The 44,090-nt window shown below is 49.0% G+C and carries 42 protein-coding genes and 1 pseudogene; 5 read left to right on the top strand and 38 right to left on the bottom strand.

The genetic code is table 11. The features are described from left to right. From DIT71_RS17100 to DIT71_RS18445, 24 genes are all read right to left on the bottom strand, one after another. On the bottom strand, positions 1 to 688 hold a 688-nt coding region (locus DIT71_RS17100; protein WP_114614445.1), incomplete at its 3' end, for a nucleotide sugar dehydrogenase. 34 nt (positions 689 to 722) lie between these two features. Beyond that, a complete protein-coding gene (locus DIT71_RS17095; protein ID WP_114614444.1) occupies positions 723 to 2,141 on the bottom strand; it encodes an MBL fold metallo-hydrolase in 1,419 nt (472 codons plus the stop codon). A gap of 269 nt (positions 2,142 to 2,410) precedes the next feature. After that, positions 2,411 to 2,662 (bottom strand): DUF2442 domain-containing protein, encoded by a 252-nt coding sequence (locus DIT71_RS17090; RefSeq protein ID WP_114614443.1) that lies wholly within the window; start codon positions 2,660 to 2,662, stop codon positions 2,411 to 2,413. A 141-nt stretch (positions 2,663 to 2,803) separates the two neighbouring features. Beyond that, a protein-coding gene (locus tag DIT71_RS17085) for an IS3 family transposase (RefSeq protein WP_227538190.1) occupies positions 2,804 to 3,939 on the bottom strand; the annotation gives its coding sequence in 2 pieces (ribosomal slippage) (positions 2,804 to 3,657 and positions 3,657 to 3,939; 1,137 coding nt in all). A 65-nt stretch (positions 3,940 to 4,004) separates the two neighbouring features. After that, entirely contained in the window at positions 4,005 to 4,163 is a 159-nt protein-coding gene (locus tag DIT71_RS18550) for a DUF4160 domain-containing protein (RefSeq protein ID WP_114614441.1), read from the bottom strand. Between the two features lie 124 nt (positions 4,164 to 4,287). After that, positions 4,288 to 6,057, bottom strand: coding sequence for an SLC13 family permease (locus DIT71_RS17075; protein ID WP_114614440.1), 1,770 nt, complete (start codon positions 6,055 to 6,057; stop codon positions 4,288 to 4,290). A 6-nt stretch (positions 6,058 to 6,063) separates the two neighbouring features. Further along, entirely contained in the window at positions 6,064 to 6,684 is a 621-nt protein-coding gene (gene cysC, locus DIT71_RS17070) for an adenylyl-sulfate kinase (protein WP_114614439.1), read from the bottom strand. Positions 6,685 to 6,769: 85 nt separating this feature from the next. After that, positions 6,770 to 8,755 (bottom strand): polysaccharide biosynthesis protein, encoded by a 1,986-nt coding sequence (locus DIT71_RS17065; protein ID WP_114614438.1) that lies wholly within the window; start codon positions 8,753 to 8,755, stop codon positions 6,770 to 6,772. A 67-nt stretch (positions 8,756 to 8,822) separates the two neighbouring features. Beyond that, positions 8,823 to 9,380 (bottom strand): sugar transferase, encoded by a 558-nt coding sequence (locus DIT71_RS17060; protein WP_114614450.1) that lies wholly within the window; start codon positions 9,378 to 9,380, stop codon positions 8,823 to 8,825. 48 nt (positions 9,381 to 9,428) lie between these two features. Next, positions 9,429 to 10,382, bottom strand: coding sequence for a UDP-glucose 4-epimerase family protein (locus DIT71_RS17055; protein WP_114614437.1), 954 nt, complete (start codon positions 10,380 to 10,382; stop codon positions 9,429 to 9,431). Then, positions 10,379 to 11,581, bottom strand: a complete 1,203-nt coding sequence (locus tag DIT71_RS17050) for a glycosyltransferase family 4 protein (protein WP_114614436.1) — start codon at positions 11,579 to 11,581, stop codon at positions 10,379 to 10,381. The genes DIT71_RS17055 and DIT71_RS17050 overlap by 4 nt, the downstream gene beginning before the upstream one ends. Next, positions 11,578 to 13,230: a heparinase II/III family protein gene (locus tag DIT71_RS17045; protein ID WP_114614435.1), complete on the bottom strand. Its 1,653-nt coding sequence runs from the start codon at positions 13,228 to 13,230 to the stop codon at positions 11,578 to 11,580. The genes DIT71_RS17050 and DIT71_RS17045 overlap by 4 nt, the downstream gene beginning before the upstream one ends. Further along, positions 13,227 to 14,315, bottom strand: a complete 1,089-nt coding sequence (gene wecB, locus DIT71_RS17040) for a non-hydrolyzing UDP-N-acetylglucosamine 2-epimerase (RefSeq protein WP_244312040.1) — start codon at positions 14,313 to 14,315, stop codon at positions 13,227 to 13,229. The genes DIT71_RS17045 and wecB overlap by 4 nt, the downstream gene beginning before the upstream one ends. A 41-nt stretch (positions 14,316 to 14,356) precedes the next feature. Then, entirely contained in the window at positions 14,357 to 15,559 is a 1,203-nt protein-coding gene (gene wecC / locus DIT71_RS17035; RefSeq protein ID WP_114614433.1) for a UDP-N-acetyl-D-mannosamine dehydrogenase, read from the bottom strand. Positions 15,560 to 15,671: 112 nt separating this feature from the next. After that, positions 15,672 to 16,670, bottom strand: coding sequence for a glycosyltransferase family 4 protein (locus tag DIT71_RS17030; protein ID WP_144114514.1), 999 nt, complete (start codon positions 16,668 to 16,670; stop codon positions 15,672 to 15,674). 47 nt (positions 16,671 to 16,717) lie between these two features. Then, positions 16,718 to 17,782, bottom strand: coding sequence for an EpsG family protein (locus tag DIT71_RS17025; RefSeq protein WP_114614431.1), 1,065 nt, complete (start codon positions 17,780 to 17,782; stop codon positions 16,718 to 16,720). A 72-nt stretch (positions 17,783 to 17,854) separates the two neighbouring features. Beyond that, on the bottom strand, positions 17,855 to 18,829 hold the full coding sequence (locus DIT71_RS17020) for a glycosyltransferase family 2 protein (protein ID WP_114614430.1): 975 nt from the start codon (positions 18,827 to 18,829) through the stop codon (positions 17,855 to 17,857). Positions 18,830 to 18,881: 52 nt separating this feature from the next. Further along, positions 18,882 to 19,853 (bottom strand): glycosyltransferase family 2 protein, encoded by a 972-nt coding sequence (locus tag DIT71_RS17015; protein WP_199491045.1) that lies wholly within the window; start codon positions 19,851 to 19,853, stop codon positions 18,882 to 18,884. Between the two features lie 18 nt (positions 19,854 to 19,871). After that, positions 19,872 to 20,693, bottom strand: a complete 822-nt coding sequence (locus DIT71_RS17010) for a glycosyltransferase domain-containing protein (RefSeq protein WP_114614429.1) — start codon at positions 20,691 to 20,693, stop codon at positions 19,872 to 19,874. Positions 20,694 to 20,753: 60 nt separating this feature from the next. Continuing rightward, positions 20,754 to 21,491 carry an SAM-dependent methyltransferase gene (locus tag DIT71_RS17005; RefSeq protein ID WP_114614428.1) on the bottom strand — a complete coding sequence of 246 codons (738 nt, stop codon included), beginning with the start codon at positions 21,489 to 21,491 and terminating at the stop codon, positions 20,754 to 20,756. Then, positions 21,492 to 22,811: an oligosaccharide flippase family protein gene (locus tag DIT71_RS17000; RefSeq protein ID WP_114614427.1), complete on the bottom strand. Its 1,320-nt coding sequence runs from the start codon at positions 22,809 to 22,811 to the stop codon at positions 21,492 to 21,494. 225 nt (positions 22,812 to 23,036) lie between these two features. Further along, the gene (locus tag DIT71_RS16995) at positions 23,037 to 23,777 is read right to left on the bottom strand and encodes a hypothetical protein (protein ID WP_114614426.1); all 741 of its coding nucleotides are present in this window, start codon (positions 23,775 to 23,777) and stop codon (positions 23,037 to 23,039) included. Between the two features lie 216 nt (positions 23,778 to 23,993). Then, positions 23,994 to 24,164 carry an adenylyl-sulfate kinase gene (locus DIT71_RS18450; RefSeq protein WP_264756339.1) on the bottom strand — a complete coding sequence of 57 codons (171 nt, stop codon included), beginning with the start codon at positions 24,162 to 24,164 and terminating at the stop codon, positions 23,994 to 23,996. Beyond that, the gene (locus DIT71_RS18445) at positions 24,121 to 24,264 is read right to left on the bottom strand and encodes an adenylyl-sulfate kinase (protein WP_264756338.1); all 144 of its coding nucleotides are present in this window, start codon (positions 24,262 to 24,264) and stop codon (positions 24,121 to 24,123) included. The genes DIT71_RS18450 and DIT71_RS18445 overlap by 44 nt, the downstream gene beginning before the upstream one ends. Positions 24,265 to 24,535: 271 nt before the next feature. Here DIT71_RS18445 and DIT71_RS16985 point away from each other — a divergent pair, with 271 nt between their 5' ends. From DIT71_RS16985 to DIT71_RS16975, 3 genes are all read left to right on the top strand, one after another. After that, entirely contained in the window at positions 24,536 to 24,760 is a 225-nt protein-coding gene (locus DIT71_RS16985) for a hypothetical protein (protein WP_114614425.1), read from the top strand. A gap of 107 nt (positions 24,761 to 24,867) precedes the next feature. Next, a complete protein-coding gene (locus DIT71_RS16980; RefSeq protein ID WP_114614424.1) occupies positions 24,868 to 25,608 on the top strand; it encodes a hypothetical protein in 741 nt (246 codons plus the stop codon). Positions 25,609 to 25,710: 102 nt separating this feature from the next. Then, on the top strand, positions 25,711 to 27,456 hold the full coding sequence (locus DIT71_RS16975; protein WP_144114515.1) for a UbiA family prenyltransferase: 1,746 nt from the start codon (positions 25,711 to 25,713) through the stop codon (positions 27,454 to 27,456). Positions 27,457 to 27,473: 17 nt separating this feature from the next. On the opposite strand, the gene DIT71_RS16970 is transcribed toward DIT71_RS16975, so the two are convergent. The 14 genes and pseudogenes from DIT71_RS16970 to cysQ form a co-directional block, all read right to left on the bottom strand. Beyond that, positions 27,474 to 28,601, bottom strand: a complete 1,128-nt coding sequence (locus DIT71_RS16970; RefSeq protein WP_114614422.1) for a GSCFA domain-containing protein — start codon at positions 28,599 to 28,601, stop codon at positions 27,474 to 27,476. Beyond that, on the bottom strand, positions 28,598 to 29,305 hold the full coding sequence (locus DIT71_RS16965; protein ID WP_114614421.1) for a hypothetical protein: 708 nt from the start codon (positions 29,303 to 29,305) through the stop codon (positions 28,598 to 28,600). The genes DIT71_RS16970 and DIT71_RS16965 overlap by 4 nt, the downstream gene beginning before the upstream one ends. Before the next feature lie 222 nt (positions 29,306 to 29,527). Beyond that, positions 29,528 to 30,475 (bottom strand): annotated as a pseudogene (locus DIT71_RS16960) (IS5 family transposase). Positions 30,476 to 30,675: 200 nt separating this feature from the next. After that, the gene (locus DIT71_RS16955; RefSeq protein WP_114614420.1) at positions 30,676 to 31,548 is read right to left on the bottom strand and encodes a hypothetical protein; all 873 of its coding nucleotides are present in this window, start codon (positions 31,546 to 31,548) and stop codon (positions 30,676 to 30,678) included. A gap of 1 nt (position 31,549) precedes the next feature. Then, positions 31,550 to 32,947, bottom strand: coding sequence for a rhamnosyltransferase WsaF family glycosyltransferase (locus DIT71_RS16950; RefSeq protein ID WP_114614419.1), 1,398 nt, complete (start codon positions 32,945 to 32,947; stop codon positions 31,550 to 31,552). Beyond that, entirely contained in the window at positions 32,944 to 34,113 is a 1,170-nt protein-coding gene (locus tag DIT71_RS16945) for a hypothetical protein (RefSeq protein ID WP_114614418.1), read from the bottom strand. Before DIT71_RS16945 ends, DIT71_RS16950 begins: the two co-directional genes overlap by 4 nt. A gap of 65 nt (positions 34,114 to 34,178) precedes the next feature. Continuing rightward, a complete protein-coding gene (locus tag DIT71_RS16940) occupies positions 34,179 to 35,114 on the bottom strand; it encodes a glycosyltransferase family 2 protein (RefSeq protein ID WP_114614417.1) in 936 nt (311 codons plus the stop codon). Further along, positions 35,111 to 35,671: a dTDP-4-dehydrorhamnose 3,5-epimerase gene (gene rfbC / locus DIT71_RS16935; RefSeq protein WP_144114516.1), complete on the bottom strand. Its 561-nt coding sequence runs from the start codon at positions 35,669 to 35,671 to the stop codon at positions 35,111 to 35,113. The genes DIT71_RS16940 and rfbC overlap by 4 nt, the downstream gene beginning before the upstream one ends. A 2-nt stretch (positions 35,672 to 35,673) precedes the next feature. Then, positions 35,674 to 36,573 carry a dTDP-4-dehydrorhamnose reductase gene (gene rfbD / locus DIT71_RS16930; RefSeq protein ID WP_114614447.1) on the bottom strand — a complete coding sequence of 300 codons (900 nt, stop codon included), beginning with the start codon at positions 36,571 to 36,573 and terminating at the stop codon, positions 35,674 to 35,676. 37 nt (positions 36,574 to 36,610) lie between these two features. Then, on the bottom strand, positions 36,611 to 37,462 hold the full coding sequence (locus DIT71_RS16925; protein WP_114614416.1) for a glycosyltransferase: 852 nt from the start codon (positions 37,460 to 37,462) through the stop codon (positions 36,611 to 36,613). 70 nt (positions 37,463 to 37,532) lie between these two features. Beyond that, positions 37,533 to 38,405: a glucose-1-phosphate thymidylyltransferase RfbA gene (rfbA, locus tag DIT71_RS16920; RefSeq protein WP_114614415.1), complete on the bottom strand. Its 873-nt coding sequence runs from the start codon at positions 38,403 to 38,405 to the stop codon at positions 37,533 to 37,535. Then, a complete protein-coding gene (gene rfbB, locus DIT71_RS16915; RefSeq protein ID WP_114614414.1) occupies positions 38,402 to 39,454 on the bottom strand; it encodes a dTDP-glucose 4,6-dehydratase in 1,053 nt (350 codons plus the stop codon). Before rfbB ends, rfbA begins: the two co-directional genes overlap by 4 nt. Positions 39,455 to 39,792: 338 nt before the next feature. Beyond that, positions 39,793 to 40,290, bottom strand: coding sequence for a transcription/translation regulatory transformer protein RfaH (gene rfaH / locus DIT71_RS16910; protein WP_114614413.1), 498 nt, complete (start codon positions 40,288 to 40,290; stop codon positions 39,793 to 39,795). Between the two features lie 201 nt (positions 40,291 to 40,491). Next, positions 40,492 to 41,259 carry a 3'(2'),5'-bisphosphate nucleotidase CysQ gene (cysQ, locus tag DIT71_RS16905; protein ID WP_114614412.1) on the bottom strand — a complete coding sequence of 256 codons (768 nt, stop codon included), beginning with the start codon at positions 41,257 to 41,259 and terminating at the stop codon, positions 40,492 to 40,494. A gap of 91 nt (positions 41,260 to 41,350) precedes the next feature. Here cysQ and DIT71_RS16900 point away from each other — a divergent pair, with 91 nt between their 5' ends. Further along, positions 41,351 to 42,712, top strand: a complete 1,362-nt coding sequence (locus DIT71_RS16900; RefSeq protein ID WP_114614411.1) for an MBL fold metallo-hydrolase — start codon at positions 41,351 to 41,353, stop codon at positions 42,710 to 42,712. Between the two features lie 91 nt (positions 42,713 to 42,803). Further along, positions 42,804 to 44,018 carry an IS256 family transposase gene (locus tag DIT71_RS16895; protein WP_114614446.1) on the top strand — a complete coding sequence of 405 codons (1,215 nt, stop codon included), beginning with the start codon at positions 42,804 to 42,806 and terminating at the stop codon, positions 44,016 to 44,018. The last annotated feature ends 72 nt before the right edge of the window (positions 44,019 to 44,090 follow it).

Genomic DNA, 44,090 nt, shown 5'->3' with positions numbered 1-44,090 from the left:
CGATTTTTAGCTTTGAAAAGATCATCGATAACTCATTCATCAACGCGATGTTCAAATCACGCTGGGTGTTCTCAATTACCTTCGCCGCTTCGGCCACTTTGATGGAGCTGGCTTTATGGGTACCGGCGGTAATAATACCCGCATAAAGCTCATCCACTTCTGTGGCGATTTCCGGTGTTGACCCCGAAGTCACCTTTTTAATGGTGGTGACACGGTGCTCTTTATCGCCGGGATTAATCCGCTCCGGGCTGTATCCTGCATGGAAGTCCTGGTTGAAAACCAGGCCGGAGACTTTCTCAAGGATAGGAACACACACCTCTTCCGTGGCACCGGGATAAACCGTGGACTCATAAATAACAATATCACCACGCTTGAGTACTTTGCCCACACTCTCACTGGCTTTAACAAGCGGCGTTAAATCCGGGGTTTTGAATTCATCAATCGGCGTAGGCACCGTCACAATATAAATCTGGCAGTCGCGAATACCTTCCAGAGAATCGGCAAAGGACAATCCCTTTGACGCCGCCAGCTCTTCTCCGGAAACCTCACGGGTAAAATCCACACCGTCTTTTAATTCGGCGATGCGCTTGGCATTAATATCAAAGCCGACAATCTCGCGCTTTTCCCCGAACGCTGCTGCCAACGGCAGGCCCACATATCCAAGGCCGACTACGGCGATTTTTTTCATGATTCAAACAATCCTTTAATGACAAATAACTGGTTCAGGCCAAACCGGGAATCATTATCCCCTTCAGCCCAACTGAATGTAATTGGCTTTTCAGCGATTCCTTGGCACTGGCATCCCCGTGCACAATCCGTATTTCCGAGGGAGGCAACTCAATACCGGTCACAAAACGGACGAGATCCGACTGCCCCGCATGGGCAGAGTAACCGCCTACCTGATGCACCTGGGCGCGGATGTCGTAACGCTCACCATCCAGCTCCACCCAGCCTCCCCGTGGCCCATAGGTCAGAATATCCCGCCCCGGTGTGCCTTTGGCCTGGTAGCCCACGAACAGCACATCATTGCGCTGATCCGCCAGCATCGCCTTAAGATAATTCACAACACGGCCGCCGGCGCACATCCCGGAACCAGCCAACACCACGCAGGGGCGGTGGGATTTGGCCAGATAGTCGACAGCGTTCAGGTGGTCGTCGTGGGAGTTGATGACGGTGAGCTGCTCGAACGATAGTGGATGCCGGCCCTGGCTGACCAGCTCGGTGGCTTCGGCGTCCCAGAAGGGTTTGAGATCGCGGTAGATTCGGGTGAAGGTGGCGGCGAGGGGAGAGTCGACGACGATTTCGAGGGTATTCCAGATCTCAGTAGTTGTGGGGTCTGACCCCGAGGGGTCAGACCCCTTACCAAACTCCGCGATCAAACTCTCAATCTCGTACAACAATTCCTGCGTCCGCCCAATACTGAACGCTGGAATCAACACGGTCCCGCCATCCGCAAGCGCATGCTCCAGCACTGATTTGAGCCGATACCGGCGGTTTTCACGGCTCTCATGGTCCCTGTCGCCGTAGGTACTCTCAATCACCACCCGGTCCGCCCGCTCCGGCGGCTGGGGCGCCGGCAGCAACGGCGCATGGGGCGCACCAAGGTCCCCACTGAACACAAGCCGCTCAAACTCGCCATCGCTCTCAGCTTCACATTCCACATAGGCCGAACCCAGAATGTGCCCCGCCCGCTGCAACCTCACGGAGAGCGACCCGCCATCATCGTCAAACACCGAATGCCATTGCTCATAAGGCACCGGCACAAGCCGGGCCCGAATCAGCCCCAACACCCGCTCAATCAGTGAGCGGTTTCGAGTAAAGCCGATCTTCAGCGCATCCTCAAGAATCTCCGGCAGCATGATGGCCGAAGGCTCCGAACAGATAATCGGCCCCTCAAACCCGGCGGCAAGAAGATAGGGTATGCGCCCTACATGGTCGATGTGCACGTGAGTAACCACAAGCGCACGGATGTGGTCGATGGGAAAATCAATGGAAAGATCTGAGGCCGTAGCGCCATTACCGGCTTCCTCACCCTGAAACAACCCGCAATCCACAAGAATGCCGGAGTTGCCTACAACCAGTTCATGGCAGGAACCGGTTACGCCTGTCACCGCTCCGTGGTGTTTTATGTCGATCGTCATAACCTTCCTTGTTATTTAAACACTGTTCTCCAGGTGCTTGTCGGATTACGCCTTCGGCTAATCCGACCTACAACTCCCAATGCTGACAATACCCCCGTAGGTCGGATTAGGCCCCCGGGCCGTAATCCGACAAATGCAAAAGTCGCCCACGAAGCCGAAATCGGCCCGGGGGTTGTGGTACCTTTTCTGCCAGAAAAAGGTGTTTGAGCGAAACGAGTTCTTTTTCCAAAGAAAAGGTATACCTACCGCCGGGCCAGCCCCCAGGACTGTTAGGCGGCGTGGTCGCGCTTGGAATGTGTTTGATCGCCCTGCCCTGCCAACAAGCCCTGAACGCTGATGTCCTCATCCAGCGAATCCCAGTGAATGCCATGCACGCTCAGCTCAAAGTCATCCCGGGCGTTCTTGTCAGCGTGAAGCAGACGAGGAAACCAAGCCAGCGGAGCACCTATTGTGCGACCGTCCGAAAGCATGACCCAGAGATTGTCCTCATCAAACCAGGCTTTTTCAGGCGAAATAGTCATGCCATGCATCCTCTAACAGCTTCTGATTTTGTTCCGTTACTTCCAACAATACCCGAATCGTTCGGGCATCAAATGAGGTGGACCCGATCAGTTGGACAGCTTGATGGTGTTACCAAGCTCTGATTCTGTTGTGTACTCGGCTCAAGCTGCCAAGGTCAATGGTTGTTGCTGGTAGTACACCTCATGCGGTGTTTGGTAATCAAGGCTCTCATGGAACCGTGTCTGATTGTAGTGCCGGAAGTACCGGCTAAGCGCTTGTTTCAAGTGGTGTCCGTTCTCGAAGGCGGTGAGGTAAACACACTCGTGTTTGACGCTGCGCCAGAGCCGCTCCACGAAGATGTTGTCATGGTAGCAGCCCTTGCCGTCCATGCTGATCCGGATGTCATGTTCTTTGAGAACCCCTGTAAAGGCCTCACTGGTGAACTGGACGCCCTGATCGGTATTGAAGATTTCCGGCGTTCCATGGCGCTGAAGAGCCTCTTCCAGGGCATCGATACAGAAATCGGTGTCCATTGTGTTTGAGACTCGCCAGGACAGTACCTTGCGGCTATGCCAGTCGATGATAGCAACTAGATACATGAAGCCTCGGGCCAGCGGAAGATACGTGATACCAGTTGCCCAGACGTGGTTAGGCCGATCGATTCGCAGCCCTTTGAGCAGGTACGGGTAGACCTTGTGCCCATCGCCCGGAATGCTGGTTCTGGGGCGCGGGTACACGGCTTGAATGCCTATGGTGCGCATCAGCCGTTGCACCCGCTTCCGGTTGACCCGGCAGCCCTGGTGCTGCAAGTGAACACGCATCTTGCGAGAGCCATAGTACGGCGTTTCCAGATGCTGCTGATCAATCAGATACATCAGATTCAGGTCCTCCTGACAGCGTTCACGAGGGACGTAATACACCGATGAGCGGCTCAGCTTGAGCAGCTCACACTGACGCACAATACTGACCTGGGGATGACCTCGCTCAATCATCGCCAACCGGCGTTGACGGCTTACTGATCGAGCTTGCGCGACAAAAAATCGCGCTCCACCGTCAGTCGGCCGATCTCGCGGTATAGCTCATCGGTGTTGGGCTCATCGGATTGCTTGGCGGACTTCTTCTTACCCTCGAAGAGGCCGGGAGCATTGTCCAGCAGTTCGCGCTTCCAGGTACTGACCATGGTCGGGTGAATCTGAAATCGGGCAGCAATCTCGGAGGTGGTCTCGTCCCCTTTGAGGGCTGCCAGGGCGACTTTGGACTTGAACGATGCGCTGTACTGTTTGCGTTTCTTGCTCATGATTCTCCTCCCTGTGGAGATGATGAATCAGAGCTTAGGCACCTGTCCAAATTTTGGGGTCCACTTCAAAAACCATCATTGCGCGCCAAAGATACTGAAGGCGATAGCCAGAACTTTGCTTCTTTGCCCGCTGCACGAACATGAATATGAGCTGGCTCTAGCGGATTACCTTCATTCGAGTAAAAAAAGAACTTGAAACCTTGATACCTGAAAATTACTGGCATGCAGTCCTCGCAAATTTCAACAACCACTTCTGCCCGATATGGCTTTCAAGAAATTTACCACATATCCCGGGACCTGCATGGTTGCCGGATTACGCCTTCGGCTAATCCGACCTACGTTCTACGGTCAGAATGCCCAGACGAAGGGAATCAGGGAGATGGCTGTTGCACCTACCAGCAGGCTGAGTGGAAAGCCCAGGCGGACGTAATCCATGAACTGGTAGCGGCCAGGGCCGTAGACCATCAGGTTGGTCTGGTAGCCCAGTGGGGTGATGAACGAGGCTGAGGCGGCGAACATTACGGCTACCGCAAAGGGCAGGAAGTTAACGCCCAATTGCTCGGACACCGCCAGTGCAATGGGAAACATCAACACCGCAGCCGCGTTGTTGGTAATCGCCTCGGTAAAGGCTGCGGTAAGTATATAAACCAGCGCCAGCGCCAGCCACGGCGTCAACGGGCCGAAAAGGCCCAGCAAACTGGTAGCCACCCACTCTGCACCACCCGTCTCCGTCATAGCAGTGCCCAGGGAAAAAGAAGCGGCAATCACCACCAGCACCGGTAAATCCACGCTGCGGCGGGCGCGGCTGGCGGTGATGCAGCCACTGACAATCATGGCGCCGGCAGCCAGAAATGCGGCCTCAATAATCTGGAACAGGCCAGTGGCACTGACCAGCACCATCAGCAACAGAATAACCAATGCACGGGGCGCCTTGCGGAAATCCGGTGGCGTGGAATCGTTCAGCCCGCTGACCAGCAAAAAGTCCCGCCGAAAGCGGTACTGCTCCACAAACTCATGACTGGCCTCCAGCAACAGGGTGTCCCCCATCTTGAAGGTAATATCCCCCAGCTTGCCGGGCACCCGATTGCCCTCGCGAGAGACTGAAAGAATCGCGGCATTGAAGCGGGTACGGAAGCGGCTTTCCCGAATCGTCTTGCCAAGGGCCGGGAATTCCTGGCCCAGTACTACTTCCACCAGACAGCGCTGATGATTGGCCAGGTCCAGCTTCTGGATACTGGCCTGGGCGGGCTTCAGGCCCTGAATGCGGCGCAGCTCACTGGCGCATTCCGGCGCTCCCACAAAATACAGCTTGTCGCCCGCCTGCAGCATCCGGTCCGGCTCTACCGCGGTAATCAGCCGGCCGTCCCGGTCGATTTCCGTCAGGTAGCCATAATTCAGTGCCCGCAGGCCGGCTTGGGCCACCGTCTTGCCTGCCAGAGGACCGGTAGCGTCCACTTCAACCTCAACGCCATATTCCCGAACCTGCTCCAGTTCCTCCTTCATACCACCGCGGTCAGGCAGCACGCGGGAAGCCACCAGCACCAGGTAAACACCGCCCACCAGCAAAAGGGGCACACCAACCCAGGCGAGCTCGAACAGCCCCAGGTTAATTCCCAACCGTGTCTGCAGCATGCCATCCACCACTAGATTAGTACTGGTGCCGATCAGCGTGCAGGTGCCACCCAGAATGGCGGCGTAACTCAGCGGCAAGAGAAGGCGGGAGGAAGGAATACCAAGGCGTTGGGCCCAGTCCTGAATAGCAGGGATAAACATCGCCACAACGGCGGTATTGTTCATAAAACCACTGAGAATACCGGTGGGTGCCAGCATACGCAGTTGCGCACCTTTCTCGGTTTTGGGGTGCCCCAGCAGCAAACGCGCAATCCACTGCACGGCCCCCGTCTCCTTCAGGCCAGCGGCTACCACATAAAGCGTTGCAATGGTAATCACACCCGGGTTACCGAACCCGACTAACGCCTCAACCGGCCCCAGAATGCCGGTTATCAGCAAGAAAGCTAGGGCCGCCATCAACACCAGATCGGCCGACACCCGGGTAATCACTAGCGCCGCAAGAACCGTAAACAGGGTAAGCAGGGTAACAATGGCTTCCCATGCCATAGGGACTTATGCTCCGGGGGCGTGGGAAGGGGTAAAGATCAGTTGCCGATCCAGCAGGTAGCTGATTAAACGGTTCACACAGTCATCAACCGACATCTTCGATGTGTCCAGACGAACTTCCGGGCGCTCCGGCTCCTCATAGGGGGAATCGATACCCGTGAAGTGCTTGATCTTGCCAGCCCTGGCCTTTTCATAGAGCCCCTTCGGATCCCGCTCCTCACAGGTCTCAAGCGGCGTATCCATGAACACTTCAATGAACTCCCCCGCCGGAAACAGGTTGCGCACCAGGCGCCTGTCGCTGGTGAACGGAGAAATGAACGCGCTGAGCACAATCACGCCGGAATCGGTAAACAGCTTGCTCACCTCGCCAATGCGGCGAATGTTCTCAACCCGGTCTTCATCGGAAAACCCAAGATCCTTGTTCAACCCATGGCGCACATTATCCCCATCCAGCAGAAAAGTGTGATAGCCACGCTCGAACAAGGCCACATCCAGCGCATTGGCAATGGTGGACTTGCCAGAACCACTCAGGCCGGTAAACCACAACAGGCATGGGCTCTGGTTCTTGATGGAGGCCCGGTCCGCCCGGGTGACTTTCTGGTGATGCCAGACAATATTCTCAGACATTTATTAGCAACCTTGCTTTTAAAATACTTAAATTGTAGTGGTTAACAGATGGTGGGTGTCGAATTACGACCGCGCCTAATCCGACCTACACTGATAGCCGGCGGACCTTCTTATCGTCCTGATGCTCAGCTTTGGTAACACTCGTCTGGCTGTTACACCAGACCAGGTCTTCCAGATCGCCATTCGGTGCATAACCCGTTTTCGAGTTCTTCAATACCTCAATCACTGCACTGCAATCGAACGTCTGGCTGGCGCGCTGTAGCAGGTTCAGGAAGTCTTCAACCTGCTCCCAGGGCAAAGATACTTCCCGCGCCATCATGATTCGGGGGTGTGAAGTACCCTGGGGATCGTCACCAATCAGCAGCTCTTCGTAAAGCTTCTCCCCGGGGCGTAAGCCGGTGAAGACCACTTCAATATCACCGTCGGGATCATCTTCAGTTTTCTCTTCGAGCCCCATCAGGTGAATCATCTTCCGGGCCAGGTCCGCAATTTTCACCGGCTCACCCATATCCAGCACAAACACTTCGCCGCCTACGCCAATGCTGCCTGCCTGCAATACAAGCTGGCTCGCCTCGGGGATGGTCATGAAGTAACGGATAATATCCGGGTGAGTAACCGTAACAGGGCCGCCATCACGAATCTGATCCCGGAACAGGGGCACTACAGAACCGGAGGATCCAAGCACGTTACCGAAGCGAACCATGGAAAATACGGTCTTCTGCTGCCGTTGCGCCAGCGCCTGCAACACCAGCTCCGCCAGCCGCTTGCTGGCCCCCATCACATTGGTTGGGCGAACCGCCTTGTCGGTTGAAATCAATACGAACCGTTCAACGCCAGCGGCAATGGCCGCCTCCGCAGTATGCCAGGTGCCGAATACGTTGTTCTGGATCCCTTCAATGACATTGTGTTCCACCAACGGCACATGCTTATAGGCTGCTGCGTGATAAACCGTCTGAACGCCAAACGCCCTCATTACAGTTTCACAGCGGCGCCGATGGTTTACGTTGCCAAGGAGCGGGTGCAGCTCCACCTCCAGCCCTTCAATCTGGTTGATGGAACTCAACTCCCGTTCGATGGCATACAGGGAAAACTCGGATTGTTCGAACAGCACCAGCGTGCGCGGGCAATGGCGAATGATTTGGCGACACAATTCAGAGCCAATCGAGCCACCTGCTCCGGTGACCATCACAGACTTCTGGTACAGACTTTTGGCCACAACGGCAGAATCAGGCCGAACCGGGTCCCGCCCGAGCAGGTCCTCAATTTCCAGATCCCGGATGTCATTAATTCTTGCCTGGCCAGCTACAAGTTCCGACATGGAAGGAACGGTCTGAACCGGAATCGATAGCGGCTCAAGCTGTTTGAGCAGCTTCTTGCGATCAATCTGGGTATTTTCATCCAGTGCCAGCAAAATCCGCTGCACTCCATGCTTCGGCAGATGCTTGGCGATATGATTGATACTGACAACAGGCAAACCATTAATCATCGACTTGTGATTAGCTCGGTCAAGCGTCACAAAAACCACGGGGCGGTATTCCGTTCCCTGCACCAGAGCAGACGCCAGCTGCATGCCGGTTTCACCAGCCCCAACAATAGCAACTACTTCCTTTGCGCGCTGCTTAGGATGATTCACAATCATCCGCACACCAAGACGGGTGCCACTCACGAACAAAAAGGCCAGTGCACCGTAGATGATGGGTACAGAACGGGGTACAAGTACCTGCAACAAGTATCCGAGAACAATAAGAGAAATACTGGAGGCAATAACACCATAGATGATGGTGAGGAAGGCCCTATCACCCAGATAGCGAATAACCGCCCTGTAAAGCCCCAAGCGTATGAAAATAAAAATCGTAAATGCAACGGTAATAGCCGCAACCGTCATCTGCTCCTGGTTCGGCAACCAGAGATGTTGTTCCAGGCGCAATGCATAGGCAGCCCAAATCGCAAAAAACAGGAAGAACGCATCCGACAATACAGACACAACCCGTTTATGAAACCTTGGTAGCTGGAGGAACGCCCGGATCGCGGGATTACGACTTCCATGCTTTGCCAACTTGTCGTGTTTCACACTGTAACTTCCTTATATCCTTAAAATCGAGTCCACCACTCGTATGCGATTACCGGAGAGCAAAACCTCAGTTTTTACCAGGCACCCTGTCACCCGCGCCTTTACCTGCGACAGTCATAAGAATGTACTTGAAATAAGCTGCCACCGTCAGGTTTTCAAGCATCTTCTGATCAGTCTTCGCCAGAAGCCGGGGTGTGGACATATCAATATTGTTGATTTGAGCCAACCCCGTAATGCCAGGACGTGCGCGCAGCACACCCCGTAGCTCGCGCTCATCAATCAATTCCTCCTGATTGAATAAACAAGGTCTTGGCCCTACCAGGCTCATATCCCCTTTCAACACGTTCCACAACTGAGGCAACTCATCTAGCTTGGTGCGACGGAGAAAATAGCCAAAGGCGGTAATGGAGTTAGCACTAGCCAGATGACTGGCAACGGAGACGGTATCCTTCTTCATGGTACGAAACTTTACAAGAACAAACGGCTTTTTATTACGCCCTACTCGCTCTTGGCGAAACATCGGAGAGCCAGTATCAAAGAAACCGATAAAGGTGATCAAAAATAGTATCGGAAAACCCAAAACAAGCCCCACAAAAGCGAACACTATGTCAAACAAGCGAATTATGGTTGCCATATAAGATCATCCAGTAAGCACAGGGGTGAATCAGATTAGTTAGCGGCAGATACCGGCTTTTACCGTACCAGCCAGGCCCTGCCCAACGGTGAAGGGTGGCGTCCAATCCAAAAGCTGGCGCGTTTTGGAGATATCGACCTGTAAAGATCCACAAAGGCGCTGCACGAGGGCTTTTTTTCCAACCAAGCCGCCCAGCCACCAGAACCAGCGGTCAGGTACCGGAATCAGCATCGGCAAATGACCGGACGCTTCGCGCAGAATCCGCAACAACCTCGTGGTCGACACATCTTCACCGTCACTCACCATAAAAGTCTGATTGGCGGCAGCAGGATGTTCTGCAGTTACCAATATTAGGTCCACCAGATTAGCCAGATAAACCAGGCTGCGCTGATTTTTAATGGCACCCAGGGGTAATGGGATGGGCAATTGAGCCAGCTTAATCAAACTATGGAAATTGCCTTTTACACCTGGCCCATAAACCAGTGGAGGTCGAATAATGACCACCTCCATACCAGTTTCTCCGGCAAGCGCTTTCAGGCCTTTCTCGGCCTCCCACTTGGATACACCATAGGGGTCTTCCGGCGCGGGAGTATCCTGGGAGGTAAATGGTGGCCTATTTTCAGTGCTTTCACCATTCACTTTGACAGAACTGATATAAACGAACCGCCGCGCCCCGGCGGACGCTGCCTGCCTGGCAAGGTGTAGAGAACCTTCAACGTTAACCGAGCGGAAAGCGGCAACAGGATCATTCTCTTTTTCAGCCATAACATGGGCACGAGCGGCACTGTGGACCACAAGATCAACCCCTTCCAGAGCATCTTGCCAATCAGTTTGGCTATCAATATTACCAATCGATGGTCTGACAATATTCAAGTCAACCTTATTTGAGCCCGATCGTTCGGGCGCGACAACGGCATATCCTGCCCCGGCGAAGGCCTCCACAAGTGATGATCCAACAAACCCACTGGCGCCTGTAACCAATACCCTGCTCATGAACGCCGCTCCCCAACGGCAACCAGGTCCCGAGCCATCTCGTCCATTATTGCCTGGCGGCGAAACCTGGCAACAAAACTTTCCCGAGGCTCATCATGCATATACAGTTTCTCAAAAGCCTTCAGTGCCTCGGCAACATCACAAGGCGAAAACACCTCAGCATTGTCAAGATTCTCTCTTACAAAAGTAGCCGCATAACCCGCTACGCCTGCCCATATTGGTTTTCCTAAGGCGCCGTATTCAAACAACTTGGAAGGGAGAACTTTACGGAATGCATCGTAATCATTGAGGTGTAAAAACAACACATCTGCTTGGCGGTATAACTGAATCAACTCTGCCCGGGCCACGGGGGGCTCTATCGTCACGTTGACACACCCGGCCTGAACGATCGCATCTTGCAACTGTCGCAAACGCCCGCCACCCCCAATCAATCGGAACACGGCACGGCCCTCCAACCTTTTGGCGAGGGCAGGGACAATGTTATGGAGACCCTGCCCTTCGCCCATGTTGCCTGCATAGACCACTTCAACCAACTTCTTCCGGGGTGTCTTCGCAGTGACACTTTCAGCTGTTTTCGCCTCAGGAGCCAAGCGCAGGAATTCTTCATCAACGCCGTTGGTAAATACCACCTTGGGTATTTGGGGGTACCGGGTTTCGAAATAGGGCAAAAACCCTGCCGAAACCACATTTAGTCGGTCCGACCGCAATACTGTCCATCGTTCGACAGCACAAAAAAATGGCTTAATCAGCCAGCTCAGTTTGCGCGGCAAAACATCTTTAATGGTATCGACAAAAATATCGCGAATGTCCAGATAAAGCCGAGCATCCTTCTTTTGGGCAACCAGCGCGCCCAAAACCGCCGTCATTAAACGTGAGGAACTCGCGAAGACCACATCATATTCCTGCCCTTTAACAAAAGCCCTCACCGCTTTGGCATAGGTAAGAAACGCACGGGACTGGTCGACCATGCCACCCTCATGGGCCGGCAAAGGTACGCGCTTAATCGTTAGTTCCGGCGTAATTTCTTCTTCTCTTGCCTCTGCACTAAAGCCCGAATAACGATTGGGCAAAGTCGTTACCACATGAATTTCGCTTTTTTCAGGAAGGTTTTTAAGCAAAGATTCGACAAAAGCAGTATTGCGGAAAGAGCCCGCCGACAGATCGGGCTTGAAATAAAAAGTCAGCAGTAAAACTTTCAATCCGAACTCCAGCAGACCCGTGTAGTTACTTTCCGATCACTAAAGACAATTATTAGCTTTTGGTTATCGATCGATATACCAAATCCTGGATGCCAAGAGCTCTTAGCAAGGTACGCACTGCCCCCGGAAACCTCAATAAGCACCACTTGGCCGGAAGGTAATCGGACTTTAAAACGGGATTCACCATCACGCTCCACAGCAATATCTGGGTGAAAATGCCAATGACAGACTGCCTTTTGAAAACGGCCTTCCAGCTCATCTACTACTTCCAGGCTTATATTCCGTGCAAGCCAGCGCCGGCGATGAACTATCTTCCCCGGTAAGCGTCTGTATCCATTGTGGCTGCCCTGGATCACCAACTGGTGCTCATCCTGTTGCATTGCAACATTGAAAGGCTCAGCCCGCCTTGCCACGCGAAACCCAGCCCAAACCTCTGTAGAGTTCTCACCATCAAGCTCCACTGTGTTATGGGCTGCGGTAGAACGCTGTCGATGCCGTTCCGCATCGTCACCATACTGAGAGATACCAGAATTCACCAGCACCCGCTGGCCGAAAAGACTCAGTTCGCAACTTAATGTATCGGCATGGGCGTGGCCTGGCTGGTAGTCCGGACCTACGGGCGCAAGGTCAACCAAAAGGCGATGCCGCTTCGGCCAGTCGACTACGCCATAGCCGCTGCTATGCAACACCTCCCCCTGAAGCTTCGCAGGCTGCTCCACTTGCGTAACCGCCAACCCTAAGGTGTGGGCAAACCGTTTTAATTCTTCGATCCCGGGCGAAATCCCGAAGGTGGCATCGTTAAAAAAGGAAATGTCGCCATCCGGATGAGTCATAGTTTCAAGCCACCCAACCCCGCTCACAAAACACCGTTCCCAATCACCAGCCCGCTGGTTCACCTCCTTCAATTGCACAGATCGGCTAAGCGCAGCCAAATCCGCCAGATCCCAAAGCAGCGTTCCCTGGTACATGGGAGAACGCTCAAAGTGCCCACCATCTGCAAGAAATTGCTCGGGTAGTTGTTGATCCAGTAGTTTCAAACCCCGCTTTAGATGACGATCTCCCTGCTCACTCCCTAAATAGACACCAACAAAAATCAATGCCTTAGCATTAGCAAAGACGTGGTTAGCCAGTATATGAAACTCAAGCTGCTGCTCAAGAGCATCGGCCTGTTGCGCAAGGGAGCGTGTCCATTCAGGTTTGACCTGATCCGATTCGACGCGACTCAACCACTTGACCCAATTTACGATCCGCAATGACAGGCAATACGGCTCCCATCCATTTCCCTGCAGTGGCGGGTTACCCTTAATCCAGGCGTCCACCATTTGCGCACAAAGCTCAAACCGAGACTCCGCACCTTTAGCGTTCAGGTCGTCCTGATAATGCAGGTTGTACAGCCAAAGCTTGGGCAAAGAGGGATCATTCCAGCTCTCTGCAAGTCGGGCTGTTCGCCCAAGAAAGGTAAAGGTTCTGCCATCGTTTGTCGCCGGTTCCAGAAAGGTTGGCCAATACCAACCTTTAAGTGCATCTCGCAAAACAGGCCTGGAAATATTCCTCAAGCGCGGCTTGCGAAATCGGTAATAGACCTGATAGGCAAGCTGTTTAGCTTTCAGATACCGAATGGTATGGAACAGAAGGATCCAGCGATTCATTGCTGCTTCAAAAAACCCACAATACGGCTACAGGCATTACCATCCCCATACGGGTTATGGGCCTGAGTCATCCGCCGATAGACGTTATCGTTATCGAGAAGCTCTTGAACTGTATCACGGATCACGCCGCTTCCGGTGCCGACCAGGCGTACCGTGCCGGCCTCTACGGCCTCTGGGCGCTCTGTGGTATCACGCATTACCAGCACTGGCTTACCCAGCCCAGGCGCTTCCTCCTGCACGCCGCCACTATCGGTAAGTACCAGGTAGGCATTTTTCATCAAATAGACAAACGGCTCATAACCGAGCGGCTCGATCAGGTGCACGTTAGTCAATCCTTCAAGAAGCCTTTTTACCGGCTCCTGAACGTTAGGGTTCAAATGAACGGGATACACGAAATGCGTGTCTGGATTACTTTCCGCCAACTCCCTGAGAGCCTTGCAGATATTCTCGAAACCGCGACCAAAGTTCTCCCGGCGATGGCCGGTAACCAGAACATATCGCCGTTCAGTCAGCTCGACTGCAAGTCCGGCAGCAGTCAGTGCCTCGTGAATCTGTTGTTGTAGCGAGGGCGTGTCGGCCACCTTCTGCACTACCCACTGTAACGCATCGATCACCGTGTTGCCGGTCACCAATATGCTGTTTTTTGCGATGCCCTCTGCAAGCAATGCCTGCCGGTTACGCTCGGTCGGTGCAAAGTGCCACTGGGCAAGCCTTGCGGTTAATCCGCGGTTGGCCTCCTCTGGCCAAGGGGAATAGAGATCTCCTGTGCGTAAGCCGGCCTCAACGTGGCCCACGGGAATCTGTTGATAAAACGCCGCCAGGGCCGCCGCAAAAGTCGTCGCAGTATCTCCATGCACCAAAACCAGATCTGGTCTGAACTCTGATAATACACCGCGTAACCCCAGCAGAACCTTACTGGTGATATCGTAAAGATCCTGCCCAGCTTTCATCACGTTCAGGTCGTAATCTGGCTTCAAAGCGAACAATGCCAGAACCTGATCCAGCATTTCCCGATGCTGGGCAGTTACTGCTACCTTGACCTGAAAATAATCATCGGCCTGCAACGCTTTCGCTAATGGAGCCATCTTGATGGCTTCGGGCCGGGTGCCAAAAACAAGCAGGACTTTCACGCCTGAGCAACCCCGCAGAAATCCAGCACATTTCCTGCAACTTTCAGTTCTTTAAACTCCCGGTGCGCCACGAGATACACCACGATATCGGCTTCAGCCGCAGCATCCTTCAATGGCGTCAAGATGATACTCGCGTGCTTTTTAAGGTTTGGTTCAACGGCCAGGGGCCCAATATTCGAAGCGACGAGCTGCTGAAATACATACAGTGCGGGCGACTCCCGAAGATCGTCAATATTTGGCTTAAAAGCCAGTCCCATGCACGCCACAACAGGGGCGCGACCTTGCTCATCCTTGAAGCGTAAAACCTCTGCCTTAATCTTCTCTACTACCCACTCGGTTTTACGCGTATTCACCTCCCGCCCAGAGCGAATCAAATGAGCATCGTCGCCTCCTTCATGAACGATGAACCAAGGATCAACGGCAATGCAGTGCCCCCCAACGCCGGTGCCCGGTTGAAGTATATTCACCCGAGGATGGCGATTTGCCAGACGGATCAGCTCCCAGACATCAATATCGAACCTATCACTCAGTAACGAAAGCTCATTCGCAAAGGCAATGTTTACGTCCCGAAAACTGTTTTCCGTCAACTTGGCCATTTCAGCAGTGCGGGCATCGGTTACCAATACTTCACCAGTGATAAAGGTACGGTAAAACTCTGAAACTTTTTCGCCTGCCTCGGGAGTGATCCCCCCGACAATACGGTCGTTTTCAACAAGCTCACGCATAATGTGCCCAGGCAAGACTCGCTCTGGGCAGTGAGCAATATGAACAGAATCAGTATCGACACCGCCTTCGCGCAGCGTTTTTGCTACTTTTTCGGTGGTACCAACCGGAGAAGTAGACTCCAATATAATCAAATCACCAGCCTTTACGACAGGAGCAATTGCACGGGTTGCGTCCAACACGTAATCAATATTGGGCACAAACCCTTCATGAAAAGGCGTTGGAACAGCAAGAATGAAAACGTCCGCCGCACCCGGCTCGAGAGCTGCTTTCAACCGACCGGAATTGACCGCCGAGTGCACAAAAGAATCAAGATCAGGCTCCACGATGTGAATATCACCCTGATTAATGGTATCCACGACCTCTGGGGAGATATCAACGCCCTGGACGTGGTAGCCTCTATTCGCCAACAAAGCAGCAGACGGAAGACCTATATAACCCAGACCAACAACACACACGTTTACTTTAGAAAACATAACGCAACCTTAAATGTACCCGTTTTGATATCATAATCTGGATTCCCTTTAATCGATGTATTCAAAATTGCTTATGATCGCCGAAAAAATATAAAAAACCAATTCTGACAAATCATTTACCTAAATCATAGTAAATATCAATTATGTCATAAGCGAAATTTTTATGAGGAGTGCTAACCACGCACTGACCTTTCAAGGTAGCCACTATTTTATGCATCAAATCGAGGTCGTCCTTGACTCTATACAGCACAGTACCCTGAGGACGCTTAACAACATCCGATGCAATAACAGGCACCTTATAATATAACGACTCCCTCACCGAAAGAGAGTCTCCGTCAGTTATGGTCGCCCTTACGGTACAGGTCGAACGACAAATAACTTCAGAAAAATCGACATCGTCAGACCAATATATAACACCATTGCCGTTTTTCAAATTATACAAAGAACTCCAATTAAAACAGTCATTATAACTACGTGACGGATCGCATATCAACAAGGCAGTATTTTCAATTAACCTACCTGACGCCGCCTCCTGAAAAACCGCAACCAAACGACTGATCCCATATACTTCCTCATCGTCAATAATTCTACCCGATGAGCAATTCGTACTTATTATATCACCAAAGCCACCCAGCGAACCAAGAAGTTCCAGAGGTAGTGATGCTTTATGGCTCTTTGGTATAAACGCCGGGACTTCGTGAACTTTTTTCTTTGAGTTTATACCACCAATGGATTCGGATATATTTTCAGAATTAACCAAGACAATTTCATCCGAATACTTGCACATGAATCGAAACAAATGAGGATTACTGACAATTGAATTATGGTGAGTATAGACGACTTTCTTTAAAAACAATTTTGAAACCAATAAAGCAAAAACTTTCAAACCTGACGAAATATGAATATGGACAATATTTGACCGCAAAAAAAACCAGAGTGCGTAGTGTATGCCTTTTTTAAAGGGCCCGAAAAACACTTTTTTCTTTTTATAATCGAAAATAGCAATTTCTATACCCGTGGAATTCTCATTGCAAAAATCAAAAAAGCGCTTAACATGTACACTAACTCCACCAATTGGCGGAGGAATCACACCCAGAACAAAAACCTTCATGGACATACCAATCCTAAAATTGCCAATTCGTTCGGAGGAAGGAGAGCTTACCCCAAGATCGCACCATGAGCATTAAAAAGAATAGCCGCAACAAACTGTAAGCTCATTAAACCAAAATACGAAATAGAAACAAATAGGCTAAAGGTGTCTCGAAAATAATCCACTCGAGAAAACACCAAAATCTGAGCAAAGCTGAAATATACCGCCAACCTCATAATGCTTTGGTCACCTGGGGACAGCAGATATAAGAAAACCCACATGATAGCAAGGTATTCGAGCAGGCCAAACTTATCGCGTTTGATCACTAAAACGACTACTAGCAAACAGTTGAGAAGGGTCTGCGCCAGCCAGCCAAAACCCAAACCAGAATAATCCAGAATGTTTATTCTCTGAAGGTAAACTTTATAACCTAGCAGCCCGGTCAGGACATCCAGAGACAGATAAAAAATCAAAACAAGGGCGGGAATCGAGATCAAATATACTAATAATGTGGAAAGCCTATCTAACCTGGAAATAGCCCTAAAACCAACAGCAGTCGCCAAGGCTACGACTGAGGATAAATGAAATGCTACGGATCCTAGCCAATAGATGATGACCAAAAAGCGCTTACGTTGAGAATAAAAAAAGGATACACCCAAGTAGAACAGCAATAGTGCAAGCCATTGCCTTAATCCATTATAGGAAAAAAACACAAACCCTGACAAAATCACAAGAGCGAAAAGCTTTGTCCTCGTTACTCTAAACGCATAAGCCATGAAACATATTGCGACAAAGGAAAAGGCGCTTATAAAAAAACTAAACCACTCAAAACTGAACCCTAAACGCCCAAATATAAACGAAAGATATAGATAACCAACCTCAAAATCATAGGGCCCTTGGTCGGGCATTAAACCAGCGTTTTCCGAAATAAATAAATAGTGATCGCGATAAGCTTGTGTATCTCGCCCTCTATTACCACGGAAGTAGGAATCGAATGAAAAAATAAGAAGCGATCCGAAAAGAGAAGCCCTTGATAATATTTTATTACGAAACCTTTCAATATCGGAAACCCATAGTAAAAGTAGAACAGCGGCCGTCCACGCCAAATAATAAACCAAAAACCATATTTCCATAACTCATACACCAAACATATATGCAATCAAGCGAATCGGGCAAAGACCGCCCCGACGGCGCGGCCAGAATATCTAGCCGAAAGATTCAACTCGGAATTTACTTTTATACTTTGACGACGGATAAAATGCCAAGAAACCTATAAAAAACGAAGCATCTATTGAAAGACGCCTTAACATATATCGACCTATTCCTCTGACATTTCCTTCCGAATATAATTTTTTAATTGACCAGAAGGTCATATATAAGGCAATGAAATAAATACTATTATACATCAAAGATTGAAATAGAGAGGCCAGCAGAAACATGGAAGAACAATAGGACTTATATAGATGTCTATGCGCATATTTGTTGAAAAAATTCTTCCTTATCAAGACGCCTGGATATAAAAAGTTTCCGCTCATTAAATCTTTAGAGAACCTATCATTGGAGACATATGAGACAGTATGATGAGCAGCAATAACTTTACCTATTCGTAACATCTTGACCCCGCTCTTTGCGAGCCTTAGACCTAAATCAAGGTCTTGATTCCTACGAAAGGTATTCCTCATCCCATTTACCGAATCCCAAGTGTCTCTATTTATTACGAACAAACCTCCCGTAGTGATCTCATATCGATTTGAATCTATATTATATCGCCTTCTTTCTGACTCAACGCTGCCGTGGGCATCGTATTCTATGTCAAGCAAATCCCCACTCGCAAAAGGCACGTCATTTTCTACTACCTGCTCAAGAAGACTGCTAAATTCATCTTCGAAAAGCTCCATATCTGCATCCAGGAAGCATAGAATAGTTCCAGTTGAGTTTTCAGCACCAACATTTCTCGCAATAGCGGCGTTAATACAGCCATCAACTCTGAAAACTTTATCAATTGCAGTATGGTCCAAGGCCAACTCAATCGAATTGTCGACCGACGCAGAGTCGACATAGATGGTTTCAAATGAAAAAATAGTACATAAGAACTTAAGACGATTGATTGAATCGAAGCAATTTATTAAGTGCTTTGATTCATTTTTTCCGATAACAATAAAGCTAATCGAAGTTTGCATGCAGAAGAGAGCCAAGTAGATGATATTTAGAGACTATTCAAGGAAGCGCTTTTCAGCCGACAATATCTCGCAGAACTGCCGTAAGTCCGCTAGTATTTCTATACCCCCCTCGCAAGAAATACCTTAAAGAGGCCGCTACTCTCGGTATAAACCATTTTTGTCGGATTTCCGCGCGGGCTTTTTCCGTGGATATCTTTTGAATAGTTTGTGCTTGGAGCTCCGCCAGTTTTTGATGATATCTGCCAGGGCTATTATCCATAACCGCTTGCACACCATCTGCAAAGATTTTGAGTTGCGCGATTCCATCTTTACTCTGTTGCGAGGCGTCCTTTCGAAATAGGCTTTCTACCGAATGGAGAAATACTCGTGTACGGGTGACCTTTGTCGTCCTGTTGGCTATAAACTGTGACTGGTTAGTCTCGTGACGTCGGTAGTACTGAAGCACTATATCATCCACTAACTTGGCACCCATGCCATTAGCAAACCACACAAGCCAATTATCGTGTGCCTTAAAACCCGCCGGGATTGGCAAGCATAGCTCTAAAAGCTCCCTGCGCACAGCGCAACAGCACCCCATCACAAATTTGTCTAATGGCATTCCTGCGGACCTGATCTGTCCTATCTTGGTAAGCTCTACTTCTTCTAACTCACTATTGGTTAGCATTGCATCATTCATCAAAAGCAACGCTTCCGGATAGCGCTCGGCCACGCTGAGAATGTGCTCGATCTTTTTGGGGAACCACACATCGTCCTGGTCGCTCAGGAACACCAGGTCACCTGTCGTTTTCATAAGCGCGGCATTGAAGTTGCCACAGTAGCCCAAATTCTTTTCGTTACGGTGGAATTCGACTTCAAAGGGCGCCGTTTTTGCGAAATTACGGACAATGGTTTCGGTATCATCGGAAGAGCCATCATCTGTGATAATCAACTCATCCGGCCGTCGCGTTTGTTCCACGAAGCTCTGGAGTTGTTCTTTTATGTACTGGGCACCGTTATAGGTGGCCATAGCTATGGAAACTTTCATTATGCAGACACTTTTCCCTTATCTTATTCCAACGATCTTCCTCGACTTGGAACAGATTCTTAAAAATCTGCTCAAAGTGTCCATACCCCGATTGGCTAACTTCCAAAATGGTCCATCAACTTCCCTCGCCATTATATATTTTTTAATTGTCAATAATTTCGATCTATTACGCCTGTGGCCAACCTTTTTAATAAAAGAATTTTCAACAGATCCAGCAAAATTAAATCTTTTAAGGTGTAGTCCTGATTTCCACACAACATAAGGAAAACTAATTTGATCCCTTTTTGTGTACTTTTCCAGGTTTTCCCACCAACACTCCATCAATGCCTGTACTTCAGGATCAGAGTGTTTTCTAACGATGAAATTATTTTCTGTTAAGGGCTGCTCCCAAGACATACCGTCGACGCGGTAGTCTTCTAACTGTTTCTCAAGGATTTGCAAGTCAGAATCTGAAAACTTCCCCAGAGCTTTGCACACAGGAACTTCTTCTAGAATTGTCGAACGATCGGGATGGGCCGGACAACCTATAACCTCGCCATTTTCAGACATCTCACGGATAATTAGGGATAAATCACCTAACACCCTAACATTACCATCTACATATACCGACCAGTCATATCCATCAAAAAACCTGTGGGGAAACAGCTTGAAGTATCGGTTTATTAAATTATATGGTAATGAGTTTAAATTTTCTGGTATTGGTCGCACTTCCCAACCATTTTCATCTTTATCGTACGAGTCGCTATAACAAACATAATGCACATTATCAGGCATGGACAATGGCGGTAACAGCCAGTCATACTTGTTTGTTATACAAGTGTAAACAACGATACTTTTCATTTTAAGCGTTAATGCCAATTAGATTTTTATGCAGCCGTAAATCAAGAATACTTTAATCAACTATGATTTATATTTTAATGAATTTTTCAGTTTTTGCTTTACCCTTTCGACAAGTGTCTTCTTTGGCGCGGTTCGTAACTTAAATAAAAACGGGTGGATTCGGTCCAGAGAAAAATTCGTCGTTATTTTTGCGTTAGTGCCGTAAATTTCTTGTAATATATTATTGATAGCACAGCCCTCACGAGCATAAATTAACATGTTCTGCTTGTATATTACATTGATTTTCGGATCATCCCAGAATTCAGGCCTGACGATATCAAAGCATTCAAACTGCCTGTCGCTGAACTTTTTATGCCAGTATGATTGCGGTTGTTCATTAACGTGACCGGTGCCGCCCTGTCCAGGTATCGCTGCAGAGAACAAAACTGCGTCAGCGTGCGATGTTAGAAACTCAATGAAGCGCTCAGCTGCCTCAGGCGCTAAATGTTCAGCCACCTCAATGCAAAATGCCAGATCATAAAAACCAACGTCAGCGGGATTATTTTGCGAAAGGTCGTGCTCCACAAAGAACGCTTCGTCGATTTCGAGCTCTTCCCGGGGAACCCAGGGGCCGTCAATTCCTTTAATTTTTGCCGCTCCGTGGTTCTGGGCTTGCGCAAGCCATATCCCTGTAGCACACCCAACGTCGAGAACAGTCTCTGGCTTAATCGCTTCCCACAAGAGTGCGACTATCGGCTTTGCAGATGCCATTGTCTGCTCACGTCGGTCTTTAAAGAATTCAGTCGAGTAAGTCATCATTCATTTCTCTTGAAAATGTTGATTGATTCGAAATTGTGCCCAGATTCGAAATGCAAGGGCTCTGGCTACTTTAGAGATTGTTATCGCCAATGCTGCACCCAAAGCGCCTTCTCTCGGTATCAAGGTCACGCAAAGCAGAATCGTCAATGCAGCGCCTGCGATAGAGATCACCAGGGCGTCGTTCTCATAATTAGTAGCGTGAAGAAGCAGCATGGACGGGCCAACCAGGTTAACGACAAGGAAACCAGTGATGAGGACTGCCAGCGGCCAGTAAGACGCTGTGTATTCCAAGCCGTAAACGAACTCTAAAATTTCTTGGCCAAAAACCAAGAAAACAATTACGAGTGGAAGGGATGCCAGTAACGCTGCAAACCCGGCAAGACTTACCATCCGAAATAGCCGCGCCTTTTCTCCGCTCGCGAAAACCCGTGTGACATGGGGATGGATGGTGGCCTCTACTATCGTTAGCGGTGCTGATATGAGAATCGCAATAGAAAGCGCAACCTTAAAGAAGGCAACCTCCGAATTCGATGCGAGAAAACCAGTGAGAGGAATTATTAGTTCGCTATTAAGATAACTGACACCGGCGATGGCCGAAAAAGGTAAAATAGCTTTTTTCCATCGCCGGTCGTCATACACGGGTTGGGCGGTTAAATCCTTTAACTGGCCTCTTAGCAATATGCTTACTACGACGAGGGTCACTACTGTTGCAGTGATCTGAGCGAATAGAGCTGACAGAGGACTTAGTGTACCGATAAAAAACAGTGTCAAAATGAGGAGCAAAAAAACAATGGGCCTGATGATTATTTCGGCAATCCTTGACTGGATGACAAGAGCCAGCCCTTGGAGTATGGCCGCACGAACTCGGATAATAGCTAAAAGAGGAATCGTGACTGCCGCAGTAATTATTAAAATAGCCTGATTGTCAAGGCCATTTTCTGCGCTTAAGAATACGAAACCCAGCACTGCGAGCATGATTAAAATGCCCAGAAAAAATGCGACCTGGTGAGCCCGCCGTATCACACCAGTAAGCAGGCCAAGACTCCCCACGCGATGGTACCTTGACACTTCCCTTACTAAAAAAGGCGGAAACCCTGCATAAGCCGGCAGTGCAAACAATACAACAAGGCCGAGTACGTAACTGTAAACCCCAAAATCCTCAACGCCCAGGGTTCTAGCCATCAACACAGAAGTGACAAAGCTAATTGGCAATGACAGAAGCTGAAGGCCACCAACACCGGCTCCTCCTCGAATAAGCTTCGCTCTGAGGGAGCCACCTTGGCCATAGGAGATTAATCGTTGTAACACGGGCTTACTCATCGGATAATTTTCATCACGGGTTTGCTCTAATGTTTTCACTTGTTCTGAAAAACTTTCACTTCGGCCCAGGCACGCTACCGCCCCACCAACCAGAATTTAGTGTACTCAGGCCGACATCTGCTCCTCTGGGAGCCGCAAAGTCCTATGCTAAAAACGTTATTCAATATCCACGTGCAAGAGCAAAGTGCTCGCTCATTTGCAATAAATTTCTTACACAGCAACCATTCAAGGCCCAGCTTGCTCGGCCCGAAGCTCACGCAACCGGCTGCGGACCTGACAGGCAAACTCCAAAATAAACGGAGCCATAAAGCCTAATAACAACCCAATGATTACGCTAACGGCGATGACACGCTTACGTGAAGGATCATGGTTCACGGAGCGCTGCTCGTTAGCCAGCATAAGAATTTCCGCCCGCTCACCGGACTGAATCTTCTGCTCCAAATTCACCTTCAGGCGAATCTCGAATGGCCGCGGCAAATTTTTCGCACCCTGAATAACCGCCTCGACACTCTGAAGTTGCTCTTCAAACAAACCCATCCGAGTATCAAGCTCGGCGTTTTGCTCTCTTACCACCAGTTCAGCCAGCGCTCTATGAGAATCTACTACCGCTTCTTTCTGCAGATTTGCTCCTCGACTGACTACCTCAATCAGGCGTGTTCCCTGAACCTGAGCGGGGTGGACCGGTGCCAGATGATTCCCGTGACGTTCCCTGTACTCTTCCTTTGCCTCGGCCATCCATTTGGTTTTAATCAACGTCAGAAGGGTTGCCGGATTGTTATTCTTACCGGGCAACACAGCCGGCTCAATGGTTGTTGTGTAAACCACGTTTACTGTGCTTTTCAGTGTGAAGGCATAGCCAATACCAATTGCCACCACGACAAGAAAAACAATGGCAAATGCAATCCAGCGCCGCACAAAAATAACGGCTGCATCAACCAGGCTGATCACATCATCTTCTGGCTTCATTCATTAATCCTTTTTTGAGTTAATCAAACAGCGGCGCATTGTACGCCAGCTGAGTAGCTGAACAACAGCGCGCATGAAAAAGAGGCTGCTATATTCTAAACAGTGTTGTTGGGCGGCAGAACTAGAAGCGCACGCAATGGATATCAACGAAAGCGATACAGCGCAAACTACTAGGCTGCGGGGTAAACCGACTTGGATATAATCAATAAATCGGTATCATCCTGGGAACAGGTAGCTCGCCGTAATACGCTGGTCAGTGGCTAAGGTGGAAGTAAATGCACTTAGGACAATCAGAACGGCATCTGCAAACAACTTGCTGACCTCGCCTACCCGACGGATTTTGCTACACGATCTTCGTCTGAAAACCAAGCACCCGGTTAAGACCATGGCGAACGTTGTCACCATTCAGAAGAAAGGTATGATGGCGGCGCTGATGCAGGGCCATGTCCAATGTATTCGCTGTGGTAGAATTAACAGGGCCGCTCACGCCCTTGAACCACAGCAAGAGTGGGCGTTGGTTTTTGGGTTTAGCGCATTCTGTGCGGATGACTTTATGGCCTTGCTAGACAATATTTGTATTCAAGGGAAAACCTTCTCTGCATACCCATAGTTCGCATGGAAATATAACAGAATACCAACACTGCCGGACCTGTTACTGAGTAAAGGATTGTTAAACCGTTATGCTGAAAGAAACACGAGTCGAACTGCAATGGTATGCAGCGCTGGGAGCAAGGTTTTTCAAGGTGTACCTCTGGTGAGTGCTCGCCACAATAACCCTGACCTTCATCACCCAGCTGGCACTGGTCGCCTCTTTGCTGCTGGCGCAAAAGATCGTGATTACCGCAAGCAGCGGAAACATATCCAATATCCTCCCTCCGGTTCTTGACCGTTTAAGCGTAAATGTTCTCCTTGCTGAATTGGCAGCAGCAATCGGTGCCTCTCTGCGCGAAAGTGACGCCATTAAATCATTAAAACCTAACTAAGAAAGGGGCTGAAAACCACACCAACATGCCGATAAATTGACACTGTTCGAAAATCAGGGCAGTATTTAGATGATAGTGTTGCCTAATTTTGAGCGGCGATCGCCGGCTTGCTTTTCGCCATCGAAGGCCTTGCTATTCTCACTTGGCTACACTGGGAACTTTCGGCCGTCGCCGTCACATATGTTGCTGCCGGCTTAACCATCTACTCGGCGATTTGGGCAAAAGCGCCAAACCAATGGGCGACAATATCAAGCCAGCTCGGAAAACACCTCAACACTCTTGCAAATGTTGGCTTCATAACTTTTTTTGGCCTCGTAACTGAATATATGCTCTCCACAACCGCCGAATTTCCCCCTGTACTGCGATCATCTACCCTGTCACCTCAGCTCTTCTCTCAGATAACAGTGGGAGTCAATGGCATTAACGTTATTAACAGCAATCAACCAAAGTTCAAAGCCCTTACCTTCGAGAATAACGCCTTTGCTCCGGCACACGAAGAAAAACACGGTTCCGTATGGATCTATCTCACCGACGAGAGCTATAAACGGCAACTGATCGAACAGCTTTGCAAATTAAATGGCGCTAAACCACGACAAATCAGCATAAATTGGATGCGTGCCGGGCTAAAAAACGTCCTCCAGTTTTCCCAGGTTAGCGCCACAAACGGAAAGTATCTGATGAAGGTTCTTGAAAAGGATAGAACCGACAAAGCGCGACAAATTACGAACGCTTTCCCCTATTCATTTTTCGTTATTGATCGTATCCTACTCAAAGATACGACGAACCACGAGCGCTCCAGTTCAACTTCACCATATACTCTTGGCCATAAAACTGCTATCGGAGCATAAAGAACAATATCAACCCTACAGATTGATCATGGGTGATCATATAGAGAAGCAGCTGATACACGGAATTATTCTGTAACTACAGAACCACGTTGAGAACTTACTGTGCAGGCCAATCATATACTACCACGCTCTTACACTCGGCAACCTGAGACAAACCAAAAGATCATGTTAAAAGAAATTGCGTCGTCATTACGCTGGACAGTAAAACTAAGCAAACGCCTTCTCAGTATCTACCCACATGGTATTGCAACCGCCGTTGTTCTGAGTTTGTTAGCACAGCTCGCATTGATCGCCTCACTACTGCTTCCGCTCAAAATCGTGATGATTATGAGCTCGGGTAAAATACCCAGCCTACTTCCCTCCTCTTTAACAAGTTTTGGTGAACAGCCTTTAATACTAGGTATCAGCGTGTTAGCGATAGGCGCATTTCTTTTTAACAATATCGCCAACAGTTTTATTGAACGCATAGCGACGAAAGGCTCCATTAAGTTACAGGCAACCACTAACAAGCTGACTCTCTTTGAAAGCCAGGACACCATTGTCAAAAACGCCATATTGCGGGTCTCGGCAGTGTGGGCGAGCGCTATTTTTTTCAGCATGGGGCTCATCATACTAAGCCAACTTTATAGCTTACTGGCCTGGGTAGCTATAGGCTTTATACTACTCTGCCTCGGTTTCTATACGTTAATATGGGAAAGGTCATCCACCCTGAGGCACGCTGTAGAAAGCAAGTTTGGTCAACACATAAATATGCTAGGCAGCATAGGCTTTCTCGTAGCATTTGTAGCTATTGTTATTGATTTCATGATTCGCGACATACCCAGCTTTCTATCCATTTTACTTTCTATTATTCTATCGCGACAAATTTTATCTCAATTCGCTACAGCAATTATTGGCGCTCACTACCTAACAACCCAGCAGCATAAACTAAAAGCTCTCGCTTTTGACAACCATGTACTACAGCCTACTGTAAAAAAGACAACTAATACGGCATGGGCCTTTTTAGAAAATCCTGAACAACGAAAAGCGCTTTGTAGGTATATCGCTGAATGCATAAAGTCGTCGGTCGAGCTTGACGAACTTAAGTGGTTAGACACCGGCATAAATAACATCTTGCATTTTACTCTCATTACTAACGACAAAGAGTGTTACTTAATTAAAGTGTTTGACAAAAACAAAAGCGCTAAAGCAAGACACGAGGCAACGTTATTGCTCGACCCGCCTAAAGGTTTGCCAAGCCCCCCCATGATTGATGCCGGCTCACTGAATAGCTTTAATATTCATATCTTTGATACTAGCGATTACCAGCTTATAGAAGAGACAATCATACAGAGCCACATTCAACAACTTCAAAAAACTCTAGAGCGCGTTGAACCTAACGAGGAACTCGTCGCGCAATACCAGCGCTCAAGACCTATGCTTTGGGACCGTATTGATGAAAGAATGCTTGATAGAGCTTTTTCAATCGCAAGAAATAAAGAGATGTTGGCAATTAGAAAATTCAAAGCGCATCAAGCCACTTTAAAAGAGACGATGAAGTCAGCACCTATCGTGATCTCAAAGCCCTTAAGTTCCTTAGAGATCCTTTATCAATCTAAAACCGGAAACACAGTCGCTATTAACTGGACAGACTGGAGGATAGAGCCATATTTGGGTGAAAGCGTCGGACCGAAAAATGAATACCTGGCCACTTATTCTGTTAACTCAAAACAATCTACAAATAAGGAGATCAAGACAACACTTGTTAACAAATACTCTCAGCTGGAAATATCTCTATTAAGACAAAAATACAACATGGCACTACGCATAGTTTGCGAAATTGTTGACGAGCAGAATTTTCATATCTAGATAAGAATCTACCTGATTTAAGCGAAATATTTTTTTAGCTTTTCGAAAAAATACGAAGAAACAATGGTTTTATCTTCGTTAGTTATTGCCGCTTCATCACACAAAACCTCCACTTTATCCTCCATGTCACCAAGATGATTGGATTCCTCTACATCAGCTGGTTTGATTGTTTCGCAAACTTCTACTTCGGCAGCAGTAAAGTGCCGCAAAAACAGCGCCATAACATGCTCAACACCATCACGGGTAACTTCTCTACAATCAGGCGCAAAGTAGTTCCCACGTACATGCGGAGAAGTAATTATCTCGTATGATGGGAAATATACACAATTTGAAAACTCTTTTATAGCTTTCTCAGCTGCAATACGCAGGATTGCCTTAGACCAAACTGTTGACAACAAAACATCTCTAGGTTCATAAGTAGCGTTTAAAGCAACAGGAGACACTGTCAATATTATCTTAACTTCGGGATTAATTCTACGAATGAATTTTAAAGAAAATTTCAAATCCTCAAATGTTTCGGCCTCATCGAAATTAATAAAGTCTACTTTTCCTGGATCGTATTCCCCTGCAACTACTCCCGGAGCCAGAGGAAAAACAGCACCGTCCCTTTTATCTACCCAAGCCTCCGTAAGACCTAGCGTGAAAATAAAAACATCCATTTCCTTGATGGCCGTCCTGATACAAGAAAAGTGATGATTCCTATCAACCGTTAATTCTTCACTCGATACATAACCCCTAGGCTGAATTTGCGGCCTGAAAGGATCAACTACGAACGAACCACATGAGGACAACCAACATGAATCAATGGGACTGAACTGGCCATATGCTCGTAAAAGCAACTGTTTTAACTGTCTTGCGGTATAAATATTGCCATAACGCGCAGAAAAAAGGCCATAGTTGTGCTGAATCGCTATTTCTTGACTAAGAATGGGATGTGCCTTTTCTACTATAAAATGATTATAACCTGAACCCGACATAAATCGGGCGACATGTTGAGCAAAGCAACTCCCGGCTGTCACTATTTTTTCATCAGGCATTATCTTAAAATTTGGCGTTGAAACAGGATCAAGTTCGCGATAATTTTTTATGCCAGCACTGTTTTTCCAAAACTGTTGAGCTGCCAGGCCTACATAAGGGTGCTTCATCTTTTTATTCCTGTCTCTTTCAAAATTTTATTCATCATCAACTCCCCATATAACGCATTAGCATGCGTTGGATCATTATTAAAGTAGCTTGGTTTGAGGAATCCTTTTTCTGTTTTCGCACTGTCATCAATAGTGATTAAACTAGTCTCTAAGCTGGAATAGAGATCCTCTAGAATGTCAATCTGCATTTTATAGACAGCCATTTTCAAAGCGAGAGGCGGAAATCCAAGATCTATTTTATCTTTAAAAATCCCGGGATTATTTTTGATGTGTCCCCAGTCTGAAATTGGCGGCGGGGGAGGAATATAAAATCTTCTTGACTTTGGGAAAGCTTTAAAGATTGTAATAGACAAATGCTCAATTTTTTCACGGATTGTTTTCTCCAGGCTATCCTTCATCGCACTATATGGTATGGGCCATCTCTCTGAACAATTATTAAGAAGATCTACCTGATTAGCGATTGCAAATGGTTTCGGATGCTCTAACAAAGTCAATATATTATGGTCATTTCCTCTGAGGCTCAGACATACAGCTTTAGGCTTAGTACCGCCAGCAATCTCTCGCAAAGCTTTAATTGCTTCTTCCTCAGTATTAAGGCTCTCTCTTATTTTTCTTAGGTTTATGACGGTAACATTCCTGATATTTTTGGCGACTTTTTCAAAACACGAAATATGGCTATGGCCAATTAATAATAATTCATCCATATATTAACCTCCACTTTACTTTCTAGTAACCCAGAAAAAAGTCATCTCTGACTCCTTGGCACAAAAATTCATCGTAGACTAGGGAAGGTCTGAATAACCGCTGATTCTTGCTTATCTTGGTTTTAGCCGGCAAAAAATCGAAGATTCAGACACTATTCTCTTCTTATTTGTGTGTTTCTTGCCCGTTTCCCTCCATTTTGGCGGAAAACAGGCGCACTGGCCCTATGCCAACATGTATTTTTCACCAATCAGCAGGTTGCTGAATGCGGCCAGCATATGCAGCCCGTTGTTGTTCTTGGCAAGGCCGCGATAGCGAATTTTGCTGTAGCCGAAGACCTGCTTGATATACCGGAAGGGATGCTCGACCTTGGCACGCACACTGGCTTTGATTTTCTCCGCCTTCAGCTTGTCGGCATCCAGCTTCTTCCGGGTACCAGGCCGTTTGGCAATGAACTAGGAAACGTTCTCGCGGTGCTTATGCTCCTCCCGCTTTTGAATGCCTAGGTAACCGGCGTCACCGAAGACTCGTTGCTCTTCACCATGCAGCAGCTTGTCGGTGGGTACGATGGCATGAACGTTGGCAGCAGTGGTGTCAATGCTATGAATAAGGCCCAGTGCGTCATCAAAGCCGATGTGCATCTTCATTCCAAAGTGCCATTCGTTGCCCTTCCTGGTCTGGTGCATTTCGGGATCCCGTTTGCCGGCACTGTTCTTGGTGGAGCTGGGCGCGGAGATAATGGTCGCATCTACGATGCTACCTTCGCGCAGCATCAGGCCGTTTTTCTCCAGGTGTTTGTTCACCTCTCTAAACAGCGCCTTGCCAAGACCGTGTTGCTCCAGGAAATGCCGGAAGTTGAGAATGGGGGTCTCGTCCGGCAAACGATCCAGCTTAAGGCTGGCGAAGTGCCGCATGGATTCGATCTCGTAGAGGGCGTCTTCCATGGCAGGATCACTCAGGTTGTAGAACAGCTGCATGCAGTGGACTCGCAGCATGGCAGACAGCGGATAGGGAGGCCGTCCGTTCTGGCCCTTCGGGTAGTAATAACGGGCTACCTTCTTTTCCAACTGCTTCCAGGGAATCAGTTTTTCCATTCGTTCCAGAAAAATCTCGCGACGAGTCTTGCGCTTCTTGTTCTGGTACTCGGCTTCGGAGAAGCTGACCTGATCCATGGTGGCAACGAATCCTATGCGGTTGGCGATGGCCGTATTATCGCTGATTTCGAGACTTATTCAGAGTCTCCCTAGGTTATTTATTAACAAATTTTGTATCGAAGTAGCATCAGCCTTATGAGTTGCGATATAAAGATCTAAAGTCTTGCGATATATATTAAAACCAATGGCTGCCTTAAGCTTTTAAACTGTTGAAACAATTATTTGAACAGTACTCCGTCCTCACGGTTAAGGAACTCCTTTGCCAACTTAGCATTGGACTCTGCGTAGCGTTCAACAATCGCCTCTCTCTGTTCTTGAGTAAGCAAGTTATGCTCTTTTACCGTCCCAGGGCCTACCACTTTACGGGTTAAAAAATTTAGCATTCTCGTAATCTGCGAATGAATACGAGGAGTCATTGAGATTCGATTTATGCGGCGTAAAAACCGATTAACCATCGGTTTATATGCAACATTAGCGTCCGTCGAAGCTATTACTGCTGCGGCAGGCTGTTTTAGCCCACACCGTGTTAGAAAGTCGTCAATTAATTTTGGTTTTACTTCGTCGTAAATTCCTATACTTATTGCCGAGCGACCGAAAGCTCTCGCCCAAGGCACGATGAAGCGGTAATAATCTGTCCTACGTGGAAATTTCTCGAGGAAGCTCATATAATTTTCAATCGAGCCTGAAAATCTGAACTCGGAGTCACGCAGAACCTGAAGATAACCCGATTCAATACGCGCATCTTGACGACGGAAATAAGCAATCACTTTCACCTCGTAGTCGGTTAGCGACTGAGATAAAAAATTAATTGCATCCTCTTCAAGCATAAAAAAATATTCGGAACTTATAACTATCGTATCGCAGCCCGAGTTTAAAACTTCCTTTGCAAGCATCTCAAAAGGCCGACTCAACTGTTTTTTTGCCGCCAATGCAAGACCAGCCTGACCAGAATAGGAGGTATCACCCGATTTAGGATATAGGGCACCACCACCTTTAAAGATCTCACGATTTACAGAAAAATAGGACTGAATCGCTGTCGTACCAGTTTTTGGAAACCCAACATGCAGGAGCAACTTTATTTTATCAGCCATTTTAATTCTCTAACAAACTATCAAATGTTTCCAAGAAATTATGATTAAAACTTTCCGACCAAGACGTAGACCAATTAATGTTAGCGCCGGATTTCCGATATGAAAAATCATTGGATTTAGTGACCGCCTCAGCCAACGCCGCCATTAGAGAATCCATAGTGTGTTCAGCAGCAATAATATTACTACTCATTTTCCGCATTTCGTCAGGACTACGATTTTCAAAGCATGTAGTAACAGCCAGCATCCCTGCCGATGCCATTTCAAGCGGTGGAACACTCGGATGTGGTGCATACATCAAACTAATGCCTACGTCGTAATTCATTAGGGACTCGGTATATTCTTTAAAAGACATGCGTGGAATCAGTTTTAACTTAGCTCCTTCCGCCAGTTCCATATCCTTGGCTGCGCCTAGACTACCAATACCATAGAACTCCCAATCATTGGTCTTAAGAACGCCCTCATTAATAGCTCTTTTAATCAACATTATACTTACTTCAAAAAGATTCCGACCTGCGTGCTTTTCAGGCCTAGCATATACAAGGAGCCGTTTTTTTGAACTCGTTTCCCTATTAGAAAAATCAGGCTGAGCTATATCCGCAATAGCATGCTTGAATACGCAATATTTGGGCTTCTCATCAATAAAAACACCTAACTTTTTCTGTTCAAAAAACCGCTTTAACTGGGGAGAATTAAAAACTGCGGTGTGCTCGAAGGAGTAGGTCTCTTCGGCAAAGAAACGCACGCTGTCATAGTGATGAAAAATAGGCTCGAATTCCTGAATAAAAAATATTGGTCTTTTGCCATTACAATGATCCGCAGCTTGCTTTGCCAGCCGCATAGTCATCCATGAATAACCAACGAAAACATCGTCTTTACCTACAACCTGTTCGATTTCTCGATCAAGGCACTCTCTAAGTTCGCAGCGCTTTAAAACCTGAGTAACAACGTTATCGGCACCCATTTTTTTTTCGACAATACTAGTTAACGGCAGAACATCTTCACAGACAAAAATACGTAGCTCGTAGCCGTGTTCGAGAAGCGCCGCCATATAATTAAAAAGGCCGATATAGCCACCAAAAATTAGCTCGGGATTGACTGTAGGCACCATAAAATTGAGCCGCTGCGGCTCATTCTTAATGGTGATCTTGATAGGCTCAAAGCGCTCTTCCAATGCTTTTAAGGTTAGCAACCCAAGGGGGTCTCTTAGCTCATCAACTGGCTTGCCTAAAGAGAAGGGAAAAAAGACCCCAACCTTATTCTTGAGGTTAAGATTTAGGTAGTTAAAGATTGTTGAGAGAACCCAAAAAAAATCTGCAACGCTTTCAACCTTTCTAAAGGAATTAAACAGTTTAATTCGGTAGAATCTTAGTCTTGGGGCAACCCATGTAATAATATTCATTTTAGCAACCAAATTTTTAACTTATTTACAAATGACTTTTTTTCAGACTTATTTTCATAGCTCTCTTGAATAGTTTTTTTCAGTGAAGCAATCTTTCTCCTGAAGTGCTTTTCAATAAAGGGAAGAGCTTTCTCCTTAACACCTTGACCTATATCGATATATTCAAACTTTATACGCAAGCGCCTTGGACTTTGCGTTAATTGTTGACACGGGATATTTATTTGCGGATCATTATCTGGAAAATATAAGAAAGACTCGTTCTTATAGCCACTAGATGCGATGTCCGTTAAAACAACGTTTTCGCCACTAATAGATTCTGCTGTTACTTTTTTTAGCTTAATAATACATGGCTCACTCGCGGGGTCAAATCTAACACGTCGTGGCGGCCTACCCGCCGGCATATCTATAACAAGCTCTTTGCTATCCAAAGTGAGCGCCAGAAAATACGATTCTTTTTCAGAATAACCTGCTCCGTAATCGAAAAAGACTTGCGACATTACACTCTTCGGCGTACAATTTTTCGCTTCATACTGCTCTGCGTGATACCTCCTGTATTCGGGAGTGATATCCATTTCGGAAAATTTATGTACTTTTGATTTATCTACGAGTGAATCAAAAGCTTCTAAAAACCTTTCTTTGGTGACCCCCTTCAATAAAGGTGTAAGTTTCTCAAAGAGATAGTCTGGGTTGTTAACTAAGAGCGGGTAGGATACTAGCGTCACTCCACAATCGGTGCTCGCTAACTGTAAAGAAAGGTTGAAAACTCTTGAAAGTAATACCTGCTGTTGTTGCTCGACAGTCGAAGCACCCGAAAGCCCGCCTGGAATTCCCCCTGTTTTATACAGAGACTTATCTGTTCGCTGCTCAACATTCAGACGGCTCCCTACAGCAGCTTCTAAATCTCGAAGAACGATAAAAACATGATCAAGTGAAATATCTTTTCTCTTAATCACTCTAGTAACGTAATCAGGAAAAGATGGATCTTTAACTACATATGGTGAACTAACACTTTCAAGTATATTGATCTCCATCCCCGCATCTGCATATTTATGCTTTTGAATACTCCCGACATCAAAGCCTGTGTCCACGCCAAGGCGCGTTAACAGCTCAACAATGAAGGTGGTGCCCGACCTTCCAGTACCCGTTATTACTGCGTGTTTGCTCATACGCGCTCTCTGAAGTTATTGAGCCTCTTCCTCCGCGAAATTGTAAAGCTCTTATAGTTATCAATTTATAATTTACCGAATAGGAAGGTCAGATACAAAGAAATTTGACCAGAGAATGTTTGCCGATAAAATCGTAAACCGTGTAATAGTCTTAGGCGTTTTAAAAACCTACTTCTTCGACAAAGGATAAATTGGTTTAAATTATTTGTATTTTCAATGCTTAACTGTGCGGCGCACCGCTCTAATGCTTGTATATTTTGGTCATGCCAAATTCTGTGCTGACCCTTTAATACACTGACCAGCCGCTTGAGGGCAGCAATGAACGACTGATTACAACCAATTTGATTAGCTGAATGTTGCCGATATAAGATCGTAGGCGCTGGGTCATAAATTACTCGACCACCGATACCGGTAATTAATAAATATAACCACCAGTCATGCAAAACTACATCGGTGACACGACTCTGGCTAATGGCTTGTCGCGCCTTTTCATTCAACACCATTGTATTGCCACCAGCGATGCTCTGAACCAATGCATTAGCAAAATTAGGTGGCTTTGAGAATAAAGGTGACATTCCAATAGCTTTCCCGAACTCGTTAATTAGTGTAACGCGCGAGCAATAAAGCAATGGTTGTCTTGGTGAGCAGAACTCTAATGCTTCGATAGAGCGGGACAATTTATCCCTGTGCCAAATATCATCTTGATCTGACAAAGCAAAATATTCTGCCTTTATACCATCATCCATGAGCAAGCTAAGAAAGTTGGCTGAACTCCCCGCTCTGGGCCCGACTCGAATGCTGCGTACCTTGGTTGGCCATTTGGCTTGGTATTCCTCAACGATTTGTCTCGATGCAGAATCAGCACTATCGTCTGATACCCATAACGAAAAGTTCTCATAGTCTTGCTTAATAATTGAGTCTAACTGTTCACGTAAGTATTGTTCACCCTCGTAGGTACAAAGCAAAACTGCTACATGTGGAGTGTTGGATCTTGCCCTCACGCAAACAAATCCCCCGCGCTTCTGAGTTCTGTTAGCGAAGCAGCATTACGATCTTTATCTGACAAGCTGATGTTTGAAAATTTAAACCAATCAATACTAACCTCAGGATCATCCCACCGAAGACTTCGTTCGTACTCCGGCGACCAGTAAGCGTCCACCTTGTATTGAACTTCTGCCACTTCACTGATCACCAGAAAAGCATGACCAAACCCAGCAGGCACCCAAAGCTGTTTTTTGTTCTCACTGCTGAGGTGGACACCGGTCCATTGCCCAAACGTTGGTGAGCTTCTGCGCAGATCTACCGCCACGTCAAAAATTTCTCCCACGGTCGCCCGCACCAACTTCCCTTGTGCACCTTCACCAATCTGAAAATGAATGCCTCGCAGCACACCCCTTGATGAACGGGAATGGTTGTCTTGGACGAAAGTCACTTCTTCGCCAACGGCTTCTGCAAATTTGCGGTGGTTAAAACTCTCTGTAAACCAGCCCCTCTCATCCCCGAATACCGGGGGCTCCAGAATCAGCACGCCATCCAGAGGCGTTTTGGTTACCTTCATAATCAATCCAGATTCCTGTTGTGTTCAGCCCAGTCCCGTATGGTTAATTGCATAGCGTTGCGCCAGTCTGGTAATTGCAGGTTAAAAGCCCGTTCAAGCTTTGCAACATTAAGTCGGGAGTTGAGCGGTCGCGGCGCGGGCGCGGGGTAATCCGCTGTCGGTATTGGTTTGATGCGGTCTTTCTCAATCCGTATTGAGATGCCCAGTGCCTGTGCCTCTTGCATGATAGCGCGGGCAAAGTCACACCAGTTGGTATCCCCTGTACAGGTAAGGTGGTAAACGCCCTCAATGCCCTTGGTGCCTTTAAGTTTTTCCCGAACGGCGGTTGCCGTCACCTGTGCAATCAACCAGGCGGGTGTTGGCGTGCCCCATTGGTCCGCTACGACACTGAGTTCGTCCCTCTCCTGGCCGAGCTTTATCATGGTCAACATGAAGTTTCGGCCGCGGGCCCCGTAAACCCAGGAGGTGCGAAATATAACCGCCCCAATTCCCGCCTCTAGTAACGCCTGGTCGCCTGCGAGTTTGGTTTTGCCGTAAACCGAAAGTGGGCCGGTTGGATCTGTCTCTACCCAAGGGTTAGTGCCGCTGCCGTCGTACACGTAATCGGTGGAGTAGTGAAACAGATGCGTCTGGTTCACTTTGGCCCACTCAGCCAGGGTAGCCGGGAGCGTTGTGTTGAGCGCTTTGGCAGCCTCGGTGTCTGTTTCGGCTTTGTCTACTGCGGTATAAGCGGCTGCGTTTACGATGCAGCAGGGCTTGTGCTCGTTCAGCAATGCAAGCACCGTGTTCCGGTCCGAGAGGTCGCCGTCCGCTCTCGTCAGCCCTTTTACCCGGCCAAGCGGTGCTAGTGTGCGCAGCAACTCGTAACCTACCTGGCCTTCGCTGCCTGTTACCAGAATCATGTATTCAATCGCCTCTGTCGCGTTAAGTGAGCCTGGTTCATACTCGCCACATCCGCCAGCCATGGCGGTTGAAAAACCGTAATGCCGAGCGGATAAACCACCATCGGTGCCGCCAGTTCTTGGTGCCTACACCGCCACCGGCGTGACGGATTTTTACCGCTGGCACATAATGATTGCGCCAACCCCGCTTGCGGCCCCGCACGGCCAAGTCAAAGTCTTCAAAATACATGAAAAAACGGCCATCAAATCCACCGAGCTCTTGCCAGTAACGAAGGGGCCCCAGCATAAAGCAGCCAGAACACAGCTCAATATCATCAATAGGCGCTTCAGATGGCATATCCCGGTATTCATAGCGCTCGTTGAGAGAGTGGACGGGGGGCAGCTTGAACAACAGGTATAGCAAGCGCGCGGTCAATACGGCGAATGAAGGGTAACGCTTGTGGCCTATCGCGTCCGACCGCCCCTGCCAGTCGGAAATCAGCGGGCATACCAACCCGCAGTCCGGTTCTTTGCGGAGGTGCTGCGCCGCTGCGGTGATGGTGCTATCTTCAAGAACAACGTCTGGGTTGATCACCAGTATTGCGATATTCTGAGCGCTTGACCCGAACTCTTCGAACATCTGATCGAGTGCAAGGTTGTTAGTGCGGCCGTAACCAAGGTTTGGTTGCTGCGCTAACAGCCTTACGGGCCAATCGAAGGTTGCATCCAGCAGCTCCGTCGCCCGTTGCTCATCGAGGGGCTGGTGCCCATTGTAGGACAACCAGAGAATAGCTGAATCCAGCTCGCCTGCTTCCGCAGCCGTTGTCAGGCTGAGCGACAATGAGCGCAAGGCTGGCTCCAAAACGGACTCATCCCAGTTGTGCACCACTTTGGACATCAGGAGTTTCATGTACCAGCCTGAAAGCGGAAAGTCGGCCCATGCGACGACCGTAACATTATATCCAAAAAAACCGCATCGCTCAAAAGCCACGCTCCGCAAGTGCTTTCAGGTACTGGCCATAACTGTTCTTTTTGAGCATTTCCGCCTGCTCCAGCAGTTGCTCTTTACCAATGTAGCCCATACGGTACGCCACCTCTTCCAGGCATGCGACCTTCAGGCCCTGGCGTTTTTCCAGCGTTTCGATGAATCCCGCCGCTTCGTGGAGCGAGTCGTAGGTTCCGGTGTCCAGCCAGGCATAGCCACGGCCCAGAAGTTCGACGTTTAAATCGCCCCTATCCAGATACGCCTGGTTCACTGAGGTTATCTCCAGCTCGCCTCGGGCTGAGGGCGTTACACCCTTGGCAATGTCGATTACATCGTTGTCGTAGAAGTACAACCCGGTTACGGCAAAGTTGGACTTTGGATTTTCGGGTTTCTCTTCAATGGAAATGGCGCTTTGATTCTTATCAAACTCTACAACGCCAAAGCGTTCTGGGTCGGTTACCCGATAGCCAAATACCGTTGCGCCGGATTCGCGGGAGGCTGCGGATTGCAGCAGTTTGCTGAACCCCTGGCCATAATAGATGTTATCGCCCAGCACCAGACACACGCTACTGTTACCAATGAACGACTCGCCAATGATGAAGGCCTGGGCAAGGCCATCTGGGCTGGGCTGGATAGCGTACGTGAGGGTTACGCCCCACTGGCTGCCATCACCAAGCAGGCGCTGGAATCCTTCCTGATCTTCCGGCGTTGTAATTACCAGAATGTCCCGTATTCCCGCCAGCATCAGTACAGAAAGCGGGTAATAAATCATGGGTTTGTCATACACGGGCAGCAGCTGCTTCGAGATCCCCCGGGTGATCGGGTACAAGCGGGTTCCGGAGCCCCCGGCCAGAACTATTCCTTTCATTGTGCCACTCCCAATCTCCCTCTCTGATAACTTCCATCCTGAACCCGCCGACACCATTCGGCGTTATCCAGGTACCACCGGACTGTCTTGCGAATGCCGCTTTCAAAACTTTCTTGAGGCGTCCACCCCAGTTCTCGCTCTATCTTGCTGGCGTCTATGGCATAGCGCAAGTCGTGTCCGGGGCGATCGGCAACGTGTGTAATGAGATCACGATAGCTTTCAGCACTTGGTACCATTTCCTGCAGAAGGTCACAGATGGTGTGTACCACATCTATGTTTCGTTTCTCGTTGTGGCCGCCGATGTTGTAGGTTTCTCCTGTCACGCCCTCCGTGACAACTCTGTACAGGGCTCTGGCGTGGTCTTCGACGTAAAGCCAGTCGCGCACCTGGTTGCCCTCTCCGTAGACCGGAAGCGGCTTCCTCTCCAGCGCGTTGAGGATCATAAGCGGTATGAGCTTCTCTGGAAAATGATAGGGCCCGTAGTTATTGGAACAATTGGTGATGAGCACCGGCAATCCGTAGGTGCGGTACCATGCGCGAACCAGGTGGTCAGAACTGGCTTTACTCGCAGAGTAGGGAGAGCTCGGCGCGTATGAGGTCTCTTCCGTAAACAGGTCTTCAGGCCCTTCCAGATCACCATAGACTTCGTCCGTCGAAATGTGGTGGAAACGGAAGCTATTCTTCTGGTCATCACCAAGATTTCGCCAGTAATGCCTTGCTGCCTCAAGCAGGGTGTACGTGCCAACAATGTTGGTTTCGACAAAGGCAGCAGGGCCATCGATAGACCGGTCTACATGGCTTTCAGCCGCGAGATGCATCACTGCATCCGGCTGGTACTCCTCAAACACGCGGTCCAGCTCAGCACGGTTGCAGATGTCCACTCTCTCAAACGTATAGCGATCACTGTCGCTCACTGGCGACAAGCTCTCTAGATTGCCAGCGTAGGTAAGCTTGTCAAGATTAATCACGCTGTCTTCAGTGTTAATGATTATGTGCCGCACGATGGCGGAGCCGATGAATCCAGCACCACCGGTTACGAGTAATTTCATATCAAATCGATTCCATGATGCACCAAGGAAACACCACACACGCTACCGCCCCACCAACCAGGGTTCAGTGCGTTTAGGCAAAAGGTTTGCATGTTTTTCCGGGCCAGACAAAGACAGACTTCGTCGATGCTGTGCCTAAGCTCAATTCCCAAGAAGCCTTGTATGATCGCGAGCGATCGAAACGGTGCGATTCTACGGCATCTTATGTGCCACGCAAGTAAACAACCCTCGGGGGTGGGGTTTAGATCATTTAATGATGTAAAGATTTGTGAAACTGTAGTTTATGCATTCAGGTTGGTTGGCTGTTAATTTGGTGGATTGTCGGATTACGGCTTCGCCTAATCCGACCTACGGATATGGGGCGTGACGGTGGAGAGAGGGACTTTTACGGTTTGTTGTTTCTGCATGAAGCTGATGAGGACAATGGCGCGCTCTTCGCCGTCGTAGGCCTGGAATATGGCACTGATGCCTTTGAAGGGGCCGTCGTCCAGTTCTACTGTCTGCCCGGGCTTGATGCCGCCCTGCTCTATGACAGTATCCAGGCTGTATTTTATATGCTGAATGACGTCATCTGATATGGCTGCTGGCTTGTTGGCGAAGCCCACTACACGGATTACACCGCGGGTGGAGCGTAGCTTGGCCCACATGGGGTCGGTTTGTTCAAGGTTGACGAAGAGGTAGCCGGGGAACAGCGGTTCCAGTTTTTTGGTGCGCTTGCCGCCTTTGATTTTTTCCACCGTGATTTTAGGGTAGAAGCAGGCGATGTCCTGGTTTTGCAGGTGCGTCAGGGCGCGGTCGCCCTGGGCGGGTTTGTGTTGGAGGGCGTACCAGGTCATATCTACCGCTTGATTGGGGTGTTTGGAGTCAGGTAGAGCGGATTGTCTCATTGATGTTCCGGTTTCGCCAACGGGCATTGCCGTATGCTCACGATGCATACCGTAGCTTTTCCGCCATCAGATTGGGGCGCTGGCGGCCGGCTTTTACGAACCAGCCCGGCGGTGAGAACACCGCCTACGTCAAAATCCGGAGCCTTTCGCTCACTTATACCAATCGCCAGCTGCCACGAAGAACGGGTTCAGAACATCCTCCTTGCCATACATCAGCGGCTTGCCATCCAGGGTTTCCACTTTGCCGCCTGCTGCCAGCAACACGGCATGAGCTGCGCCGGTGTCCCATTCACAGGTCGGCCCCAGCCGGGGATAGATATCCGCATGGCCTTCGGCGATTTTGCAGAATTTAAGGGAACTGCCCGCCTGCACCAGTTCATGCTCGCCAAGCTTATCGATGAAAGCCCTGGTTTCTTCATTCAGGTGGTTCTTGCTGGCGACAACACGCTTGGCTTCGCCAGGGGTTGCCACTCTTATACGCCGCACCCGGCCTGTCCGCTCCCGCTTATAGGCACCGTCACCTTTCAGCCCCCAATATGCTTCCTTGAGGGCAGGCGCTGTCACCACCCCCAGAATGGGCTCGCCGTTTTCAATAAGTGCAATGTTGACCGTAAACTCACCAGTGCGCTGGGTGAAATCCTTGGTACCATCGATTGGGTCGATCAGCCAGAACCGATGCCAGTGCTTGCGCTCGCTCCAGGGGATCTCCGCGCCCTCTTCCGACAATATCGGAATATCGTGACTGAGGTTGCGCAGGCCCGCCACGATAATGCGGTGGCTGGCGACGTCTGCTGCGGTAATCGGCGACTCGTCTGCCTTGTAGTTCACCTTGAAGTCCGTCATGTAGATATTGAGAACTTTTTCGCTGGCTTCGTCGGCGATCTTCAGTACGTCGGGGAGGATCGAGCTGTAATGCATGGGCGTTGGCTTCCTGCGTCAGATCAATAACTTTTAAGCTATTATGGGCGATAGTGACGCAACACATCAAAAATATTGCAAGGATGACTTCATGAAGCTGAAATTCCTTGGCGGTGCAGGCACGGTGACTGGTTCACGCTATCTGCTGTCGGATGACAAACACCGGATGTTGGTGGACTGTGGCATGTACCAGGGCGTCAAGAACCTGCGCAAGCGGAACTGGGCGCGGTTTCCGGTTGAGCCGTCATCCATCAATGCGGTAGTTCTGACCCATGCCCATATCGACCACAGCGGCTACCTGCCAGCGCTGGTTAAGAACGGCTTCAAAGGAAAAGTATACTGCACGAAAGCCACCCATGAGCTGTGCAAGGTATTGCTGCCGGATGCCGGCTACCTGCAGGAAGAGGACGCCAAATACGCCTTCCGCAAAGGGTTTTCAAAGCATGACAAGCCGGAACCCCTGTTTACCGTGAAGGATGCCCAGGAGGCCCTGAAGCACTTCGAGTCCCTGCATTATCACGAACGCTTTGAACCGGTTAAGGGGATGGAAGTAACCTTCACTCCGGCCGGGCACATACTGGGCTCGTCCTGCGTGCACGTCCATCACCGGGGCAGCGACCGCACCATCGTATTCAGTGGCGATGTAGGCCGGCAGAATGACGTCATCATGCGGCCACCGGAGCCCATCGACAAAGCCGATGTACTGGTGTGCGAGTCCACCTATGGCGATCGGCTCCACGCTGAAAGCGACCCGGAATCCGAACTGGCGAAAATCATCACCAGAACCGCAGGACGCGGCGGCATTGTGCTTCTGCCCTCCTTTGCCGTGGGCCGCGCACAGATGCTGTTGTACCTGATTCACAAGATTATGGGCGAAGGCCGGATACCAAAAATGCCGGTTTATCTGAACAGCCCCATGGCGATAAGGGCCACCGAGATCTTTTCCCGGCATCACAAGGAACACAAACTGAGCGCCGGCCAGTGCGGAATGATCGACGAGCACACCGAATTTGTCCGCACGGTGGATGAGTCCATCGAGCTCAATGCCGTACGCTACCCCTGCATTATTATCTCTGCCAGCGGCATGGCCAGTGGCGGCCGTGTGTTGCACCATTTGAAAACCCTGCTGCCCAATCCGAGGAACAGCATCGTATTTGCCGGGTTCCAGGCACCGGGGACTCGCGGGGATGCACTGGTGAATGGGGCGGAATCGGTGAAGATTCATGGGGAGCACTGGCCGGTAAAGGCTGAGGTGCATAACCTGGATTCGCTGTCTGCACATGGGGATTATGAGGAGATTTTGCAGTGGCTTGGCGCTGGCACGTTAAAGCCAGAGAAGGTGTATATTACTCATGGAGAGATGGTTGCGAGTGATGTTATGCGGAAGCGGGTCAGGGATCGGTTTGGATGGAATGTTGAGGTGGCGGAGTTGTTTGATGAGGTGGAGGTTTGATTAGCCCTCCTCCCCCGAGCCTGTAAACCAAATTGTGTAACTGCCCACGACTGAGTAATCTTTTCAAAAGGATACCATCGTGGGTACACAAGTGGACCAAGAAAAACTCAAAGCCATGGCCGCAGAGCTGGCCAAAGATATCAAGTCCGAGAAAGACCTCGGAGCCCTCACCCAGCAACTCGTAAAACTCACCGTTGAAACCGCACTCAATGCCGAACTGGATGAGCACCTCGGTTATGAGAAGCATGCCCCGGCAGGTCGTGGTACCGGCAACAGTCGTAATGGATACTCTGCCAAACGCCTAAAAGGCCAGCATGGCGAAGTACCAATCGAGGCACCCCGTGATCGGGAGGGCTCTTTCGAGCCTCAGTTCGTCCGTAAGGGACAGTCCCGGCTGACCCAGATGGATGATCAGATCCTGGCCTTGTACGCCAAGGGATTGAGCACACGAGACATCGTGGACGCCTTCAAAGAGATGTACGACGCCGACATCTCGGCAACGCTCGTTTCCAAGGTGACTGAGCACGTGATCGATCAGGTTCATGAGTGGCAGAATCGCCCTGTCGATCCGATTTACCCTATTGTTTATCTGGACTGCATCGTTCTGAAAATTCGTCAGGACAAAAGGGTGATCAACAAGTCCCTGTATCTAGCCCTGGGCATTAACATGGAAGGCCAGAAGGAGCTGCTGGGCCTGTGGCTTGCCGAGACCGAAGGTTCGAAGTTCTGGCTGTCAGTACTGACGGAATTGAAGAACCGTGGTCTGGAGGACATCCTGATCGCCTGTGTGGACGGTCTCAAAGGCTTCCCGGATGCCATTGCGGCGGAGTACCCCCAGACCAAGGTCCAGCTCTGCATCGTACACATGGTTCGTAACTCGCTGCGGTATGTGTCCTGGAAGGACTACAGGGCCGTCACTGCGGATCTGAAGCAAATCTACAGATCGGCCACCGAGCAGGAAGCTCGAACGGCACTGGACGACTTTGCAGAACGCTGGGACGGCCAATACCCGCAAATCGCCAGGTCCTGGTACAACCACTGGGACAACCTGATAACGCTGTTCGACTACCCTCCAGCCATCCGGGAGGTGATCTACACCACCAATGCCATCGAGTCACTGAATAGCGTTATTCGAAAGGCAACCAAGCGCCGGAAGCTGTTCCCCAGTGATGACTCCGCACTGAAGGTGGCGTTCCTGGCGATCCAGCAAGCATCAAAGAAGTGGACCATGCCGATCCGGGATTGGAAGCCTGCACTGAATCGCTTTATTATCGAATTCGGTGACCGCCTGGACGGTCACCTGTAATGGGGTGTGTAGTGGTCAACTAATCCCGGACAGTATTTTAAGTTTTTCTTCCGCAATCACCGGTGGCATGCC

Origin of the sequence: Marinobacter vulgaris (assembly GCF_003344045.1) — a bacterium.
Taxonomy (GTDB): Bacteria; Pseudomonadota; Gammaproteobacteria; order Pseudomonadales; family Oleiphilaceae; genus Marinobacter; species Marinobacter vulgaris.
The sequence above is the reverse complement of the archived record's forward strand: the minus strand, read 5'-3'. Positions and strand labels throughout refer to the sequence as shown.

Excerpts from the sequence above, each read along its gene's own strand:
- DIT71_RS17025 (WP_114614431.1), bottom strand. The coding sequence starts at position 17,782 with ATGGAAATATGGTTTTTGGTTTATTATTTGGCGTGGACGGCCGCTGTT.
- DIT71_RS16950 (WP_114614419.1), bottom strand. The coding sequence starts at position 32,947 with ATGAATATTATTACATGGGTTGCCCCAAGACTAAGATTCTACCGAATT.
- DIT71_RS17090 (WP_114614443.1), bottom strand. The coding sequence starts at position 2,662 with ATGACTATTTCGCCTGAAAAAGCCTGGTTTGATGAGGACAATCTCTGG.
- rfaH (WP_114614413.1), bottom strand. The coding sequence starts at position 40,290 with ATGACCTGGTACGCCCTCCAACACAAACCCGCCCAGGGCGACCGCGCC.
- DIT71_RS16955 (WP_114614420.1), bottom strand. The coding sequence starts at position 31,548 with ATGGCTGATAAAATAAAGTTGCTCCTGCATGTTGGGTTTCCAAAAACT.
- DIT71_RS16900 (WP_114614411.1), top strand. The coding sequence starts at position 41,351 with ATGAAGCTGAAATTCCTTGGCGGTGCAGGCACGGTGACTGGTTCACGC.
- rfbB (WP_114614414.1), bottom strand. The coding sequence starts at position 39,454 with ATGAAATTACTCGTAACCGGTGGTGCTGGATTCATCGGCTCCGCCATC.
- wecB (WP_244312040.1), bottom strand. The coding sequence starts at position 14,315 with ATGGCTCCATTAGCGAAAGCGTTGCAGGCCGATGATTATTTTCAGGTC.
- rfbD (WP_114614447.1), bottom strand. The coding sequence starts at position 36,573 with ATGATTCTGGTAACAGGCAGCGAAGGCCAGGTAGGTTACGAGTTGCTG.
- DIT71_RS16965 (WP_114614421.1), bottom strand. The coding sequence starts at position 29,305 with ATGGATGAATTATTATTAATTGGCCATAGCCATATTTCGTGTTTTGAA.
- rfbC (WP_144114516.1), bottom strand. The coding sequence starts at position 35,671 with ATGAAGGTAACCAAAACGCCTCTGGATGGCGTGCTGATTCTGGAGCCC.
- wecC (WP_114614433.1), bottom strand. The coding sequence starts at position 15,559 with ATGTTTTCTAAAGTAAACGTGTGTGTTGTTGGTCTGGGTTATATAGGT.
- DIT71_RS17015 (WP_199491045.1), bottom strand. The coding sequence starts at position 19,853 with ATGAAAGTTTCCATAGCTATGGCCACCTATAACGGTGCCCAGTACATA.
- rfbA (WP_114614415.1), bottom strand. The coding sequence starts at position 38,405 with ATGAAAGGAATAGTTCTGGCCGGGGGCTCCGGAACCCGCTTGTACCCG.
- DIT71_RS17000 (WP_114614427.1), bottom strand. The coding sequence starts at position 22,811 with ATGAGTAAGCCCGTGTTACAACGATTAATCTCCTATGGCCAAGGTGGC.
- DIT71_RS17010 (WP_114614429.1), bottom strand. The coding sequence starts at position 20,693 with ATGAAAAGTATCGTTGTTTACACTTGTATAACAAACAAGTATGACTGG.
- cysQ (WP_114614412.1), bottom strand. The coding sequence starts at position 41,259 with ATGCATTACAGCTCGATCCTCCCCGACGTACTGAAGATCGCCGACGAA.
- DIT71_RS16925 (WP_114614416.1), bottom strand. The coding sequence starts at position 37,462 with ATGAAACTCCTGATGTCCAAAGTGGTGCACAACTGGGATGAGTCCGTT.
- DIT71_RS16945 (WP_114614418.1), bottom strand. The coding sequence starts at position 34,113 with ATGAGCAAACACGCAGTAATAACGGGTACTGGAAGGTCGGGCACCACC.
- DIT71_RS17005 (WP_114614428.1), bottom strand. The coding sequence starts at position 21,491 with ATGATGACTTACTCGACTGAATTCTTTAAAGACCGACGTGAGCAGACA.
- DIT71_RS17045 (WP_114614435.1), bottom strand. The coding sequence starts at position 13,230 with ATGAATCGCTGGATCCTTCTGTTCCATACCATTCGGTATCTGAAAGCT.
- DIT71_RS16995 (WP_114614426.1), bottom strand. The coding sequence starts at position 23,777 with ATGAAGCCAGAAGATGATGTGATCAGCCTGGTTGATGCAGCCGTTATT.
- DIT71_RS17030 (WP_144114514.1), bottom strand. The coding sequence starts at position 16,670 with ATGAAGGTTTTTGTTCTGGGTGTGATTCCTCCGCCAATTGGTGGAGTT.
- DIT71_RS17020 (WP_114614430.1), bottom strand. The coding sequence starts at position 18,829 with ATGCAAACTTCGATTAGCTTTATTGTTATCGGAAAAAATGAATCAAAG.
- DIT71_RS17075 (WP_114614440.1), bottom strand. The coding sequence starts at position 6,057 with ATGGCATGGGAAGCCATTGTTACCCTGCTTACCCTGTTTACGGTTCTT.
- DIT71_RS17095 (WP_114614444.1), bottom strand. The coding sequence starts at position 2,141 with ATGACGATCGACATAAAACACCACGGAGCGGTGACAGGCGTAACCGGT.
- DIT71_RS18550 (WP_114614441.1), bottom strand. The coding sequence starts at position 4,163 with ATGCCAGTAATTTTCAGGTATCAAGGTTTCAAGTTCTTTTTTTACTCG.
- DIT71_RS16970 (WP_114614422.1), bottom strand. The coding sequence starts at position 28,601 with ATGAAGCACCCTTATGTAGGCCTGGCAGCTCAACAGTTTTGGAAAAAC.
- DIT71_RS18450 (WP_264756339.1), bottom strand. The coding sequence starts at position 24,164 with ATGGTCTTAACCGGGTGCTTGGTTTTCAGACGAAGATCGTGTAGCAAA.
- cysC (WP_114614439.1), bottom strand. The coding sequence starts at position 6,684 with ATGTCTGAGAATATTGTCTGGCATCACCAGAAAGTCACCCGGGCGGAC.
- DIT71_RS17055 (WP_114614437.1), bottom strand. The coding sequence starts at position 10,382 with ATGAGCAGGGTATTGGTTACAGGCGCCAGTGGGTTTGTTGGATCATCA.